The organism is Caulobacter sp. UNC279MFTsu5.1, assembly GCF_900114015.1.
GTDB lineage: Bacteria > Pseudomonadota > Alphaproteobacteria > Caulobacterales > Caulobacteraceae > Caulobacter.
Window position 1 is genome coordinate 1 of record NZ_FORN01000020.1, and the last position, 55,414, is coordinate 55,414.

55 protein-coding genes and 1 tRNA gene (1 of these 56 cut by a window edge) are annotated in these 55,414 nt (G+C 69.4%); 18 read left to right on the top strand and 38 right to left on the bottom strand.

What is annotated here, in order from left to right:
• Positions 1-306 precede the first annotated feature (306 nt).
• Complete coding sequence (locus tag BM066_RS12810) at positions 307-1,161, bottom strand: NAD(P)-dependent oxidoreductase (RefSeq protein ID WP_089928478.1); 855 nt, start codon at positions 1,159-1,161, stop codon at positions 307-309.
• 116 nt (positions 1,162-1,277) lie between these two features.
• On the opposite strand from BM066_RS12810, the gene BM066_RS12815 reads away from it, so the two are divergent.
• Entirely contained in the window at positions 1,278-2,177 is a 900-nt protein-coding gene (locus tag BM066_RS12815; protein WP_089928481.1) for a flagellar motor protein MotB, read from the top strand.
• A gap of 124 nt (positions 2,178-2,301) precedes the next feature.
• Entirely contained in the window at positions 2,302-3,153 is an 852-nt protein-coding gene (locus BM066_RS12820) for an arginyltransferase (RefSeq protein ID WP_028041271.1), read from the top strand.
• On the opposite strand, the gene BM066_RS12825 is transcribed toward BM066_RS12820, so the two are convergent.
• The 3 genes from BM066_RS12825 to BM066_RS12835 all read right to left on the bottom strand — a co-directional run bounded on the left by BM066_RS12825 (position 3,150) and on the right by BM066_RS12835 (position 6,348).
• The gene (locus BM066_RS12825; RefSeq protein WP_089928627.1) at positions 3,150-3,917 is read right to left on the bottom strand and encodes an SDR family oxidoreductase; all 768 of its coding nucleotides are present in this window, start codon (positions 3,915-3,917) and stop codon (positions 3,150-3,152) included. The two genes, BM066_RS12820 and BM066_RS12825, sit on opposite strands and share 4 nt — an antisense overlap.
• 136 nt (positions 3,918-4,053) lie before the next feature.
• Positions 4,054-5,016, bottom strand: a complete 963-nt coding sequence (locus BM066_RS12830) for a quinone oxidoreductase family protein (protein WP_089928485.1) — start codon at positions 5,014-5,016, stop codon at positions 4,054-4,056.
• A gap of 42 nt (positions 5,017-5,058) precedes the next feature.
• Complete coding sequence (locus BM066_RS12835; protein WP_255367574.1) at positions 5,059-6,348, bottom strand: serine hydrolase domain-containing protein; 1,290 nt, start codon at positions 6,346-6,348, stop codon at positions 5,059-5,061.
• Between the two features lie 165 nt (positions 6,349-6,513).
• On the opposite strand from BM066_RS12835, the gene BM066_RS12840 reads away from it, so the two are divergent.
• A tRNA-Thr gene (locus BM066_RS12840) sits at positions 6,514-6,588 on the top strand.
• Positions 6,589-6,718: 130 nt separating this feature from the next.
• Here the strand turns inward: BM066_RS12840 and BM066_RS12845 are convergent.
• Positions 6,719-6,943, bottom strand: a complete 225-nt coding sequence (locus BM066_RS12845) for a hypothetical protein (protein WP_089928491.1) — start codon at positions 6,941-6,943, stop codon at positions 6,719-6,721.
• 153 nt (positions 6,944-7,096) lie between these two features.
• A complete protein-coding gene (locus BM066_RS12850) occupies positions 7,097-7,276 on the bottom strand; it encodes a hypothetical protein (RefSeq protein WP_089928494.1) in 180 nt (59 codons plus the stop codon).
• 482 nt (positions 7,277-7,758) lie between these two features.
• Here BM066_RS12850 and BM066_RS12855 point away from each other — a divergent pair, with 482 nt between their 5' ends.
• The 3 genes from BM066_RS12855 to arfB are packed head-to-tail and all read left to right on the top strand — an operon-like array spanning position 7,759 to position 9,556.
• Entirely contained in the window at positions 7,759-8,667 is a 909-nt protein-coding gene (locus BM066_RS12855; protein ID WP_089928497.1) for an alpha/beta hydrolase, read from the top strand.
• Complete coding sequence (locus tag BM066_RS12860) at positions 8,664-9,137, top strand: YaiI/YqxD family protein (protein WP_089928499.1); 474 nt, start codon at positions 8,664-8,666, stop codon at positions 9,135-9,137. The genes BM066_RS12855 and BM066_RS12860 overlap by 4 nt, the downstream gene beginning before the upstream one ends.
• Positions 9,134-9,556, top strand: a complete 423-nt coding sequence (arfB, locus tag BM066_RS12865; protein ID WP_089928502.1) for an alternative ribosome rescue aminoacyl-tRNA hydrolase ArfB — start codon at positions 9,134-9,136, stop codon at positions 9,554-9,556. The genes BM066_RS12860 and arfB overlap by 4 nt, the downstream gene beginning before the upstream one ends.
• 16 nt (positions 9,557-9,572) lie before the next feature.
• Here arfB and BM066_RS12870 read toward each other — a convergent pair whose 3' ends face one another.
• The 3 genes from BM066_RS12870 to BM066_RS12880 form a co-directional block, all read right to left on the bottom strand.
• Positions 9,573-10,097: a MarR family winged helix-turn-helix transcriptional regulator gene (locus BM066_RS12870; RefSeq protein WP_089928505.1), complete on the bottom strand. Its 525-nt coding sequence runs from the start codon at positions 10,095-10,097 to the stop codon at positions 9,573-9,575.
• Positions 10,098-10,359: 262 nt separating this feature from the next.
• Positions 10,360-10,593 (bottom strand): hypothetical protein, encoded by a 234-nt coding sequence (locus BM066_RS12875; RefSeq protein WP_089928508.1) that lies wholly within the window; start codon positions 10,591-10,593, stop codon positions 10,360-10,362.
• A 35-nt stretch (positions 10,594-10,628) separates the two neighbouring features.
• Positions 10,629-11,117, bottom strand: a complete 489-nt coding sequence (locus BM066_RS12880; RefSeq protein WP_089928510.1) for a GcrA family cell cycle regulator — start codon at positions 11,115-11,117, stop codon at positions 10,629-10,631.
• Positions 11,118-11,410: 293 nt separating this feature from the next.
• Between BM066_RS12880 and BM066_RS12885 the strand changes: the two genes are divergently transcribed.
• Both BM066_RS12885 and BM066_RS12890 read left to right on the top strand, forming a co-directional pair.
• Positions 11,411-11,926, top strand: a complete 516-nt coding sequence (locus tag BM066_RS12885; RefSeq protein ID WP_089928512.1) for a c-type cytochrome — start codon at positions 11,411-11,413, stop codon at positions 11,924-11,926.
• A gap of 82 nt (positions 11,927-12,008) precedes the next feature.
• Entirely contained in the window at positions 12,009-12,362 is a 354-nt protein-coding gene (locus tag BM066_RS12890) for a nuclear transport factor 2 family protein (protein WP_089928514.1), read from the top strand.
• Between the two features lie 9 nt (positions 12,363-12,371).
• Here BM066_RS12890 and BM066_RS12895 read toward each other — a convergent pair whose 3' ends face one another.
• From BM066_RS12895 to BM066_RS12915, 5 genes are all read right to left on the bottom strand, one after another.
• On the bottom strand, positions 12,372-14,732 hold the full coding sequence (locus tag BM066_RS12895; protein ID WP_089928516.1) for a transketolase: 2,361 nt from the start codon (positions 14,730-14,732) through the stop codon (positions 12,372-12,374).
• 15 nt (positions 14,733-14,747) lie between these two features.
• On the bottom strand, positions 14,748-17,891 hold the full coding sequence (locus BM066_RS12900; protein WP_089928517.1) for an efflux RND transporter permease subunit: 3,144 nt from the start codon (positions 17,889-17,891) through the stop codon (positions 14,748-14,750).
• Positions 17,891-19,030 (bottom strand): efflux RND transporter periplasmic adaptor subunit, encoded by a 1,140-nt coding sequence (locus BM066_RS12905; protein ID WP_089928519.1) that lies wholly within the window; start codon positions 19,028-19,030, stop codon positions 17,891-17,893. Before BM066_RS12905 ends, BM066_RS12900 begins: the two co-directional genes overlap by 1 nt.
• A gap of 116 nt (positions 19,031-19,146) precedes the next feature.
• Positions 19,147-19,836 (bottom strand): hypothetical protein, encoded by a 690-nt coding sequence (locus BM066_RS12910; RefSeq protein ID WP_089928520.1) that lies wholly within the window; start codon positions 19,834-19,836, stop codon positions 19,147-19,149.
• Between the two features lie 107 nt (positions 19,837-19,943).
• Positions 19,944-20,720 (bottom strand): class II aldolase/adducin family protein, encoded by a 777-nt coding sequence (locus BM066_RS12915; protein ID WP_089928522.1) that lies wholly within the window; start codon positions 20,718-20,720, stop codon positions 19,944-19,946.
• Between the two features lie 124 nt (positions 20,721-20,844).
• Here BM066_RS12915 and BM066_RS12920 point away from each other — a divergent pair, with 124 nt between their 5' ends.
• Positions 20,845-21,516, top strand: coding sequence for a spermidine synthase (locus tag BM066_RS12920; protein WP_089928524.1), 672 nt, complete (start codon positions 20,845-20,847; stop codon positions 21,514-21,516).
• An 881-nt stretch (positions 21,517-22,397) separates the two neighbouring features.
• On the opposite strand, the gene smpB is transcribed toward BM066_RS12920, so the two are convergent.
• A complete protein-coding gene (gene smpB, locus BM066_RS12925; RefSeq protein ID WP_056759915.1) occupies positions 22,398-22,856 on the bottom strand; it encodes an SsrA-binding protein SmpB in 459 nt (152 codons plus the stop codon).
• On the bottom strand, positions 22,856-23,740 hold the full coding sequence (gene dapA / locus BM066_RS12930) for a 4-hydroxy-tetrahydrodipicolinate synthase (protein WP_089928528.1): 885 nt from the start codon (positions 23,738-23,740) through the stop codon (positions 22,856-22,858). Before dapA ends, smpB begins: the two co-directional genes overlap by 1 nt.
• A gap of 262 nt (positions 23,741-24,002) precedes the next feature.
• On the opposite strand from dapA, the gene BM066_RS12935 reads away from it, so the two are divergent.
• Positions 24,003-26,174 carry a lytic transglycosylase domain-containing protein gene (locus tag BM066_RS12935; RefSeq protein WP_089928530.1) on the top strand — a complete coding sequence of 724 codons (2,172 nt, stop codon included), beginning with the start codon at positions 24,003-24,005 and terminating at the stop codon, positions 26,172-26,174.
• Here BM066_RS12935 and BM066_RS12940 read toward each other — a convergent pair.
• Genes BM066_RS12940 through BM066_RS12955 form a run of 4 tightly spaced genes read right to left on the bottom strand, consistent with a single transcriptional unit; the run spans position 26,171 to position 29,389 of the window.
• Complete coding sequence (locus BM066_RS12940) at positions 26,171-26,956, bottom strand: ABC transporter ATP-binding protein (RefSeq protein WP_089928533.1); 786 nt, start codon at positions 26,954-26,956, stop codon at positions 26,171-26,173. The genes BM066_RS12935 and BM066_RS12940 overlap by 4 nt on opposite strands.
• Positions 26,953-27,993: a FecCD family ABC transporter permease gene (locus BM066_RS12945; protein ID WP_089928535.1), complete on the bottom strand. Its 1,041-nt coding sequence runs from the start codon at positions 27,991-27,993 to the stop codon at positions 26,953-26,955. The genes BM066_RS12940 and BM066_RS12945 overlap by 4 nt, the downstream gene beginning before the upstream one ends.
• Positions 27,936-28,748, bottom strand: a complete 813-nt coding sequence (locus BM066_RS12950) for an ABC transporter substrate-binding protein (protein WP_089928538.1) — start codon at positions 28,746-28,748, stop codon at positions 27,936-27,938. The genes BM066_RS12945 and BM066_RS12950 overlap by 58 nt, the downstream gene beginning before the upstream one ends.
• 5 nt (positions 28,749-28,753) lie before the next feature.
• A complete protein-coding gene (locus BM066_RS12955; protein WP_089928540.1) occupies positions 28,754-29,389 on the bottom strand; it encodes a TetR/AcrR family transcriptional regulator in 636 nt (211 codons plus the stop codon).
• A 337-nt stretch (positions 29,390-29,726) separates the two neighbouring features.
• Between BM066_RS12955 and BM066_RS12960 the strand changes: the two genes are divergently transcribed.
• From BM066_RS12960 to BM066_RS12970, 3 genes are read left to right on the top strand one after another with little or no spacing between them, the layout of a single operon-like run.
• The gene (locus BM066_RS12960) at positions 29,727-31,019 is read left to right on the top strand and encodes a glycosyltransferase (RefSeq protein ID WP_255367575.1); all 1,293 of its coding nucleotides are present in this window, start codon (positions 29,727-29,729) and stop codon (positions 31,017-31,019) included.
• Between the two features lie 17 nt (positions 31,020-31,036).
• Positions 31,037-31,951 carry an RsmD family RNA methyltransferase gene (locus BM066_RS12965; RefSeq protein ID WP_089928549.1) on the top strand — a complete coding sequence of 305 codons (915 nt, stop codon included), beginning with the start codon at positions 31,037-31,039 and terminating at the stop codon, positions 31,949-31,951.
• A 5-nt stretch (positions 31,952-31,956) separates the two neighbouring features.
• On the top strand, positions 31,957-32,760 hold the full coding sequence (locus BM066_RS12970; RefSeq protein WP_089928629.1) for a TrmH family RNA methyltransferase: 804 nt from the start codon (positions 31,957-31,959) through the stop codon (positions 32,758-32,760).
• 7 nt (positions 32,761-32,767) lie between these two features.
• Here BM066_RS12970 and BM066_RS12975 read toward each other — a convergent pair whose 3' ends face one another.
• From BM066_RS12975 to BM066_RS13035, 14 genes are all read right to left on the bottom strand, one after another.
• On the bottom strand, positions 32,768-33,184 hold the full coding sequence (locus BM066_RS12975; RefSeq protein ID WP_089928551.1) for a DUF2147 domain-containing protein: 417 nt from the start codon (positions 33,182-33,184) through the stop codon (positions 32,768-32,770).
• A 94-nt stretch (positions 33,185-33,278) separates the two neighbouring features.
• Positions 33,279-33,884, bottom strand: coding sequence for a 3'-5' exonuclease (locus BM066_RS12980; protein WP_089928555.1), 606 nt, complete (start codon positions 33,882-33,884; stop codon positions 33,279-33,281).
• 1 nt (position 33,885) lies between these two features.
• Positions 33,886-36,231, bottom strand: coding sequence for an NAD-dependent DNA ligase LigA (gene ligA, locus BM066_RS12985; protein ID WP_089928557.1), 2,346 nt, complete (start codon positions 36,229-36,231; stop codon positions 33,886-33,888).
• An 84-nt stretch (positions 36,232-36,315) separates the two neighbouring features.
• Positions 36,316-37,521, bottom strand: coding sequence for a type II secretion system F family protein (locus BM066_RS12990; RefSeq protein WP_089928559.1), 1,206 nt, complete (start codon positions 37,519-37,521; stop codon positions 36,316-36,318).
• Positions 37,514-39,208 (bottom strand): GspE/PulE family protein, encoded by a 1,695-nt coding sequence (locus BM066_RS12995; RefSeq protein ID WP_089928562.1) that lies wholly within the window; start codon positions 39,206-39,208, stop codon positions 37,514-37,516. The genes BM066_RS12990 and BM066_RS12995 overlap by 8 nt, the downstream gene beginning before the upstream one ends.
• On the bottom strand, positions 39,205-39,948 hold the full coding sequence (locus BM066_RS13000) for a prepilin peptidase (protein ID WP_089928564.1): 744 nt from the start codon (positions 39,946-39,948) through the stop codon (positions 39,205-39,207). Before BM066_RS13000 ends, BM066_RS12995 begins: the two co-directional genes overlap by 4 nt.
• Complete coding sequence (gene gspG, locus BM066_RS13005; protein ID WP_255367576.1) at positions 39,945-40,322, bottom strand: type II secretion system major pseudopilin GspG; 378 nt, start codon at positions 40,320-40,322, stop codon at positions 39,945-39,947. The genes BM066_RS13000 and gspG overlap by 4 nt, the downstream gene beginning before the upstream one ends.
• Positions 40,323-40,327: 5 nt before the next feature.
• On the bottom strand, positions 40,328-41,002 hold the full coding sequence (locus BM066_RS13010; protein WP_255367577.1) for a hypothetical protein: 675 nt from the start codon (positions 41,000-41,002) through the stop codon (positions 40,328-40,330).
• A 64-nt stretch (positions 41,003-41,066) separates the two neighbouring features.
• The gene (gene gspD, locus BM066_RS13015; protein ID WP_177218452.1) at positions 41,067-43,007 is read right to left on the bottom strand and encodes a type II secretion system secretin GspD; all 1,941 of its coding nucleotides are present in this window, start codon (positions 43,005-43,007) and stop codon (positions 41,067-41,069) included.
• 25 nt (positions 43,008-43,032) lie between these two features.
• A complete protein-coding gene (locus BM066_RS26455; protein ID WP_177218453.1) occupies positions 43,033-43,587 on the bottom strand; it encodes a hypothetical protein in 555 nt (184 codons plus the stop codon).
• Complete coding sequence (locus BM066_RS13020; RefSeq protein WP_089928574.1) at positions 43,563-44,078, bottom strand: hypothetical protein; 516 nt, start codon at positions 44,076-44,078, stop codon at positions 43,563-43,565. Before BM066_RS13020 ends, BM066_RS26455 begins: the two co-directional genes overlap by 25 nt.
• Positions 44,075-44,845, bottom strand: a complete 771-nt coding sequence (locus BM066_RS13025; protein ID WP_089928577.1) for a hypothetical protein — start codon at positions 44,843-44,845, stop codon at positions 44,075-44,077. The genes BM066_RS13020 and BM066_RS13025 overlap by 4 nt, the downstream gene beginning before the upstream one ends.
• Positions 44,846-44,853: 8 nt before the next feature.
• Complete coding sequence (locus tag BM066_RS13030; protein ID WP_089928579.1) at positions 44,854-45,414, bottom strand: type II secretion system protein; 561 nt, start codon at positions 45,412-45,414, stop codon at positions 44,854-44,856.
• Entirely contained in the window at positions 45,411-45,743 is a 333-nt protein-coding gene (locus BM066_RS13035) for a hypothetical protein (RefSeq protein WP_177218454.1), read from the bottom strand. Before BM066_RS13035 ends, BM066_RS13030 begins: the two co-directional genes overlap by 4 nt.
• Before the next feature lie 235 nt (positions 45,744-45,978).
• On the opposite strand from BM066_RS13035, the gene BM066_RS25980 reads away from it, so the two are divergent.
• Positions 45,979-46,722, top strand: coding sequence for a hypothetical protein (locus BM066_RS25980; RefSeq protein WP_143093726.1), 744 nt, complete (start codon positions 45,979-45,981; stop codon positions 46,720-46,722).
• A gap of 103 nt (positions 46,723-46,825) precedes the next feature.
• Here BM066_RS25980 and BM066_RS13050 read toward each other — a convergent pair whose 3' ends face one another.
• A complete protein-coding gene (locus BM066_RS13050) occupies positions 46,826-47,083 on the bottom strand; it encodes an RHS repeat domain-containing protein (protein WP_089928632.1) in 258 nt (85 codons plus the stop codon).
• A 346-nt stretch (positions 47,084-47,429) separates the two neighbouring features.
• Here BM066_RS13050 and BM066_RS13055 point away from each other — a divergent pair, with 346 nt between their 5' ends.
• Positions 47,430-48,545, top strand: coding sequence for an acyltransferase family protein (locus tag BM066_RS13055; protein ID WP_089928589.1), 1,116 nt, complete (start codon positions 47,430-47,432; stop codon positions 48,543-48,545).
• A 132-nt stretch (positions 48,546-48,677) separates the two neighbouring features.
• Here BM066_RS13055 and recN read toward each other — a convergent pair whose 3' ends face one another.
• On the bottom strand, positions 48,678-50,375 hold the full coding sequence (gene recN / locus BM066_RS13060; RefSeq protein WP_089928591.1) for a DNA repair protein RecN: 1,698 nt from the start codon (positions 50,373-50,375) through the stop codon (positions 48,678-48,680).
• Between the two features lie 127 nt (positions 50,376-50,502).
• Positions 50,503-51,492, bottom strand: coding sequence for an outer membrane protein assembly factor BamD (locus BM066_RS13065; protein ID WP_255367578.1), 990 nt, complete (start codon positions 51,490-51,492; stop codon positions 50,503-50,505).
• Between BM066_RS13065 and BM066_RS27010 the strand changes: the two genes are divergently transcribed.
• A complete protein-coding gene (locus tag BM066_RS27010) occupies positions 51,446-51,577 on the top strand; it encodes a hypothetical protein (RefSeq protein ID WP_255355509.1) in 132 nt (43 codons plus the stop codon). The two genes, BM066_RS13065 and BM066_RS27010, sit on opposite strands and share 47 nt — an antisense overlap.
• Positions 51,578-51,683: 106 nt before the next feature.
• Here BM066_RS27010 and lpxC read toward each other — a convergent pair whose 3' ends face one another.
• The gene (gene lpxC / locus BM066_RS13070; protein ID WP_089928593.1) at positions 51,684-52,580 is read right to left on the bottom strand and encodes a UDP-3-O-acyl-N-acetylglucosamine deacetylase; all 897 of its coding nucleotides are present in this window, start codon (positions 52,578-52,580) and stop codon (positions 51,684-51,686) included.
• A gap of 289 nt (positions 52,581-52,869) precedes the next feature.
• On the opposite strand from lpxC, the gene BM066_RS13075 reads away from it, so the two are divergent.
• Both BM066_RS13075 and BM066_RS13080 read left to right on the top strand, forming a co-directional pair.
• The gene (locus tag BM066_RS13075) at positions 52,870-54,975 is read left to right on the top strand and encodes an alpha/beta hydrolase family protein (RefSeq protein WP_089928595.1); all 2,106 of its coding nucleotides are present in this window, start codon (positions 52,870-52,872) and stop codon (positions 54,973-54,975) included.
• 60 nt (positions 54,976-55,035) lie between these two features.
• Positions 55,036-55,414, top strand: the 5' portion of a protein-coding gene (locus BM066_RS13080) for a hypothetical protein (RefSeq protein ID WP_089928597.1). It continues 686 nt past the right edge of the window; 379 of the gene's 1,065 nt are visible here — the first part of the coding sequence; the start codon lies at positions 55,036-55,038; its stop codon lies beyond the right edge, outside the window.

Here is a 55,414-nt window from a genome sequence, read left to right on the forward strand (position 1 = left end):
CACCGGGTGGGGTGAAGGGCGGAAAAGGCCCGCGCGCCCCGGCCTTGCGGATAACGGTCGCGCGGAGCGTTCGGGCTTCGTCGAAACGGTTACTACTCAAACACTCCGGACGGCGTCCGGCGCTCCGCGACCCTTTCCGATAGCTCAGCGGTGATCCGCGTGAGGACGAGAGACTGTGCCCGCGAGCACTTGCCCCCACCTGACCGCTTCGCGGTCTGTCCGCCCCCACAGGGGGCGGAGCGCTCTTCCCCCTCTGGGGGAAGACGACCGCGAAGCGACCCGTAGGGGGCAAGTGACATGCGCCCCCTACTTCTCCAACCGCGCCACGAGGCTGGAGGTGTCCCACCGATGACCACCCATCGCCTGCACCTCGCCGTAGAAGCCGTCGATCAGCGCTGTGGCCTGCAGGTTGGCGCCGTTGGCGGCCGCCTCGGCCAGGGCGATGCCCAGGTCCTTGCGCATCCAGTCCACCGCGAAGCCGAAGTCGAACCGGCCCTCCGACATGGTCTTCCAGCGGTTCTCCATCTGCCACGACTGGGCCGCGCCCTTGGAGATGGCGGCCAGCACGTCGTCGGTCGGCAGGCCGGCGCGCTTGGCGAAATGCAGCGCCTCGGCCACGCCCTGGACCACGCCGGCGATGGCGATCTGGTTGCACATCTTGGTCAGCTGGCCCGCGCCCGACGGTCCCATCCGGCGAATGGCCTTGGCGTAGGCCGCCAGCACCGGCTCGACCCGGGCGTAGGCGGCTTCGTCGCCGCCGGCCATAATCGTCAGCTGGCCGGCCTCCGCCCCGGCCTGGCCGCCCGACACCGGGGCGTCGACGAACCAGCGGCCGAGCGCGCGCGCCGCGGCGTCCATCTCGCGGGCCACCGTCGCCGAGGTGGTCGTGTGGTCGACGATCACCCCGCCCTCCGCCATGGCCGGCAGCGCCTGCGCCACGACGTCGCGCACGTCGTCGTCATTGCCCACGCACAGGCACGCCAGCTCGGCGCCCGCCACCGCTTCGGCGATGGTCGGCTTGCTGGCGCCGCCGTGCGTCTCGACCCAGCGCGCGGCCTTGTCGGGACTGCGGTTGAACACGGTCACCGCGTGGCCCGCGGCCCGCAGGTGGCCGGCCATCGGAAAGCCCATCACGCCCAGGCCGATAAACGCCGTCTTCATCCGCGAAACTCCTTTTGGCAGCGGCCGTCCATCGCCCTTCGCGGCCCCGATCGCAACGGCATTTTAACGTCCACCCGTCAGGTTCGATCGAACAGGGTTAAGCAGGCTTAAGCGCAATGGCCGTCAGCGGCGAACAGCCGATCGTCATCAAGAAGGTCAAGAAGGTCGTCGGCGGGGGTCACCACGGCGGCGCCTGGAAGGTCGCCTATGCCGACTTCGTGACCGCGATGATGGCCTTCTTCCTGCTGATGTGGCTGCTGAACACCACCAGCCCCGAGCAGAAGCAGGGCATCGCCGACTATTTCGCCCCGGCCTCGATCTCGTCCAGCACCAGCGGCTCGGGCGGCATCCTGGGCGGCACATCGCTGGGCGACGACGGCGCCAAGGCCGACGGCAAGATGTCGGTCATCCAGCAGATGGCTCCCGAGGCTCCCACCGAAACCGACAAGGACGGCCAGAGCTCGACCTCGGCCAGCCTCGACTCCGCCAGCGAGCAGGCCCTGCGCGACGCCCTGGCCAAGAAGGAGCAGGACAGCTTCGCCTCGGCCGCCCAGTCGCTGCGCCAGTCGCTGCAGGACATGCCGGAACTGGCCGAGCTGTCCAAGCAGATCATGATCGACCAGACCCCCGAGGGCCTGCGCATCCAGCTGATCGACCAGGACGGCCGCTCGATGTTCAAGGAGAACTCGCGCGAGCCCAACGACCGCGCCCGCATCCTGCTGCGCGCCGTGGCCAAGGTGATCAACCAGCTGCCCAACCGCATCACCATCTCGGGCCACACCAGCGCCAGCGCCGCGGGCAAGCGCGCCGACAGCGACTGGGCCCTGTCGGCCGAGCGCGCCGACGCCTCGCGCCAGGTGCTGCGCGGGGCCGGGGTCGACGAGGACCGCATCTACCAGGTCTCGGGCAAGGCCAATTCCGAGCCGCTGTACGCGGACGATCCCACCCTGGCCGGCAACCGCCGCATCTCGATCGTGCTGCTGCGCGAGAAGCCGGTGCTTCCCGATGGCCTCTGAGGCGACCTGCGGCGCGATGACGCTCGGCGGCGTCGCAGAGCTTGCGCAACCGCCGCGGATGCCGCCTAATCCCTTATCGGCCCGGTATCGCGGGTTAGGCCACTAGAGGGATCGGACGCTTTCCGTGACGCAGCATTTCCCGACGCGACAGCTGCGCTTCTTCCTCACGGCGCCCACGCCTTGCCCCTACCTGCCCGGCCGCGAGGAGCGCAAGGTCTTCGCCCACCTGCCGCTGTCCGACGGCCCCACCGTCAATGACAGCCTGACCCAGGTCGGCTTCCGCCGCTCGCAGAACATCGCCTACCGGCCCGCCTGCGAGACCTGCCGCGCCTGCCAGTCGGCCCGCGCCCCGGCCGCCGACTACGTCTTCTCGCGGTCGGAACGCAAGGTCCTGACCCGCAACACCGACCTGGAGCGCCACCTGGTCGAGGCCGAGGCCACGCTGGAGCAGTTCGAGCTGCTGCGCCGCTACCTGCTGACCCGCCATGCCGACGGCGGCATGGCCGAGATGACCTGGCCCGACTACGTGGCCATGGTCGAGGACACGGCGGTCCGCACCCACCTGATCGAATACCGCCTGCGCCCGCAGGACCGCGGCCCCGGCGACCTGATCGCCTGCGTGCTGGTCGACGTGCTCGCCGACGGCCTGTCGCTGGTCTACAGCTTCTACGATCCCAGCCTGACCAAGCGCAGCCTGGGCTCGTTCATCATCCTGGACCATATCCTGCAGGCCCAGCTGAACGGCCTGCCCTACGTCTATCTGGGCTACTGGGTGCCTGGCAGCGAGAAGATGGCCTACAAGGCCCGCTTCTCGCCGCTGGAGATCCTCAAGCCCGGCGGTTGGGCCCTGATGTCGGCCCGCGAACGCGGCGCCCGTCCGCCCAAGCCGGTCGGCTGCGGCTCCAACGCCGGGGTCGAGCTCAGCGACGCCGAGCCGGCCGAGCTGGGGGGCTTCCCCAGCCCGGGCAAGCCCTAGCGCGCGAAGCTCACCCCGCCGTCCACGGTGACGGCCGAGCCCATCACATAGTCCCCGGCCCGCGAGGCCAGGTAGATCGCCGCGCCCGCCATGTCCTCGGTCGTGCCGATCCGGCCGGCGGGAATGCGCTGCGACACCGCGTCGGCATGGTCGCGGGCGACCTTGTTCATGTCCGAGGCGAAGGCCCCCGGCGCGATGCAGCTGACGGCGATGTTGTCGGCCGCCAGGCGCAGGGCCATGCGCTTGGTCATGTGCAGCAGGCCAGCCTTGGACGCGCCATAGGGATAGGTCTCGTCCGTGGTCACCGACTGGCCGTCGATCGAGGCGATGTTGATCACCTTGGCCACGTGGTCCTTGCCGGCCGCCCGCAAGTGGCCGATCAGCGCCTGGGTCAGGAAGAACGGCGTCTTCATGTTCAGGTCCACGACCTTGTCCCAGCCGCTCTCCGGGAACTCGTCGAACGCCGCCCCCCAGGCCGCGCCGGCGTTATTGACCAGGATGTCCAGCTTGTCCTCGCGTTCGGCGATCCGCGCCACCAGGCCGTTGATCCCCTCCAGGGTCGAGACGTCGGCGGGCAGCGAGACGCACTCGCCGATCGCCGACAGCTCCTCGGCGGTCGCGTCGCAGGCGGCGGCCTTGCGGGCCGAGACATAGACCCGGCGCGCGCCGTAGGTCAGGAAGCCCTCGGCGATCATCTTGCCGATGCCGCGCGAGCCGCCGGTGACCAGGGCCACGCGGCCCTTCAGGGAAAACAGGTTCTGCATCATGGTTCAGGTCTTTCAGAAATGGCGGCCGGCGCGGGGCGCGCCCAGCCGCTGGTGATGTCGGAAAACTGCGCGACGGTCTCGTCGATGATCCGGGCCGCCGGCTTGACCGTATGGGCCGGAACTCGGTTGCCGCTCATGGGATCAGCAGCACCCGGCCGACGGCCTGACGGCTTTCGATATAGGCGTGGGCGGCGGCGGCTTCCGACAGCGGGAAGGTCCGGTCGATCAGCACCTGCAGCTCGCCACGCGCGGCCTCGTCGATCAGCTGCTGGATCATGTCGTGCACCCGGTCGGTCGTGATCTCCGCGCCCAGGAAGACGCCGGTCAGGCTACGGTTGCCGCCCATCAGCGACGACACGTCGACCTTGGTCGGCTCGCGTCCGGCCTGGCCGACCAGCGAGATGCGGCCGCGATAGCCCAGGGCCAGGATGCTGGCCTGCAGGGTCGGGCCGCCGACCGGATCGACCACCAGGTCCACGCCCTTGCCGCCGGTCAGCTTCATCACCTGCTCGACCACGTCGTCGCGGCCGTAATTGATCCCGTGGTCCAGGCCGAAGGGCTTGAGGCGCTCCAGGCGGGCGTCGCTGGAGGCGGTGGCCAGCACCGTCGCGCCGGCCCGCTTGGCCAGCTGGATCGCGGCGACGCCCACGGCCCCGGCGCCGGCCTGGACCAGCACCGTCTCGCCCGTCTTCAGATGGCCGGCCCCGAACAGGCATTCGTGCGCCGTACCGAACGGCACCGGAATGGCCGAAGCCTTCTGGATGTCGAATCCGTCGGGGATCGGCCAGGCGTTGCGGGCCGGCACGCTGCGCAGCTCGGCGTGCGAGCCGAAGGCGTTCACGGTGACCACCTTCTGGCCGACTCTCAGGTGCGTGACCTCGGCGCCGACCTCGACGATCTCGCCGGCCGCCTGATAGCCGACGATGTGGGGACTGCCGGCCATCGGCCCGCCGCCGCGATTGAGGGTGTCGCCGCCCTCGATGCTGACCGCCTCGACGCGGATGACCACGCCGCCGGGATAGCAAGGCGGATCGGCGACGTCCTCGTACTTCAGCACGTCCGGCGAACCGGTCTCATAATAGACGGCGGCCTTCATGGCGGGCTCCCTAAGCTTTGTTCTTGGCCCTTCGCGGGGCGGTTACTGCGCCGGATCGACCAGGGCCTGATAGACCAGGGTGGCGGCGTCATCGTTGATCTTGGCCAGGGCCGGGTCGATCTCCCGGGCCAGGATGTGGATCATCCCGAGCATGAAGAGGTCGTTCTTGGGATCGATCCAGAACCACGTCCCGGCCGCCCCGCCCCAGCTGTAGGTCCCCTCGCCCTGCAGCGTGCCGTCCCGGGCCGGGTCGGTGACCACCGCGAAGTCGAGGCCGAAGCCCACCCCCTTGGCGGACGAGAACGAAGCGCCGGGCGCGGCCATCACGATGTCGCTCAGATGATTGGAGGCCATCAGCCGGATCGTGCCCGGCGACAGGATGCGCGCCCCGTCCAGCTCGCCGCCGTTCAACAGCATCTGGGCGAACCGGGCGTAGTCGGCCGTGGTCGAGACCAGGCCGCCCCCGCCCGAGGCGATCGTCGGCGACTTGCTGACGTCCAGCACCATGAAGTTGTCGGCAAGGGTCAGCTTGCGGGTCTTGGGATCGGGAATATAGAGCGCGGCCAGGCGACCCTGCTTGTCGGGCGGCACCCAGAACGCGGTGTCGGTCATCTTCAGCGGATCGAAGATCCGGCTCTTCATGAAATCGGCCAGGCTCATGCCCGACAGCCGCTCGACGATCAGCCCCTGGATGTCGACCGAGACGCTGTAGCGCCATTCCGTCCCGGGCTGGCTGGCCAACGGCAGCTTGGCCAGAGTGGTCAGGAACTCCGCCTGGGTCTTGGAGCCCAACAGGCCGCTGTCGCGATAGGCTTTCTCGACCGGCTGGTCCGTGCGCAGGCCGTAGGCGAAGCCGCCGGTGTGGCTCATGATCTCGCGCATGGTCGGCGCCCGCGCCGCCGGCTCGGTGATGAAGGTCCCGTCCGGGTTCTGGCCCTTGTAGACCTGGAGATGGGCCAGTTCGGGCACGAACTTGGTGACCGGATCGTCGAGGCGCCACTTGCCCTCCTCGAACAGGATCATCATGGCCACGCCAGTCACCGGCTTGGTCTGGGAATAGATCCGGAAGATCGTGTCCTTGGTCATCGGCGCGCCGTCGATCGCCGTCTTGCCGAAGGTTTCGTAGCTGACGATCTTGCCGTGGCGCGCGACCAGGGTGATCGCGCCCGGCAGGTGGCCCTGGTCGACCAGGCCCTGCATGTAGGCGTCCAGGCGCTCGAGACGTTCGGGCGAAAAGCCCGCCGTTTCGGGCGCGGAGGCCGTCAGGCTCGCAACCGGCGCGGCCTTGGACGCGCTCCATGCCGGCGCGCCGACGAAAACCAGGGCGGCCATCGCCGCCGCCATCGTCAACCGGATTCGCACTCGCCACCCCTCGAACGATCGTTTGAGGTCACCTTAGCTCGGTTTGACGACACGGCAATGTGCGAGACGACCGGCCTTGCCCGGGTCTGCCGGTTGCGGCTAAGGAGAACGCCCCGCCGGGCTCCGGCGGACCGGGCCGGTTTAGCTCAGCGGTAGAGCAGCGGTTTTGTAAACCGAAGGTCGGGGGTTCAATCCCCTCAACCGGCACCACACCTTCCCCTGCGGCCCCAAAGGAAGCCACCGCCCCGCCAAGGGACCGAAGGGCTAGCCAAGTGGCCACCGTCGCGGGATGTGACGATCGACCGGCCGCTGACGGCCTGCAGGACCTAGAGAAGCCGCGCTAGGCGCCCAGCAGCGCCTCGTAGCGGGCGATGTTCTCCGCCAACCACTGACGCAGCCGTTCCAGTTCGCTGATGTGGACGGGGGTCTCGTCCTGAACCTCGCCGTCCTCGGTGCGCGCACCGACCTGCAGCTTGCCGCTGCGCAGGGCTTCCAGGCGCTGATCGAGGGCCTCCTGCTCGGCCTTGTGTCGCTCGACAACGCGATTGATTTCGGCCTTGTCCATACTCGGTCTCCGTACCCGGTCTTCAGGGGCCGCCGGTTCGCCGGCGGCCAAGTGGCTTGAAGTCCGAGTTTACGGCGCGCGCCGGGGCGCGTCGATCAAACTATGGCTGACAGGAGCATCCGGGCGCCCGTCCCGCCCGGATCAGGCCAGGCCCTAGTTGCGCACCCAGCGGCAGACCTTCTGCCTGTGGCCGTGATGGCGCTCCCACTTGCAGACCTTGTGCTCATGACGGTGATGCGGATCACGGCCGTGCGCCGAGGCGGGCGCCGCGGCGGCCAGGCTCAAGGCCGCGACGGCGAGGGTGGCGGTTCCGAACAGTTTGGCGAAAGTCATGTGCGTCTCATCCTCCTGGAGGCTGCGACCGAGGGCGGTCGCACGCACCGTCCCACCACCGTGTTGTCGCGATGTTGCGGCGTGTTTCGAGGCCGTCGGACCGCGCGACCGCGCAGGTCGTGAAACGGCCAAAAAAATGCCCGGCGCGAAGGCCGGGCAGTCATTAGGGAGGAAACGCCCAGGAAGGGCAGGAGCGCCAAGGGCGGCTCCACGGGTTGATAACTAGTGCGGCGGGATGGCCAATCAAGGGCAAGGGCGTCGCCTCCTGCGGTGAAGCTGTGGAGAACGCCCGGCTGCACGCAAAGCAAGCATCCGGGCGATCGGCGCCCAAACCCTGGGCGACGGCGTTTGGATCGAGGAGTGAACCGAACGCCGCGGATCAGTCCCGCCACGGGTTGATTCGACCTCGCCGGGCGCCGACATGGACAGTCTGCCCCGGGCCGGCTAAGCCTCCCACCGCTCGACGGCCAAGGTGAAGACCGATGAACGCGCCCCTGACCAGCGTCTTCGCCGAACGCGTGGCCGGCGCCCATCGCTTCGGCCTGGAACGGGTCCGTCGGGCCGTGCGCTTCGCCGTCGCCCATCGTGACCGCAAGCTTCCGCGCCTGGCCCAGATCCGCAACCTCGACTATCCGGCCGCCAGCGGAAAGCGCGCCGCCCGACTCTATGTGCCTCTGCACGCCGCCGTGGTGGGTCCGGCGGTCCTGTTCTTCCACGGCGGCGGCTTCGTGATCTCGGACATCGAGACCCACGACGCCCTCTGCCAGCGCCTGGCCGACGCCGCTGGGGTCCGCGTCCTGTCGGCGGCCTACGGCCTGGCGCCCGAGCATCCCTTTCCTTCGCAGATCGAGGACGCCCGGGCGGCCTTCGCCTGGATGCTGGACCAAGCCGCCGACCTGGGGATCGACGTCGATCGCCTAGCGGTGGCCGGCGATAGCGCCGGGGCCTATCTGGCCGCCACGGTGGCGAGCGAGGCCAACGCCCGCCAGACCAGGGCGGTGAAGGCCCAGGGCCTGTTCTATCCGCTGGTCCATCTGGACGACGAGATCTGGGCCCAGACCCTGCTGCGGGACGCCCGGCTGATCGGTCGGCTGGCCGTCGCCTACATCAACGCTCAGCTGGCCGACGCCCGCGCGCCTTCCCTGCTGGACGCCGTCGGCCCGGCCACGCCGCCGACCTTCCTGGTCAGCGGCGCCCTGCTCGACCCCGTCCACCCGGACGCGGTGGCCTACGCCAAGGCCCTGGAGGCGGCGGGCGTGCCCGTCGAACTGAAGGCCTATCCGGGCCAGGCCCACGGCTTCGTCAACTTCACCCATGTGCTGCCCGTGGCGGTCGAGGCCGTCGCGGCGCTTGGCGAGCGGCTGGGGAAGGCGCTACGAGACGGCGCATGACCTCCGTCCCTCATAAAACGACCCTCTACATCGACGCCGACGCCTGCCCGGTGAAGGACGAAGTCTACAAGGTCGCCGCCCGCTATGGCCTCAAGACCTTCGTGGTCTCCAACAGCTGGATCCGCGTCCCGCTGACGCCCGCGATCGAGCAGATCGTGGTCGACGCCGGTCCCGACGTCGCCGACGACTGGATCGCCGAGCGGGCCGGCCCCGGCGACGTGGTGATCACCAACGACATTCCGCTGGCCGACCGGGTGCTGAAGGCCGGCGGCCAGGCGCTGGGCACGACGGGTCGCCTGTTCACCGTCGACACCATCGGTTCGGCCCTGGCCTCGCGAATGATCGGCGAGCACCTGCGCTCGATGGGCGAAACCACCAGCGGTCCCAAGGCCTTCGGACCCGCCGATCGCTCCAAGTTCCTGCAGGCGCTGGACACCGCGGTGGTCAAGGCCAGGCGCGTGGTCCGATGATCGAGATCACCTCGTGGCTGCGGATCGAGGACGACGAGATCGTCGAGAAGGCCGCGCGCGCATCGGGTCCCGGCGGGCAGCATGTCAACAAGACCAGCACGGCGATCGAGCTGCGCTTCGACGTGCGCAACTCCCCCACCCTGCCCGAGGACGTGAAGACGCGGCTGGAGGCCTTGGCCGGCAGTCGGCTGACCCAGGACGGCGTGCTCGTCCTGTTCGCCCAGGGCAGCCGGTCTCAGGAGATGAACCGCCAGGAGGCCCGCGACCGGCTGGTCGAGCTTCTCCGCCGCGCGACGGAGAAGCCCAAGCCCCGTCGTCCGACCAAGCCCACCTATTCCAGCAAGCTCAAGCGGCTGGAGACCAAAGGCAAGCGGGCTGGCGTCAAGGCGTTGCGCGGCCGTCCGAAGGGCGACGATTAAACCGGGGGCTGGTCGCCTAGCCCCAATTCCAGATCGGCTCCACCGGGGTGGGTCCATACGACAGCACCTCGTGCTTCCACTCTGGCTCGGTGATCAATCCGCCGAGGATCTTCTGGAGATAGGTCGCGAGGTTGGCCTGCTCCTCCTCCGTGAGCTCGGCGCAGACTTCCTGGTTGATCGGGTGGATGTCCTCGCGGATCCGTCCCAGGATTTCCCGGCCTTCCACGGTCAGGCGAACCACCACCTTGCGACGGTCCGAGGCCTGGGTTCCGCGCTCGACCAGGCCGTCGCGGATCAGGCCGTCTATCGAACGGGTCAAGGTCGTGCGGTCGGCGGCCGACAGCCGCGCCAGGCGCGTCATCGAGCACTCGCCGAACCGCGCCAGCGACGCCAGCGCCACCCACTTGGCGAAGCTCAAGCCGTGCTGCGCGATGCAGTCGGCCGCCAGGGCGCGCCGGTGCTGCTCGGTCTGGTACATCAGATAGCTGACATAGGTCGGCAACGGCAAACCGCGGTCCTCCCCTTGTTCCTGCTCTGACATGGTTCCCCCCACGCCAAATGGCGCGCCTTCATGTCACACGCGGAAGCCATACACAATCACGGCTCCGCTTGTTCACGCGCGGGTGCGCGCATCTGCATGCATTTGAAACGCCGCGCCGGTCCGCTTGGCGTGAACGACGGCGAACATTGTTCGATCGTGGCTAACGTCACGCTAACCATACGGTTCCAGACGAGACGGCCCCCGCGAACAGGTTCGCGGGGGCCGTGCATTTTCTCACCCTTGGAAGGGTCTAGTTGTCGGATCAGGCGGCGTAGCTGGCGATCGCGTCCGGGATCGTGGCGTTGCGCGCGCGGGCCCGGCTCAACCAGTCGTCGGGATAGGTCTCGCGCACCACGATCGACTTGAACTGCCCGACGGGGATGCGGGTGTGCTCGCCGGGATTGAGGTCGCGCGACACCGAATGGCCGGCGAACTCTTCGATGATGGTGATCACCTGGCTGCTGCCGGCGGTGTTTTCGATCAAGACCATGTTCATGGGGGTGTCCTGGTGCTTGGGTTCGGCGCTGGGCGTCAGGCGGTGTGAAACTCGAGGGCGGCCGGCTGGCGGGCCCAGGCCTTGACCTCGGACGGCGAGACCAGCTTGCGGAAGGCGCCGCGGGCGTGATCGTCGCAGTAGGAGCCGCGGGCGGTCTTCTCGCGACCGCAGAAGCCGAAGTCGTGGGAGTCAGGATTGCCGATCGGCCAGCGGCAGGAATGGGTCTCCAGGCCCAGGATGTCCGCGGTCGGCGCCATCTCGGCGATCTCAAGCAGGCGAAGAGCCGAGCGTTGGGCGGGAGCCGCCTCGCCGACCACGCGGGCGCGGGGCTGGGCTCGAACGGCGGTCCGCACCGCCGTGCGCTGACGGACGGGGACGTCGCGGACGGTGATGCCCAGACGGTGCACCTTGCCGATCACCGCGCTGCGGCTGACGCCCCCAAGTTGGCGCGCCACTTGGCTGGCGCTCATGCCCTCGAGCCACAGCTTGCGAAGCGTGGCGGTGCGCTCTTCGTTCCAGTCCATGATGTTATTTTCCTACCCGGTCGCCGGAGCAGCCCCTCCGGCGCCTTCCTGGGTACGTTTATGGTTAATTCTGGTCAATTTTTTATGTGCATACCCACGGTTTGTAATCGGGCATTTTGCTTTTACATTCTGTGGGATAACGCGCGTTGTCGCAGGGCGTTCTTTGAAACGTGGCGAGACCTTGACCGGATAACGACGTTATATATTGGATGCGAAACCCACAGTTGGGCCAGAAAATGAATGCGGCGCCGCGCCGCACAGCTTGCGGCATAATGTCAGTCAGGGATCAGTACATGCGTCAGTTTCACGTCGCCGCCGCGGCGGTCGTTTGTGTCCTTTTGGCCGGTTGCTCGAAGCCCGGCGCGGGGGGCTCCGACAGCGGATCGGCGAGTTCGACGCCGTCGGCGGACGCCGCGCCCGCTCCCGCGCCGACCGACGCGGAGAAGCAGGCCCTGCTGGCCGCCCTCCCCGCGCCGTACAACACCGGCGACCTGATGAACGGCCAGAGCAAGTTCGCCCTCTGCCGGTCCTGCCACACGATTACCGAAAACGGACCGAACATGACCGGTCCCAATCTCTATGGCGTGTTCGGGCGCAAGGCGGGCAGCAAGCCCGACTACAAATATTCGCCCGTCGTCGCGAGCGCCGGCTTCGATTGGGACGCCGAGCACCTCGACAAGTGGCTGGACAATCCACGCGGCTTCATGCCGGGGACCAAGATGACCTTCGCGGGCCTGCACGATCCCAAGGACCGCGTCGACCTGATCGCCTATCTTAAGGTCGAGACGGGCTACAAACCCGGGAGCTGATCGGATGATGGAGTCGCCCTTTCCGCCGACCAAGACCTGGAACGCCGAAGGCGGACGCGACTCTGGCTGGATCGGCTAGCCGATGCCCGCCCGCCGCCGCCTGCTGGTCCAGGTCTATGACGCCTTCAACGCGCGGGATCTCGAGGGCCTGGGTCAGGCCTTCCATGCCCAAGTCGAATGGCCCGACCTGCTGGACGGCGGCGCGCTGCACGGCCGCCAGACGGTGGTCGACTATTTCCGCCGTCAGTTCGCCTTGATGCGAGCCGACGCCCGGATCATCGACATCACGCCGGTCGGCGAGGATCAGGCGATCGTCCACGTGCAGTACGCCGTCCGCGACGCCCAGGGCGGGCTGTGGTCGGACACCCAGGTGCGCCTGCGCTTCAGCTTCGAGGACGGCCTGATCCGCCGCATGACGATCGTGCACGGGCTGTAGGCCGCCGGCCTACAACAACAAATCGGCGCAGGCGTCGAGGATCGCATCGGCGTCCAGGCGGTGCTTGGCGTAGAGGTCGGGCAGGTCGCCCGACTGGCCGAACGCCTCCAGCCCCAGCGCCCGCAGCCGCATGCCGCGCACGGAGCCCAGCCAGGACAGGGTCGGGGGCGCGCCGTCGATCACCGTCACCAGGCCCGCGTCACGGGACAGCGGCGCCAGCAGCGTTTCGATGGTCGAGACGCGCGGCCCGCCGTTGGTCCAGCGCGAACGGCCGGCGGCGGTCCAGTCACGATGCAGGACGTCGGCCGAGGTCACCGCCAGCAGGCCGGCGCCCGGCTCGTCCTCCAGCACCGCCTCGAACGCCGCCAGCGCCTCCGGGGCCAAAGCGCCGGCATAGGCGATAGTCAGGCGCGCGCCGGGCGCCGGCGGACGCAGCCAATAGGCGCCGTCGACCACGCCCTGACGCCAGGCGTCGTCCGCGCGCTCCGGCTGGGCGATCACCCGGGTCGACAGCCGCAGATAGGTCGAGGCTCCGTGCTCGGCCTGGATCTGGCCAAAGGCGTGGGCCATCAGCACCGCCGTCTCGTCGGCGAAGGCCGGCTCATAGCTGTCCAGGCCCGGCTGGCTCATGCCGATCAGCGGCGAACCGATCGACTGGTGCGCGCCGCCTTCAGGGGCGAGCGTCAGACCCGACGGCGTGGCGACCAGCAGGAAGCGGGCGTCCTGGTAGCAGGCGTAGTTCAGCGCATCGAGGCCGCGGGCGATGAAGGGGTCGTAGAGCGTGCCGACCGGGAACAGTCGCTCACCGAACAACGGCGCGGTCAGGCCCAGAGCCGCCAGGGCGATGAACAGATTGTTCTCGGCGATGCCCAGTTCGACATGCTGGCCGGTCTCGGCCTTGGACCACACCTGGGCCGAGGGGATCCGCCGGCGCTTGAAGACGTCCTCGTGCGCCCGCCGCTGGAACACGCCCCGACGGTTCACGAAGCCGCCGAGATTGGTCGAGACCGTGACGTCCGGCGATGTCGTCACCACCCGGCCGGCGAACTCGTCGTCGCGACGGGCGATCTCGAACATCACCTTGCCGAACGCCGCCTGGGTGGACTGCTCGCCGCCCCCGGCGCCGGCGAGGGGAGCCAGCAGTTCGTCGGCGGTGGGAATGACAATGGCCGGCGCGACATGATCGCGCTCGACATTGGCGGCGAAGGGCGCGCGCGCGACCAAGCCCTTCAGCGCCGTATGCTCGGCCGCCGACAGACCCGAGAACGCGTCCCACTCCTCGCCCTCGACCACGCCCAGCCGCGCGCGCAGCTCGGCGATCTGGGCCTCGGTCATCAGGCCGGCATGGTTGTCCTTGTGGCCCTGGAACGGCAGGCGCAGGCCCTTGACCGTGTAGGCGATGAAGAACCGAGGCGCGTCGTCCTGGCTGGCCCGTTCGAAGGCCTCCAGGATGGTCTCCATGCAGTGGCCGCCCAGCTCGGTCATCAGTTCGCCGAGATCGACATCCTTGTAGGCCGCGATCAGCTTCAGGGCGTCGGCGTCGCCGGCCAGATCGGTGTTCAGCCGCTCGCGCCAGGCCGCGCCGCCTTGGTAGCTGAGCGCCGCGTAGAGGTCGTTGGGGGCGGTCTCGATCCATTGCCGCAGCGCCGCGCCTCCGGGCTTGGCGAAGGCTTCGCGCTGGCGCCTGGACCATTTCAGCGTCTCCACCGTCCAGCCGGCGGCCTCGAAGATCTCGCCGTACCGGGTGAACATCCGGTCCTGAGTGGTCGCGTCCAGGCTCTGGCGATTGTAGTCGACGATCCACCAGGTGTTGCGGATGTCGTGCTTGCAGGCCTCGATCAGGGCCTCGTAGATGTTGCCCTCGTCCAACTCGGCGTCGCCCAGCAGCGAGATCATCCGCCCCATCCGCTCGGGCTTCACCGCGCCGCGCGCCGCCAGGTAGTCCTGGGTCAGCGAGGCGAAGGCGGTCATGGCCACGCCCAGGCCGACCGAGCCGGTCGAAAAGTCGACGTCGTCGGTGTCCTTTGTCCGCGAGGGGTAGGACTGGGCGCCGCCCAGGGCGCGGAAGGCCTTCAGCTTCTCCAGGCTCTGGCGGCCGAACAGGTGCTGGATGGCGTGGAACACCGGGCTGGCGTGCGGCTTGACAGCGACGCGGTCCTGCGGCCGCAGCGCCTTCATGTAGAGCGCCGTCATCAGGGTGGTCATCGAGGCGCAGGACGCCTGGTGGCCGCCGACCTTCAGCCCATCGCGGCTTTCACGCAGATGGTTGGCGTTGTGGATCGTCCACGATGCCAGCCAGAGAATGCGTTCTTCGATGCGACGCAGGAGCGCAAGCTCCTGCCGCTTCGCCGCCAGAATGGCTTCAGCCATGCTTCCTCACCCGGTTCAGGCGGGTGAGGCGTGCCCCTCTCCGCTCTTCTCGCGGGCTTCATAGTCCTCGATCTGCCGCGAAGTCCACTCCGGAGACTTCGTGAAACGGGCCAGCAGGTTGTAGAACACCGGCACCACGAACAGCGTCAGCAGGGTCGCGAAGATCGCGCCGGTGAAGATCACCGCCCCGATCGTCTTGCGGCTGCCCGCGCCGGCGCCGGCCCACAGCATCAGCGGCAGGGCGCCCATGGCGGCCGAGATCGAGGTCATGATGATCGGGCGCAGGCGCAGGGCCGCCGCCTCGATCACCGCCTCGCGAACCTTCAGCCCCTCGTCGCGTAGCTGGTTGGCGAACTCGACGATCAGGATCCCGTTCTTGGCGGCGATGCCGACCAGGATGATCAGGCCGATCTGGCTGTAGGTGTTGATCGTCGAGCCGGTCATCAGCAGGCCGAACAGGCCGCCCAGGGCCGCCAGCGGCACGGTCAGCATGATCACGGCCGGGTGGATCCAGCTCTCGAACTGCGCCGCCAGCACCAGGAACACCAGCAACAGCGCCAGGCCGAACGCCAGGCCCACCGCGCCGGAGGCTTCCAGATAGTCCTTGGCCTGGCCGCCCCACTTGACGCTGACGCCGGGCGTGGGATGGGCGGCGGCCTGGTCCTGGAAGAACTTGACCGCGTCGGCGACCGTATAGCCGGGATTCAGCTGGGTCGTCAGGGTCACCGATCGCAGACGGTCGACGCGCGGGCGGTCGGGCGTGTCGCCGCGCAGCTCGGTGGTGACCACGGTCGACAGCGGCACCAGGGCGCCCGACAGGGTCCGCACCTGCAGGCGGTTGAGGTCCTCGATGCCTCGGCGCTGCTCCAGCGCCGTCTGCAGGATGACGTCGTATTCCTGGCCGCTCTTGATGTAGGTCGTCACCTGGCGCGAGCCGAACATGGTTTCCAGCGCCCGGCCGATCGACTGGGCCGAAACGCCCAGGGTCGCGGCCTTGTCGCGGTCGATCTGCACCGACAGGCGCGGCGCGGTCGGCTCGTAGTCGAGGCGCGGCCGCGACAGGCCCGGATTGGCCTGGGAGGCGCTGAGGATGGGCTTGAGCCAGTTGGCCAGCTGGACGTAGTCGTTGCCGACCGCGATCAGGTCGACGTTGGTTCCGCCCCCCCCGCCGCCGCCCCCGCCGCGCTGGAAGGCGCCGCGCACCGAGGCCACGGCCCGGACGCTGGTGATCCTCGACAGGCTCTTGTTGAGTTCGGCGGCGACCTGGTCGGCCGACTTGTCGCGCTCGCCCCAGGGCTTGAGCGCGATGACCGCGTTGCCGGTGTTGAACTGGTTCTGGCCAAAGCGCGGCACGGTGATGATCGTGCGCTCGGCCACGCCGTCGCGGCGATACTGGTCGAGGATCTTCTCGATCCGGTCGGCGACCTTCACGGTCGCGTCGAAGCCGCTGCCCTCGGGGCCGTTGATCGACACGTCGACGCGGCCGCGGTCCTCGGCGGGCACCAGCTCCTGCGGCAGCACGGCGAACAGGCCGCCGGCGCACACCGCCAGGACCAGCACCGACAAGCCGGTGACCAGGGTGGCCGAGCCCTTTCCCAGCAAGCCTTCCAGCGAGTGGCGATAGCTGTCCTTCAGCGCATCCATGGCCCGGTCGACCTGGCGCGACAGCCAGTTGGTGCTGGCCGGCTTGAGCAGCTTGGACGCCATCATCGGCGACAGGCTCAAAGCCAGAAGCGCCGAGAAGCCCACGGCGGCGGCGATGGCCACGGCCAGCTCGACGAACAGCCGGCCGATATAGCCGGGCAGGAACATCAGCGGCGCGAACACCGAGATCAGCACGATGGTGGTGGCCACGACCGCGAAGAACACCTGGCGGGTGCCGCGCAGGGCCGCCACGGTCGGCGGCTCGCCCTCGTCGACGCGGCGCTGGATGTTCTCGACCACGACGATGGCGTCGTCGACCACCAGGCCGACAGCCAGCACCAGGGCCAGGAGGGTCAGCAGGTTCAGCGAGAAGCCCAGCGGGGCCAGGACGATGAAGGTCGACAGGATGCAGATCGGCGCGACGATCGACGGGATCAGGGCCGAGCGCCAGCTGCCCAGGAACAGCAGGTTGACCAGGGCCACCAGGGCGATCGAGATGCCCATGGTGATCCACACCTCGTGGATCGCCTCGGCGGTGAACACCGAGTTGTCGATCGCCACGATCATCTTTGTCCCGGCCGGAAGCGTCTGGTTGATCGTCTCGACTTCCTTGCGGACCGCTTCCGAGATCGCCACGTCATTGGCCTGCGACTGACGGGTCAGGGCGATGCCGACCTGGTTGACGCCGTTGCCGCGGAACAGCTTGCGACGTTCGTCCGCGCCCTCCTCGACCCGCGCCACGTCGCCCAGCCGGACCACGAAGCCGCTGGCGTCGCCGCCGCGCAGGGGCAGCTTCAGGAAGTCCTCGGGCTTGGAATAGGCGCGGCTGACGCGGATGGTGAAGTCCTTGGTGGCGCCTTCCAGCGCGCCGGCGGGCAGTTCCACGTTCTGGGCGTTCAGCGCGTTCTCGACATCGTCGACCGTCACGCCGCGCGCGGCCATGGCGTCGGCGTCCAGCCAGATGCGCATGGCGTAGAGCGGCGCGCCATAGAGGTTGGCCTGGGCCACGCCGGGGATCGTCGACATCCGTTCGACCAGATAGCGGTCGGCGTAGTCGGCCAGCTCCAAGGTGCTGAGCGTGCTGGAGGTCAGGTTCAGGACGATGATCGGCGAGCTATCGGCGTTGGCCTTGGCGATCTGCGGCGGGTCGGCCTGGTCGGGCAGGTTCGCCGCCACCCGGCTGACCGCGTCGCGCACGTCGTTGGCGGCCGCATCGAGATCGCGGTCCAGGGTGAAGGTGATGGTGATCTGCGAACGACCGTCGCGCGAGGAGCTGTTGACGCGGTCGATGCCCTGGATCCCGGCGACCTGGCGCTCGATGATCTGGGTGATCCGCTCCTCGATGACCTCGGCCGAGGCGCCGCGATAGGCCGTCGAGATCGACACCACGGGCGGATCGACGCTCGGCAGTTCGCGGATTGGCAGGCTCTTGAAGGCGGCCAGGCCGATGACGCAGAGGATGATCGCGGCGACCGCGGCGAAAACCGGGCGGCGAACGGAAAGGTCGGAAAGCATCAGCCGGCCTTCTGCTTGCGATCACCCTGACCGGCTTGGGTCCCGCCCTGAGCCCCCCCTTGGGGCTTTCCACCGCCGACATTGACCGGCGCGCCGTCCTGCACGCGGTTGAGACCGTCGCCGACGATCTTGTCGCCTGCTTTCAGGCCCGAGGTGATTTCGATGAAGCCGTCCGCGCTAATCCCGGTCTGCACCGAGGCGCGGCGGGCGACCAGGCCCTTGGGTCCCTTGGTGATCAAGAACACCGAGGCCTGGGAGCCTTCGAACTGAACGGCGGCCTCGGGCACGGCCACGCCCTGGTGGCGCCCCTGGTCGATGCCGACCTTGATCAGCATGCCGGGCTTGAGCCGACCGTCGGCGTTGGGAAATTCGGCCCGGGCTTTCAGGGCGCGGGTGGCCGGATCAATGCGCGTGTCGATCTGGGCGATGCGGCCGGTGAACATCTCGCCCGGCAAAGCATCGGGCTTGGCGGTGATGGTCAGGCCCTCGCGGAGGATCGGCAGGTAACGGTCGGGCACCGAGAAGTCGACGCGGATCAGCGAAACGTCGTCCAGGCTGACGATGGCCGTTCCGGGGCTGATCAGCGCGCCCGGGGCGATGTCCGAAATACCCACCCGGCCGGAGAACGGGGCGCGGATCACCTTGTCCAGCTTCTGGGCGCTGGCCGACGCCAGGGCGGCGCGGGCGGTGTCGCGGGCGGCCATGTACTGCTCGGCCGAGGCGCGCGGAGCGACGCCACGATCGGCCAGGGTCTTCCAGCGCGTATATTCGCGTTCTGCCTGGGCCAGCTGAGCCTGGGCCTCGGCGATGCCGGCGGCTTCCTGGTCAGCCTTCAGCTCGACCAGCACCTGCCCCTTGGAGACCGCCTGCCCGTCGCTGAAATGGACGGCGGTGATCAGTTCGGCCGTGTTCGAGGTCAAGGTGACCGACTGACGGCCCTTGGCGACGCCGAGCACTTCGATCCGGTCCGTGAAGGCGCGTGGCTGGGCGATGACCTGCGACACCGGTGTCGCGCGACCGCCGCCGGGGCCGCCCTGCCCCGACGCCTTGCCGCCAAAGGCCAGTTTTACGCCGCCGGCCACCAGCATCAGCAGCACAGCGACGACGGCCGCGACGAGGAAGAAGTGTCTGCGGATCACGAAAAGCTCCGAGCGCCGGGAAAGAACGGCTCAGCTAGTACATCGCGGCTCATAACCGCCAGCCCTAGCCTGCGTCCAGTGACACACGGATGACCAAATATTACAGTTCTGAAATATCAGAATCGCCGCCACACGGCCAGGACGGGCCCGCGGTCGGCGGGCGTCTCGCGTCCTAGCACCGCCTGACGCCATCCGGCCTGCACGCTCCAGGCGCCAAGATCGCGCGTCAGGGATATCTCGCTCTTGCACCAGCGTGATCTGACGGGGTGAGAATCCGCCTGGCCGGCATAGGTCTGGACCATCAACAGCCAGCGGGGCGAGGGTCTTAGGCCCGCCGTGGCGTCGACCCGCGTCTCGTCGGCCAGGCCGCTGCGCTTGAGGCGGGCCACCTGCAGTTCGGCGAAGCCCTGCATGGCGCGCCACCGGCCCGAGGTCCCCGCCAGCAGGCGCGCCTCCAGGTCCGCGTCGCCCTGCCCCGGCGCCGCATAGCCCGCATTGCGTCCCACCCCGTCCCGAGCGGCGCCCAGATAAAGGCTGACCGCTGATCGATCCGTGTGCAGCAACGCGTACCTCAGACCCAGCTCGACGGCGCCCAGGCCCTCGTAATCGACGAAATCGTCATGGCCGCGAGTCGCCGCCACCTTGGACTGCAAGGTCAAACGGCCGGTCAGGCCGTATTCGGCATAGAGCGACAAGGTCTGGTCGCGATGCGGCGCGATCGCCACCTCCACGCCGTCCGGATCGAACCCGGTCTCGGCCTTCTGGCTCTCATACTTGAGGATGGCCAGCCCCTCGCCGTCCTTCATCGGCCAAGCGCCGGCCCAGGCGAGATCGGAGACGCCGCATAGCGCGCAAAAGAAAGCCGCCGCGACCCCGAAGATCGCGGCGGCGCTGCATTTTCGCCGTTTCGGCGTCAATCGGCGTAGCCGGGGGACTCCCGGTCGAGTTTGCGCAGGCAGCCGGGCCAAGCCAGGCCGGCGATCATGCCCATGCCCATGCCGGTCTGGCTGCGGACCTCGGCCTGGGCGGTTTCCGGCGCATCGAGCACGTTCTCGCGACCCGCGCTCAGGGCCATTACCTGCTGGGCGCAGGCCCGCTCCAGGAAGAACATGCCCAGCCAGCATTCGGCCGCCGTCGTTCCCACGGACAAGGTCCCGTGGTTGCGCAGCATCATCAGCTTTTTCTCGCCGAGGTCGGCCACCAGGCGTTCCCGTTCGTCAAGGTTGAGCGCAATGCCTTCATAGTCGTGATAGGCGAGTTGAGGCAAGACAATTAACGACTGCTGCGAAAGCGGCAGCAGACCTTCCTTGTTGGCCGACACTCCGACGCCCTGGTCGGTGTGGAGGTGCATGACGAAATGGGCGTCCTCGCGGGCGGCGTGGATCGCCGAATGGATCGTGAAGCCGGCCGGATTGATGAAGTACGGCGTCTTGTCGATGAGGTTGCCGTCCAGGTCGACCTTGACCAGGCACGAAGCGGTCATCTCGCCGAAGAACATTCCGTAGGGGTTGATCAGGAAGTGGTGCTCCGGCCCCGGAATGCGGGCCGAGATATGGGTGAAGATCATGTCGTCCCAGCCGTGGACGGCGACCAGGCGATAGAGCGCGGCCAGATCGACGCGGGCCTTCCATTCGGCCTCGCTGACCTTGTCCCTGAGCGACGCGGCGATGGGCGATGCACCGTCGGCCATGAGCGGATCCTCCGTAGGTTATCGTTGTTAGGTTTGAGGGTCGCGCCGCTCGGTCCTTGCGTCAAGCGGCCGTTCGGGAGAGGGACACGCGCTTATCCTCCGATCAGTCTCAAGCGAGTTCCGCATGATCCCGTGGCAGCATCTCGACACCGCCCAGGTGCCCGGCGACGGTGAAGACCTGCGGCTGATGCGGCGCGGGGCCGAATATTCGATCATGACCGGCGGCATCGAGCTGATGAACAGCCGGCTCAGCGGCTCGGAAGAGGCCATGGCCGCCCTGGCCTTCGAGCGGGTCGGCGCGCGTCCCAAGGCGCGGGTGCTGATCGGCGGCCTGGGCATGGGCTTCACCCTGCGCGCCGCCCTCGCCGCTTTCGGCGCTGATGCGAGGATCGTCGTCGCCGAGCTCGTGCCTGGCGTCGTCGCCTGGGCGCGCGGACCGCTGGGCGAACTTCATGGCGCCAGCCTCGACGATCCCCGCGTCAGCATCCACCTGGGCGATGTCGGCGAGCCGATCCGCGCCGGCGACGCAGCCTTCGACGCCATCCTGCTGGACGTCGACAACGGTCCCGGCGGCCTCAGCCGCAAGGAAAACGACGGCCTCTACAGCCCGGCCGGCCTGGCCGCCGCCAAGCGCGCCTTGCGTTCGGGCGGCGTGCTGGAGGTCTGGTCCTCGACCCGCGACACCGCCTTCACCCAGCGCCTGAAACGCGCGGGATTCGCGGTGGAAGAGATCGGCGTCCGCGCCCACAAGGGACGCGGCGCGCGGCATGTGATCTGGATGGCGGTCAGGGGATAGAGCGGCTTGGAATGAGACGAGGAAAAGATTGCGCGCGCCTCTGTCCGCGGGCGAAGCTACTAGTTCCCGTAGTCGACCCACTCTTCTGGCTCAAAGCCGAGCGGGCCGCCACTGTCTTCTCGCCAAGCCCCTCCCTTGCGGGGCTCTGAGGTGTAGACTGTCTGATCCCAGTATCCGACAGCCACCTGCCCGCAGCCGTACAAGGTGATGCGGCGGGGCGCTTCCGACTTCGCTCGGCGTCCGGGGTGAGTGCGGGTCTTCGTCGTGAGCGCGCGTGCCCGGCGCGGGGATCGAGCGTCGTCCATCCCCGCGAACGCTGGAACGAACCTCAACCTTTCCAGCGCCCTGCAAGAAAAGCAGCGTCACAATCCCCGCCGCGTTCGGACCGCGCGCATAATCATAGCCGTCACCATCGCGGGGAGGGCTCTTGGTACCGGCCCAGGCAGGCGATGGGGATGGAACCGAGCGGGGCCGCCTGGGCCTGGCGATCGGACCGCGGCGGGCGGCGGGGCTCAGAAGGCTCCAAGGTCAGCCGGGAACGATGGCGGGACAGGCGGGTCGACGGGGCCGGGAGGTTCAAACCGGCCTGTTCCAGGATCAGTCGGAGTCGTCGACGGCCCCTTCCGGGCGACTTTGATCCTGCCCGCCAGAGGGGAAACGTCGACCGGGATGAAACAGGCCCTCAGTCGCCGTCCCTCCAGAAGAACGGTTTCGCGGAGCGGTCAGGTCTAGCCGAAACGCACACACAACACCCACGGTCATCCGGGCTCGGCCCGGACCGCTCCGCGCCTCCCCACTCCCCTCAGCGGCTTTCCGCGTGAGAACGAGAGACCATGTCCGTGAAAGCCCCCGGTCGCCTGCTCGCTTCGGCGTCCCCCGCCTCAGTCCCCCCGGTCGCCCTTCATCAGCCGCGCCTTGTCGCGCTGCCAGTCGCGGGCGGCTTCGGTTTCGCGCTTGTCGTGGTTCTTCTTGCCCTTGGCCAGGCCGATCTCCAGCTTGGCCAGGCCCTTTTCATTCCAGTAGAGCTTGAGCGGGATCAGGGTGCGGCCGTCGCGCTGGACCGCGCCGATCAGCTTGTCGATCTGCTTGCGGTGCAGCAGCAGCTTCCGGTGCCGACGGGGCTCGTGGTTGAAGCGATTGGCGTGGCCGTAGGGCGGGATGTCGGCGTTGATCAGCTTGATCTCGCGCCCTTCCACCGAGGCGTAGGACTCGGCGATGTTCGCCCGGCCCACGCGCAACGACTTCACCTCGGTGCCGGTCAGCATCAGCCCGGCCTCGACGGTCTCCTCGATGAAGTAGTCGTACCGCGCGCGGCGGTTCTCGGCGATCGGCTTGGTCATCAGACCAGACCCGCCTCGTGCATGGCCTCCAGGATCGCCGGCTTCACCGCCTCGCTGCACGGCGCGATCGGCAGGCGCACGTCGGCCTCGCACAGGCCAAGGTGGGCCATGGCGAACTTGGTCGGCGACGGCGAGGCGTCGAGGAACAACGCCTTGTGCAGCCGCACCAGGCGGTCCTGCCAGTAGCGCGCGGTCTCCCATTCGCCGTTCAGGCAGGCGTTGATGAAGGTGGCGCAGGCGTCGGGGGCGACGTTCGAGGTCACCGAGATCACGCCATGGCCGCCATGGGCCACGTAGCCGAGCGCGGTCGGGTCGTCGCCCGACAGCATCACCCAGTCGGGACCGCACGTCACCCGTTGCATGCTGGCCCGCACGAGGTCGCCGGTGGCGTCCTTGATGCCGATGATGTTGGGCAGCTTGGACAATCGCTCCAGCGTCTCGTTGGCGATGTCCGACCCCGTGCGCCCCGGCACGTTGTAGACCAGCACCGGCAGCTGCACGGCGTCATTGATCGCCTTGTAGTGCTGGTAGATCCCTTCCTGGCTGGGACGCACGTAGTAGGGCGAGACCACCAGGGCCGCGTCGGCGCCGACGGCCTTGGCGTGGGCGACCAGTTCGATCGCCTCGGCGGTCGAGTTGGAGCCGGCCCCGGCGATCACCGGCACGCGGCCGCGGGCGGTGTGCACGCACAGCTCGACGACGCGCTTGTGCTCGTCGTGGCTCAGAGTAGCGGTCTCGCCGGTGGTGCCGACCGGCACCAGGCCGTGCACGCCGCCGGCGATCTGGCGCTCGACCAGGGCCACAAAGGCTTTCTCGTCCACCGCGCCGTCGCGGAATGGCGTGACCAGCGCCGGAATGACGCCCTTGAACGGAGAATGAGCCATGACTTGCAATTTGCCGTGAGAAACGCGCCGCGACGGTTGCGGCCTGAGGATGGGGGCGGACAATATGTCCCGCTCCCCCTGTCCCGCAACCGGTCCGTGACGCTCTGCACCGATTTGGGGACGTTTCTGCAAGGGTCAATCCGCCGCGAAGCGGTCTATACGTGCCAATCAGGGTCGCAAGCGCCGCAAATCGGCCCCTCGACCATCCGAAAACGGCGAGAATACAGCCCTCCAGGGCCAGAGAATCGAAGGAGACGACGTTTTGGCGTCAGGGTTGGGTAAGGTGTTGCTGGGCGGATCCGCGGTGGTGGCGCTCTTTGGTGTGGCGCTTGCCCAGGATGACGTCGGCCTGCCCCGCGCTCCCCAACCCTATACGGGCGGCGCCACGCCGCCGGGCCTGATCACCACGCCGCCGACCGCGACCTACGCCACGCCCGCCGAGGCCGACGCCGCCAATCTGCGCATGGCGGTCACCAGTCGCGACCCCGCCACGATCCGCATGGCGATGTCGAGCATCCAGGACCCGCTCTCGCGCAAGATCGCCCTGTGGGCCCTGGTCGACGCCGGGGCCGAGAGCATGAGCTTCTTCGAGCTTGACCAGGCGCGCCGCGACCTGGCGGGCTGGCCGCGGGCCCAGCGCCGCGAGACCGCCGCCGAGAAGGCTCTCGTCACCTCCGGCCTGGACGCTCAGCGGATGATCGCCTGGTTCGGCGGCCGCGATCCGCAGACCGCCGAGGGCGCCATGGCCCTGGCCGCCGCCTACCAAGCCGCCGGGCGCACTAGCGACGCGGCCAACCTGATTCGCAGCTGGTGGCGCGACCAGGTGTTCGAACTCGACGCCCAGCGCGGCATGCTGGCCCGGTTCGGCACGCTGCTGACGGCGGACGACCACGTCCGCCGCGCCGACGTCCTGCTGTATGGACCACAAGGCCCCGCGGCGCGCGACATGATCGCCCTGCTGCCCTACGACCAGCAGGCGGCGGCCCAGGCGCGGATCGCCTTCCGTTCGAACGCCGGCAACGCCAACGACCTCTACGCCGCCCTGTCGCCGGCCCAGCAGGCCCTGCCGGGCGTGGTCTTCGAGCGCGCCGCCTATCTGCGCCGCAAGGGCCTCGACACCCTGGCCCTGCCGCTGGTCGGTCAGTTCCCCGCCCCGCCCCCCAGCGCCGACGCGGCGTCCGCCATCTGGCGCGAGCGCAAGCAACTGGTCGTGTCGGCCTTGAAGAGCGGCGACAGCGCCGGCGCCTACGCCGCCGCCAACGCCCACCTGAAGGACGGGGCCGATGCGGCCGAGAGCGAATTCTACGCCGGCTGGATCGCCCTGAGCCGCTTGAAGGACGCCGACCGCGCCGCCGACCACTTCGCTCGCATCGCCGAGATCGGCGCTTCGCCGATCACCCGCGGCCGCGCCCTCTACTGGCAGGGTCGCGCCGCCGAGGCCCAGGGCGACCGCATCGCCGCCCAGGCCTTCTATGCCGAAGGGGCGCGCTACATCACCACCTTCTACGGTCAGTTGGCCGCCGAGAAGGCCGGGATCAAGGAGATCCGCCTCGACAAGGATCCGACGATCACCCAGGCCGACCGCGCCCGCTTCGAGGGCCGCGAACTGGTTCGGGCTGTGCGCACCCTGATGGCGGCCGGCGCGCGCGACCAGGTCCGGATCTTCGTGCTGTTCATCGACGACCAACTGCCCTCCGCCGAGGAAGAGGCCCTGCTGGTCGACCTGGCCCGCAACTATGGCGACCCGGACCTGGCCATGCGCGCGGTCCGCACCGCCGCCCAGCGCGGCTTCACCCTGCCCGAGCGCGGCTATCCGCTGCTGGACCACCTGTTCACCCCGGGACCGGGCGCGGCCGAGACGGCCTTCGTCTATTCGATCTCGCGCCAGGAGAGCAATTTCGACCCCAACGCCCGCTCCGCCCCCGGCGCGCGCGGCATGATGCAACTGATGCCCGCCACCGCCGCCATCGTGGCGCGCCAGCTGGGCGAGAGCCACAGCGTCGATCGCCTGTCCGACCCCTTCTACAACATGCGCCTGGGCTCGACCTATCTGGGCAGCATGGTCAGCAACTTCAGCGGCTCGTACATCATGGCCGCCGCCGCCTACAACGCCGGCCCCGGTCGCCCGACCCAGTGGGTCACCCTATGCGGCGACCCGCGCGGCGCGACCACCGACCCGCTGGACTTCATCGAGTGCATTCCGTTCTCCGAGACCCGCAACTACGTGATGCGGACGATCGAGACGACCATGGTCTACCGCGCCCGCCTGAACGGCGGCGTGGCCCCGTTGACCTTGTCGAGCGACCTCAAGCGCGGGGGCTACGCCTATGCCGGGCCGGCTGGAACGGCGCCCCTGCCGCCGATCGGCGGAACCACCGCCTCGAGCGCGCCGCCGGCGATCCCACAGGGCGGCTATGTGCCGGGGACGCGTTAAACGCCCCTCTCTCCAGGGGAAAGGGTCTGGGCGCGTCTTGCCGCCACGACCAGTCCGGCGGGCGTTTCGATCAGCGCGCCGTCCAGCCGGAACACCTCGGCCAACACCGCCGGGGACAGCGCCTCGGCAGGCTCGCCCTCCGCCGCCATGCGGCCGCGGTTCAGCACCAGAACCCGGTCGCAGGATCGCGCCGCCAGGCCGAGGTCATGCAGGGTGACGACCACCGCCGCGCCGGCCGCCGCTTCGGCGCGCAGCAGGTCCAGCGTCAGCAGTTGGGCGTCGGGATCCAGGCCCGCCACCGGTTCGTCGGCGATCAGCAGCGGCGCGCGGGTCGCCAGCAATCTGGCCAGCAGCACCCGCGCCCGCTCGCCCCCCGACATGTCGAGCACGCCACGATCGGCGAGGTCGGCGACGCCCACCCGCTCCAGACGCTCGCGGGCGACAGCCAGCGCCTGGCTCGAGGGCAAGTCCGGCGCACCCAGGGCCGCGACTTCGAGAGCCGGCAGGTTCCAGGCGATGCGCCGCTCCTGCGGCAGGTAGCCGACCAGTCGAGCGCGTTCGACCGGGTTCAGGTCGCCGACCGGGTGTCCGGCCAGCCGCGCCTCGCCCGCTTCCAGCGGCATCAGCCCCAGCCCCGCCCGCAGCAGGCTGGTCTTGCCCGCGCCGTTGGGGCCGACCACGCCCAGCACCTCGCCGGGCGCGACGCTCAGGGACGCGCCGTCCAGCACCAGGGCCTTGCCGCGTCGGGCCCTGGCCGCCGTAAAGGCCCAGGCGGCCGTCACGACCGCCAGCTCCGCGCCGCGCGCCAGGCCAGCAGGGCAAAGACCGGCGCCCCGAACAGAGCGGTCACCACGCCCAGCTTCAGCTCCTGCTCGGTCGGGATCAAGCGGGCGGCCAGGTCGGCGGCGACCAGCAGAACCGCCCCGGCCAGGGCCGAAGGCCGCAGGAGCTTGCCCGGATCGTCGCGGACAGCGGCCCGCACCAGGTGCGGCGCGGCCAGGCCAACGAAACCGATCACGCCGGCCGCCGCGACCGAGGCCCCGGCCAGCAGGGCCGAGCCGGCCACCGCCGCCACCCGCAGCCGCGCCATCGGCAGGCCCGACATCTGGGCGGCCTCCTCGCCCAGGGTCAACATCCGCAGCCCCTTGGCCGCGTAAAGGCAGAGCCCCGCCCCGACGGTCATCGGCGCCAGCGCGCGCAGGATATCGGTGAAGTCGCGGTTCTCGACCGAGCCCATCAGCCAGGCTAGCACCTCGGCGATGGCCACCGGCGACGGCGACAGGTTGAAGACCAGGGCGGTCAGGGCGCCAGCGAAGGCCGACAGGGCCACCCCGAACAGGATCAGCACCTCGGGCTCGCGAAACCGCGCGGCCAGGCCGACGACCACGCCCCCGGCCGCCAACGCCCCGGCCAGGGCCGCCAGCTCGATGGCGCCCGGGAAGGCCGCCAGGCCGCCGGCGATCGCAAGCGACGCGCCCAGGCCCGCTGTGGCCGACACGCCCAGCACGCCAGGCTCGGCCAGGGGGTTGCGCAGCAGCCCCTGCATCGTCGCCCCCGCCAGGCCGAGGCCCGCTCCGACCAGGGCGGCCATCAGCACTCGCGGCAGCCTGATGGTCCACAGCACTTCGCCCGGCGGCGAGGAGGGGGTGGTCAGCGCCTGATGATACTGCGCCGCGCTCAGCGGGCTCTCGCCGAGGCTGACGGCGAAGACGGCCGCGACGGCCAGAACCAGCAGCAGCAACAGTTCCAGGCGACGCGAACTCATCGCGCCGCCTCCGCCAGAACTCGCGCTCCGTCGGCGGCGAACCAGGCCGAACAGCCCAGCATGGCGCCGGGCAGCGAGGCGACCACCCGGCCCCGCGTCGCCTGGCGCAGCGCTGCATGACGCCCCGGCCCCCAGCGGTCGGCTCCAGCCCGGGTCAGGTCGAAGAAGCCCAGCACCACCGCCCGAGGCGGGGTCAACACCAGACGCTCCAGCGGCGCGGGCGAGAAATAGGGTTGGGTCGAGGCGTTGGTGAAGCCCGCCGCCCGCAGCATGGCGTCGATCATCGTGTTGGGGCCGGCCGTGTAGCCGCCCGGCGTCAGGTAGAAGGCGGCCCTCTTCCGGCCCGCGCCGGCCGCTCTTTTCAGCTCGGCGTCCATGCGCGCCAGCAGGGTCTCGCCCTCGCGGCCACGGTCCAGGGCCTGGGCCACCTGGCGGACATTGGCGCGCACGCCGTCGAAGTCGGTGGCGTCACCAAGGCTGATCGTGCGCACGCCGCGCCGATCGAGAGCGGTCGTCAGTCGGGCGTCGCCGCCCCATTGGCGCACGACGACGTCGGGGCGCGCGCCCAGCACCGCTTCCAGCGTCGTCCGCCGCTTCGCCAGGCCGGCCGCCCTGGCGCGAAGGAAGGAATCCGGCGCGTCGGCGCGCGGCGAGACACCGACGATGGTCTCGCGCGCCGCCAGGGCCAGGACATATTGATCGGCGCAGGAGTCCAGCGACATCACCCGTCCCGGGCTCATTCGAGCGGCGGCGGGTCCCGCGACGGCCGCCAGGCCGGCGGCGAGGCCGGCGAGCAAGGCGGCGCGCATGGATGTCAGTCCGTGACTAGGCCGTGCAGCAGCCCGTCCAGCGTGACCTTCATCAGTTCCTCGCGCGGCGCCCAGTTGCGGTCGGGCATGGTGATCAGCAGGGCCACCAGGCCATGGCAGGCGGCCCACAGCACCTGCGCCGCGCTCTCACCCGACCCGGTGCGCAGGCGGCCGCTGGCGGCGATCTCGTGGATCGGGCCGCTGAACTCGGCGAAGCAGCGGTCGCCCAGTTCGGCGGTGGCGGCCTGTTTCTCCTTCGAGATGACGTCGCGCGACCCGCAGAACACCAGTTGATAGGTGTTGGGATTGTCGAGCGCGAACTTCATGTAGGCCTCGAGCATCAGCCGCACCCGCGCCACGGCGTCGATCGGCCTGTGCGCGATGTCGACGTTCACGGCCAGAAGCTGGCCGATCGCGTCGTCGCTGATCTCCAACAGGATCTGGTCCTTGTCACGGAAGTGCATGTAGAGGGCGGTGGAGGAAACTCCCACGGCGTCGGCGATCTTGCGGATCGTCGCCCCCGCGTAGCCTTCGGCGATGAAGATCCTCTCGGCGGCGGCCAGGATCTCTCCACGGCGCAGGTGGCCATCGCCCTTCGGCTTGCGGGCCGACTTGTGCGGCTTCTTCAGCGCGACCGTCACGATATGGCGTTCCCCTATCTCGTCCCCGAACCCGACACTAAACGGGAATCACCCAAACGTCGCAACTCCCGAGGATTTCCCCAAAACATGTGTTTTTCCGTTTGACACTCTAGGGTTGAAGATTCGCTATCTGCTCGCTGGATCCGATTGTGCGCGGCAGGGGGCGATGGCGCGAGAAGAAAGAGACCAGCAGCGACGCGCGTTCGGGACGCAGCCGGCGGACAAACCTTGGATCGAGGCCCCGGAGGATGAGCCGGCTGGGACAGCCGCGCCGTCGCCGGACGGCGCCCATCGACGTCTGTCGCGCGGCCAGATGGTCGGGCTGGCGGTTTTGTCGGTGCTGCTGCTGCTCCTGGCGACGTTCCAGACCCATGCGACACTGGAAGGTTTTCACCTGCTGTTCTTCGTCGGGTTCATGGGCCATTCGGCGGTCAAGCTGGTCGCGGCCTTCACCCCGCGCGCTCCGGCCATCGCCGCGCCGCTGCCCGACGAGGCCTTGCCCGCCTACACGATCATCGTTCCGCTCTATCGCGAGGCGGCGGTGGCGGCGGAACTGGTCGCCAATCTCGCGCGGCTGGATTATCCGCGTGACCGCCTGCAGGCGCTGATCGTCCTGGAATCCAACGACCCCGAAACCCAGGCCGCCTTCGGCGCCCTGGACCTTCCGGCCGGATTCCAGGTGCTGATCGCGCCGCCCGGCGCGCCCCAGACCAAGCCCCGCGCCTGCAACCTCGCCCTGGAGCGGGCGCAGGGCGAGCTGGTGGTCATCTACGACGCCGAAGACGCGCCGCATCCCGGCCAATTGCGCGAGGCCGCCGCGCGGTTCGCCCAGGCCGACGCGAGCCTGGCCTGCCTGCAGGCGCCCCTGCGGATCGAACCGGATCCACGATTCCTGCCCGACCAATTCGCCCTCGAATACGCCGTGCTGTTCGAGGTCTTGCTGCCGGCCCTGGCCCGATGGGGCCTACCCTTCCCGCTCGGCGGCACCAGCAACCATTTCCGCGCCGAGGCCCTGCGCGCCGTCGGCGGCTGGGATTCCTACAATGTCACCGAGGACGCCGACATCGGCTTTCGCCTGGCCGCCCAGGGACGCACGCTGGGTGTCATCACCCGCCCGACGTTCGAGACCTCGCCCGCCACCTTGAAGGTCTGGACGCCGCAGCGGGCGCGCTGGATCAAGGGGCACCTGCAGACCTTGGCCGTCCATGCGCGCGGCCCGGCCGTCGCCACCCCGCGAGGAGCCGTCGCGCTGGTCCTGACCCTGGCCCTGCCGGTCGTTTCGTCCCACCTGCACGGCCCGCTGTTCGTCTGGTTGCTGCTGCAATGGGGCGGATCGCTGCTGGATCTGTGCTCCGCCGTCCCGGCCATGGACTGGATGCTGGTGTTCTTCGGCTGGACCTGCGTCGCGATCGCCGGGGCCCAGGCCCAGCGGCGGGCTGGCCATCGCCTACGTTCCCTGCCCCTGCTGGGCGCGATCTTCTACTGGCCGCTCCAGAGCCTGGCCGCGGCCAAGGCCCTTCGCCAGTTCGTCGTCGCCCCGTTCCACTGGGACAAGACCCCGCATGCGCCCCGCGCCGCGCACCCTTCGCTGCCCCGCCTGCTGGCGCGGACTGGACGGCCCTTGCCCTGAGCGCGTATTGGCGGGGCATGGATCCGACCATCGCCGCCGCCCCTCTCGTCATGCGCACCACCGGCTGGGCCGACTACGCCCTGCTCGACAGCGGCCATGGCCGGAAGCTGGAGCGCTATGGCCGCTACACCGTGGTGCGCCCCGAGCCGCAATGCTTCTGGGCGCCGCGCCTTCCGGCCACGGCCTGGGATGCCGCCGACGCCGTGTTCGATCCGACGGACGAAGACGAAGCCGGCCGCTGGCGCTTCAAGGGCAAGCCGCTGGAGAGGTTCCCCCTGGCCTGGGGCGAGGCCAAGTTCCACGGCCAGTTCACCCCGTTCCGCCATCTGGCCTTCTTCCCCGAGCAGGCCGCCAACTGGGCCTGGCAGGACGCCCGGGTCCGCGCCATCTCGCAAGCCCCGGGAAGCCGCCAGCCCAAGGTGCTGAACCTGTTCGGCTATACGGGCGTGGCCAGCCTGGTCTGCGCCGCCGCCGGCGCGGCCGTCACCCATGTGGACGCCAGCAAGAAGTCGGTCGGCTTCGCCCGCGAGAACGCCGCCTTCGCCGGCCTGGCCGACAAGCCGATCCGCTGGATCGTCGAGGACGCCCGCCGCTTCGTGGCCCGCGAGGTGCGCCGCGGTTCGCAGTATGACGGGATCATCCTAGACCCGCCGAAGTTCGGGCGCGGGGCCGACGGCGAGGTCTGGCGGCTGTTCGAGGACCTGGCCGAACTGACCGCCAACTGCGCCCAGATCCTGGCTCCCGACGCCTCGTTCCTGCTGATGAACGCCTATGCCGCCCGGGTTTCCGGCGCGGCGATGTCGGGCCTGCTGGCCCAGGAGTTGAAGGGGCGCGGCGGGGTCATCGACTGGGGCGAGCTGTCGCTGGTCGAGGAAAAGGGCGACCGCCAGATCGGCCTGTCGTTCTTCGCGCGCTGGGCGTCGGAGGATTGATGACCATGAACGCCCCCAACCACGCCAAGATCGTCACCTCCCTGTCGAACGCCACCGTCAAAGCCGTCCGCGCCCTGCATATGCGCAAGGAGCGCGAGGAGAGCGGACTGTTCCTGGCCGAGGGGCTGAAGATCGTCATCGAGGCGATCGACTGCGGCCATGCGCCCAGGATCCTGATGTACGGCCGCGACGCCGCCGACCATCCGATGCTGCAGAAGGCCAGCCAGGCCTGCCTGAAGGCCGGCGGCGAGGTCATCGAGGTCAATCGCGAGATCCTCGAAAAGGTCTCTCGCCGCGATAATCCCCAGGCTGTGGTCGGCGTCTTCAAGCAGGTCTACGCGCCGCTGTCGGCCATCGTCCCCGAGAGCGCTCCCTGCTGGGTGGCCATGCAGGCCGTGCGTGACCCCGGCAACCTGGGCACCGTGATCCGCACCGCCGACGCGGCCGGCTGCGGCGGGGTGATCCTGGTTGGCGATTGCGTCGATCCCTATTCGGTCGAGGGCGTGCGGGCGACCATGGGCTCGATCTTCGCGGTCAAGATCGCCAAGGCCTCGGTGGCCGAGTTCCTGGCCTGGCGCGAGACCTGGCCGGGCAGCGTGGTCGGCACCCTGCTGACCGCCACGGTCGATCACAAGAGCGCCGACTATGTGAAGCCGTCGCTGATCCTGATGGGTAACGAACAGCAGGGCCTGCCGCCCGAACTGGCCGCCGCCTGCGACGTCAACGTCAAGATCCCGATGCGCGGCCGGGCCGACAGCCTGAACCTGTCGGTGGCCACGGGGATCATGATCTACACGGTGACGGGGTGACCCCGTCCTACTTGATCCGCGTCCACTTCTCGGTCTTGCACAGCGGGGCCACGATGCAGCCCTTCAGCTTCAGCTCGTTGGCCGAAAGCAGGATGATCGTCCCCGAATAGGTGCCCCCGTCGGCGGCGTTGTAGACCTTGCCGCCGGTCCACTTGGTCGGCCCGCCGGTGAAATCATACAGCATCTGCATGTTCTTCAGTGGCCGGTTGCGCAGGGACGCGTCCTTGTTCTTCTGGTCCTTGACCGTCGGATCGCTCTTGATGTGATCTGAGTTGACCAGCTTGCCGCACAGGCTGTTGCCGCAACGGCTGATCTCGACCTGGCCGCCGTTGGTCTGGGTCTGCCACAGGCCCGTGACGTCTTGGGCGAAGGCCGGGGCCGATACGGAAAGGGCGAGCGCGGCGGCGAGGATCGGCAGTTTCATGGAGTCGTCTCCCGGAGTTGTCGCCCCTTTCTAACGCGCGTTCGGCTGAACCGGCCATGAATTGATGGCCAAGTTCGAACAAGACTCGCCCGAACTAGACCGCGCGCCGCCTCGGGCCCGGACTGGAGCAGGTGGTGTAGCCGGTCGCGGTCAGCCGGCCGGCGGTCATGCCCAGCCGGTCGGGCAGATCGCGGATGTGCGAAGCCCGCGTGGCCTCGACCGCCGCCAAGGCCACGCTGCCGCAGGCATAGGCGTCCTGCGCCGCGTCATGGTGCTTGAAGTCGACGCCCAGGAAGTCGCAAACCGCGTCCAGCTTGGCCGATGACAGCTGCGGCCAGGTGTTCTTGGCCACCTGCACCGTGCAGATATAGTCGAAGCACGGGAACGGCAGGCTGTAGAGCTCGCAGGTCCGGCGCATCACGCTGATGTCGAACGCGACGTTGTGGGCGATCACCGTCGCCCGCTCGAGCCGGTCGCGAAGCCGCGACAGCACGGCCGGAAATTCGTCGGCGTCCTCGACGTCGGCCGGCCGGATGCCGTGGACGGCGATGTTCCAGCCCGAGAACCGCATGTCGATCGGCCGGATGTAATGGTGCTCCACCTCGGTGATCCGGCCGTCCTCGATCCAGGCCAGGCCGATGGCGCAGGGGTTGGAGCGCTGCTCGTTGGCCGTCTCGAAGTCGATGGCGACGACGGGCATCTCAGCCGCTCACCATGGCCAGCCACTCGTCCTCGGTCATCACCTGGATCCCAAGCTCGGTCGCGGTCTTCAGCTTCGAACCCGCGCCGGGGCCGGCGACCACCAGGTCGGTCTTCTTGGACACCGACGAGGCGACCTTGGCCCCCAGCCCCTCGGCCTGGGCCTTGGCCTCGTCGCGGGTCATCTTCTCCAGCGAGCCGGTGAAGACGATGGTCTTGCCGGCCACGGCGGTGTCGGTCTTGGGCTTGGCGACCGGCTGGATGTCCAGCTCGGCGATCAGGTTGGCCACTTTCTCGCGATTGTGCTCCTCGGCGAAGAAGCGGGCGATCGACTGGGCCGCGACCGGGCCGATCCCGTCGATGGCCGCCAGCTGCAGGTAGTCTTCGCCCGGCGCGCCCTGTCCCGCCTCGGCCAGAGCTTGGGCGAAGCCGTTCCAGTCGCCGTAGCGTTCGGCCAGGGCGGTCCGGGCCGGCTTGTTCAGCTTGGGCACGGCGTGGCCAATCTTGACTTCCAGGCTGTCGGCCTCGGGCCACGGATCGGCCTTCAGACCGCCCTTGCCCGCCTCGACCAGCTCGTCACGCGCCTTGGGACCAACGCCGGCCGCTCCCGACAGCTCCAGATAGACCGCGCCCGGCAGCTGCCCCGCCGCCCGCTCGGCGGCCGCCTGCAGGTCCTCGAAACGGTCGAAATTGCGAGCCAGCACGGTCGAGGTGGTCTCGCCGATGTCGCGCATGCCCAGGCCGTAGATCACCCGGTCGAGACCGATGGTCCGCCGCGCCTCGATCCCCTTGACCAGGTTGGCCACCGAGGTCTCCCCATAGCCGTCGCGTTCGCGCAGCTGCGCCAGCTTTTCCTCGTCGCGGGCCAGCTTGAAGATGTCGGCCGGCTCCCGGATCCAGCCGGCCTCGAAGAAGGCCGCCAGCTGCTTCTCGCCCAAGCCCTCGATGTCGAAGGCCCGGCGGGAGACGAAATGGCGCAGGTGCTCGATGCGCTGGAACGGACAGGCGAACTCGCCGCTGCACCGGCGCACCACGGTCTCGGCGCCCGAAGCCGTGGTCTCCTTGACGATCGGCGTGTGCAGCGGGCACGGGCAATGGGTCGGGAATTCGAACGGGATGGAGTCCTCGGGACGCTCCTCCGCCACGGAACCGACGATCTGCGGGATCACGTCGCCGGCCCGTTGCAGAATCACCGTGTCGCCGACCCGGACGTCCTTGCGGGCGATCTCGTCGGCGTTGTGCAGGGTGGCGTTGGTCACCGAAACCCCGCCGACGGTCACCGGCTTGAGTCGGGCCACCGGGGTGATCGCCCCGGTGCGGCCCACCTGCAGGTCGATGGCCTCCAGGATGGTGCGGGCCTGCTGGGCGGGGAACTTGCGGGCGATGGCCCAGCGGGGCGAGCGCGAGACGAAGCCCAGGCGGCGCTGCTGCTCCAGGTCGTCGACCTTGTAGACCACGCCGTCGATGTCGAACGGCAGCTTGGGCCGCAGGACTTCGAACTCGGCATAGGCGTCCAGCAGGCCTTGGGCGTCCTGGACACGTCGGGCCGGCGGGGCGGTGGTGACAAAGCCCCAGTCGTGAAGTTTTTCGAGCGCCTCCCACTGACCGGCCGCGAACGACTCGCTGACCAGGCCCCAGGCATAGGCGAAGAACCGCAGCGGCCGCTGGGCGCTGATCTTCGGATCGATCTGGCGCAGCGAGCCGGCGGCGAAGTTGCGGGGATTGGCGTAGGTGCGCTGGCCGGCCTCAAGCGCGGCGGCGTTGAAGGCGGCGAAGGCCTCCAGCTCGACATAGACCTCGCCGCGGATCTCGATCACGTCGGGCCAGCCCGAACCCTTCAGGCGGTGCGGGATGTCGGCGAGGGTCCGCAGGTTGGCTGTGACGTCCTCGCCCACCTTGCCGTCGCCGCGGGTCGCACCCTGGACCAGCACGCCCTTCTCGTAGCGCAGCGAGGCCGACAGGCCGTCGATCTTCGGCTCGGCGGTATAGGACACCGGCTCGCTGGTCAGGCGCAGGAAGCGGCGGATGCGGGCGTCGAACTCGGTCGCCTCGTCGTTGGAGAAGGCGTTGTCGAGGCTCAACATCGGCACGCCGTGCTCGACCGGCGAGAACTGCTCGGCCCGCGCCGCCCCGACCCGCATCGACGGCGAGTTCTCGCGGATCAGCTCGGGAAACCGAGCCTCGATGTCGAGGTTGCGGCGCTTGAGGGCGTCGTACTCGGCGTCGCTGATCGTCGGCGCGTCCTGCTGGTGGTAGCGCAGGTCATGCGCCGCCAGTTCGTCGGCCAGCCAGGCCAGCTCGGCGTCGGCTTGGTCCTTGGTGAGGTCGGCGACGGCGATCTGGGACACGGGCGAATCCGGCGGCTGAAGACTGGCGGCAGACTAGCCAAGGGCGGCGGTTCCGGCGATCCCCCGCGTCCCGGTTCGCCCGCCTCAATTCAGCGCCGCCTGCCCCAGTTCGGTCACGCCGGACAGCAACCCCGCCATCATCAGGCCGATCAGCCCGCCCAGCAGGACGATCAGCGCTGGTCCCAACAGCCGCGCGGCGGCCTCGATGTCGCGCACCGCCCCCTCTTCCTCCAGCTTGCCGGAGCGCTGCAGCATCCGCCCCAGGGCGCCCGTCGATTCTCCCACCGAGACCAGTCGCACGATGGTCGGCGGAAAGCTCTTCACGGCCTGCAGGGCCTGCGACAGGGACACGCCCTGGCGCACCTGCTGCAGCACGGCCTGCAGGCGCGTGCTGGCCAGATCGGAACGCACGCCGCGAATGGCCAGCCTCAGGGCCTCGCTCATCGGCGCGCCCGCCGCCAGCATGGCGCCCAGCGAAATCGCGAAGCCGCCGAACGCCAGAGCGCAGGTCGTACGCCGCCAGGGCCCGGTGAGCCACAAGCGGTCGAGCGGACCGCGCAGCAAGCCGGCCCGGCCAAGGCCCGCCACCAGGATGACCGCCGCGCCCAGGCCGCCGGCCAGCACCAGGCCGTGCTCGCGCAGCAGGCGGCTGGCCGCCAGCAGGCCCGACAGGATCGGCGCGCTCCCCTCTCCGCCCTCGCTGACCAGCGGCTCCAGCGAGGGCACGACGGCCAGCAGGATCACGCCGGCCGCCGCCAGGGTGCTGATCAGCACGAACAGCGGATAGGCCAGGGCGGCGACCAGTTGCTGGCGCAGCTTGATGGCCGCCTCGAGCATTTCGCCGGCCCGGCGCAGCGCTTGCGGCAAGTCGCCCGCCGCCTCGCCCGCGGCGACCAGGGCGGCCACAAAGGCGTGGCGCGACGCCAGGGTGCGGGCGAAGGCCACGTCCAGCGCCTCGCCGCCGCTGATGTCCTGCAACAGCCGGCGGCAGGCATTGGCGACCCGCGAGCCCTGGGCGCGCGACAGCAGCACGTTCAGCGCCGAGCGCATGTCCGCCCCGGCGCTCAGCAGATCGGCCAGGCTGAGCAGGATCTCAGCGCTTTCGCGGTCCCGGAGGCCATGGTCGACGGCGCGAGCCTGGTTCCGCACCGGCTGCAGCTTGAGCGGCGACAGGCCCTGGCGGCGCAAGCGCTCGAAGGCGGCCTGCTCGCTCGGCCCCGGAACCTGGCCGCGGACGCGCTTGCCGTCGGCCCCGAGCGCGACATAGGCGAAGCTTTGGATCTCAGTCATGGACCGCGCCCATCACTTCCTCCAGCGTGGTCTCGCCGCGCAGGGCCTTGTCCAGACCGTCGGCCGCCATGCTCGCCAAGCCCAGTTCGTGGGCCAGACGGGCGATCTCGGCCGCGGGCCGGCGATCGGCGACCGCCCTGAGGAGAGCGTCGTTGGTCAGGAAGGCCTCGGCGATCGGCACGCGTCCGCGAAAGCCGACGCCCTTGCAGGCCGGGCAGCCCTGGGCCTGGAAGGTGCGCATCGGCGCGGGCAGGCCCTGGTCGGCGACAAAGGCCAGTTCGGCCTCTGTCGGCGTCCCGCCCTGCCGGCAATGCGGACAGAGCCGCCGCACCAGCCGCTGCGCCACCGCCCCTCGAAACGCCGCCGCCAGTTGGTAGGGCTCCACCCCCATGTCCAGCAGGCGCGGCACCACGGCCAGGGCGTCGTTGGCGTGGATCGAGGCCAGCACCAGGTGACCGGTCATGGCCGCCTGGATGGCCACGGCCGCCGTCTCCGGATCGCGGATTTCGCCGACCAGGATGACGTCGGGATCCTGGCGCAGGAACGAGCGCAGGGCCGCGGCGAAGGTCAGGCCCAGTTGCGGTGCGACCTGGGTCTGGGAAACGTGCTCGAAGTGATACTCGACGGGATCCTCGACGCTCAGCACCTTCTTAGGCGAACCGGTGAAGGTCTCCAGAAGCGCGTAGAGTGTGGTGGTCTTGCCGCTGCCGGTGGGGCCGGTGACCAGGAAGATGCCGTGCGGCGTGCCCCCGGCCTTGCGCAACACCTGGGTAACGCTTTCGACCAGACCAAGACCTCCCAGGTCGAGGGGCACGGCGCTGCGATCGAGAATCCGCAGCACCGCAGCCTCGCCAAACACCGTCGGGGAGGTGGCGACGCGAACGTCGACCGACTTGCCGCCGATCACGAACGAGGTGCGGCCGTCCTGTGGCAGGCGCCGCTCGCCCAGATTGAGGTTGGCGATCACCTTGATCCGGGACACCGCCGGCGCGGCGAGATCGGCGGCCACGACCCGGTGGTCGATCATTCGGCCGTCGACCCGCAGACGCACGCGCAGGTCATGACGACGCGGCTCGAAATGGATGTCGGAGGCCCCCAAGGCGATCGCCTCCTCGAACGCCTCGGCCACCAGGCGCGCGCCGCCGCCCTCGACGGCCCCGTCCGACACCTGATCGATCTCGCGGGCCAGGCGGCGCTCGTCGATCGCCTCGGATGGCGCTGCCGCCTCGGGACCGTAGCGCTCGTCGAACGCGCGACGCCACTCGCCCGGACGGGCGGCCAGGACGCTGACTGTACGGTTGGTGGCGAAGACCAGACCCGCCAGCGCCTCATCGTCCAACGGATCGCAGGCCGCGCAGACCAGGGCGTCTCCTATCTCGTCAAGCGGCAACAAACGGGCCCGGCGCAGGAAATCGGCGGTGACGCCGAGGCCCGGGATCTCGACGACGGCCGGCCGCAGGCGCGGCTCCCAGATCTCGCAACCGGTCGCCTCGGCGTAGGCCTCCGCCAAGGCCTCGTCCGACAGCACGCCCAGTTGGTTGAGCACCTGTTCGACCGGCTGGCCGGTGCGCACGGCGACCAGCTCGGCGCGGGCGATGGCCGAGCCCTCGACCAGACCGCGCTCGACCAGAGTCTCAACCAGGCGAGCGCGGGCCGCCAGGCGCGCGGGTCCGCGGGCGGCCGTCATGGCATCAGGTCCCCGAACAGGCCCGCCTGCAGCGCCAGACCGACCACCCAGCCGCTGGCCGCCAGGACCGGGCCAAAGGCGATCCTGCCGTCGGCCGGCTTGACCAGACGCACCTGCACCAGCCCTGTGAGCCCCGCCAAGGCCATGGCCCAGGGGGTCGCCGCCCCCAGCCACAGCGCCAGGGCCGCCGCCAGCTTGACGTCGCCCAGGCCCAGGCCCGGATCGCCTCGCCGGGCCGTGAAACCGCGACGCAGCAGAAACAGGGCACCACCGGTCAGGGTCGCCGCAGCAAGACCAGCCAACAGGGCCGCCGGGCCTCGCGCCAGCGCAAGACCAAGGCCGAGGATGGCCGCCGCCGCGCTGGCCAGATCCGGCAGCCGGCGGCTGGCGGTGTCGGCGACGGCGGCGGCGATCAACACCAGACCCAAAGCGGCGGCGGCCAGGGCCGGCGCGGTCGGCAGAAGCGCGACGCTGGCCATCGCCAAGCCCGCGCCAAGCACCTCGCCGGCAAAATGCCCAGGATGGATCGGCGCGCGGCAGTCGTCGCAGGCGCCGCCCAGGCTGACGAAGGAGATGATCGGAACTGTAGCCCCAAACCCCAGCGGCGCGGCGCAGGCGTCGCAACGCGAGCGCCCGCTCAGCGCCTGCTCGCCGCGCGCCCAGCGCAGACCGGCCGTGGCGGCGAAGCTGCCGACGACCGCGCCGAACGGCAGGGCGGCGATGAGCGCGGCGGCGTTCATTTGGGCGCGACCAGATCGCGCTTGGTCCCCGTTCCGCCGACCTTGCGGTCGGCGCCCAGGCTGACGACCTCGAAGGTCTGGTCGTCGGCGACCTGATAGAGGATCGCGCCGTTCCACGGGTCCTTCAGGGCGCTGGCCGATTTGAGATACGGGCCGGTCCAGCCTTCGGCCTCGGCGGGTTCGTCGACCAGGGCCCTCAGGCCTTCGGCGGCGGTCGGATAGCGGCCGACGTCGGAATGGAACATCTCGACGGCGGCGGCCACCGACTCCAGTTGAAGCTGGGCCGACTTGACGCGCGCGCGACCCAGTTGCCCCATCAGGCTGGGGGTCAGCACCGCCGCGATCAGGCCGATGATCGCGATGACCACCAGCATCTCAGTCAGGGTGTAACCGGCGTCCCGCCCGGGGCCCCCGCGCCGTCGGCCTGAGCCTCGATGGTCTTGTCGCATGTCACGCCCTTCCCTGCGCTTCGTCCGAAGCGCCGCCATATCATCGCGCTGGGGCTTTGCGCCCGCCCGATCAATCTCACAATCCGCTCGTCCGTCCAGCCGTCTTGCGTACTGGCCCGCACCCGCCAGATCTGCCCCGTCCGCGCGCCGCCCGGTTCCTGGTCCGGTTCGCGGGTCGCGCCCAAGCGGACGACCTGCGACCTTCCCCATGGCGAAATGGCGCTGGCCGCGCAGGCCCGCCAAGCGCCCCCGCGATCTGCCGCGACAATCCCATCTGGGGTCGCGCTCGCCGCCTCCATCCCCGCCAGTCGCAGCCGCGCCTCACCCGGATCGACCGCGCCAAGCGCGGCCAGCGTCTTGTCGTCGAGCCCCCCCGCCGCGGCCAGGGCCAGCTTGGGCGCCTCAGGCTCAGCCAACAGGGCGACGCCTTGCGGATCGAGTCCGCCGACGCTCCAGGCCAGTCGCCCCGAACCGGAGCTGTCCAACAGTCGCGCCACCGCCAGGACATGAGCCCCCGACAGAGCGTATTCAGCCTGGCTGCGCCGGTAGTCGGCCCGAGCCAGCTTCAGGATCGCGACCCCGCGCATCACCAAGGCCGCCGCCAAGATGGCGATGGCCAGGCTGACCGCCAGGGCCGCGGCGGTAGCGTAACCCGCGTCGCCATGATCCTCAGTGCGGCAGCAGGCCACGGCTCTCGATCTCGCGCATGTCGGCCAGCAGGTCGCGGGTCATCAGGCTGGACGCGGCCGGATCACGCATGATCCTGACGGTCAGCAGGACCACGAGCTCGGTGCGCGAGCCCTCCTTCGACTTGGACTTGAAGAGATTGCCCAGCAGCTTGACGTCCTTGAGGCCCGGCACGCCGCTGTTGGAGTCGGTGGTGCGATGACTGATCAGGCCGCCCAGGGCGACGACGGCTCCGTCCTGCAAGACCAGGGTGCTGGCGAGCTTGCGCTGCTGGATGGTCGGCGAGTCGATGCCGGAGGTCACGGTCTTGGCCACCCCGCTGACCTCCTGGGCGATATCAACCACCACCTTGTCCTCGCCGCTGATGCGCGGCGTGACTTCAAGGATCACACCGGTGTCGCGGTATTCCACCGTATTGACGATGGCCGGCGAGGAGGTGGTGGTGTCGGTGGCCGTCTGGGTGACGATCGGCACTTGGTCCCCGATCTGCAGTCGCGCCTTGTGATTGTCCAAGGTGATCAGCTTGGGCGCGGAGACCACGTCTATGGCGGTGCGAGAGCCCAGCGCGTTGATCGCCGCATCGATGTCGCCTCCCAGATAGGTAATTGAAAAGCCCGGAAATTTTGGACCAATCACCCCATTGTCGGTATAGACCGAATTGCCCGCCAGCTTGCCGCTGTCGCCCACCGCCGACCAGTCGACGCCGAACCGGAAATCATTGGTCAGGCTGACCTCGATGATCGAGGCCTCGATCATCACCTGGCTGGGCGGGCGATCGATCTCGGCCAGGGTCTGCTGGAGGCTCATCCAGCGCGCGGCCGGCGCGCGGATGATCAAGGTGTTGCTGTCCCGATCGACGCCGATGCGCACCCCGTCCTCGAGCTTCTGCTCATCGAGGCTCCCGGTGTCGCCTTCACCGCCGCTTCGCGCCCCGCCGCTGTCCTTGGTCGAGGCGGCGGAGTCGCTCTGGGAGGTCTCACGGCCGGATGATTGGCGATCGCCATATCCGCCGCCGCTGTCCCCGCCCGTCGACAGAACCTGTGAGAGGGTGCGGGCCAGGGAAGCGGCCGAAGCGCTGCGCGGTCGATAGACATAGAGCTGGGTGGAAAGATCGCGCGAGGGCGTGTCGAGCCGGCTAATCCAGCCGGCGACCTCGTTCATCGCCGTCTCGGTGCGAGCTGAAACGATCAATCCGTTCAGCCGGCTCAGCGACGAGACGGACACGCCCTGGACCCCAGCCGTCGACAGGATCTTGGCCAGGTCCGCCGCGACCGTGCCGGCCGCGGCCTGGTGCAGGTCGAACCAGCGGATGCGCGCGCCTTCAAAGACGTTGCGATCCAAAATCTTGATGGTTTCAAGAAGCGACTGCAGTTCCGAACCCGATCCGCCCAGCACGATCAGGCCGAGCTTGTCGTTGGAATAGAGCACCGCCTTGGAGCCGGTCATGGCCTCCAGCGCCTTGGCTACTTCGGTGGGCGTCGAGAAGGACAAGGGGACGGCGACGACGTCGTAGCCACCTCGACGCCCGCTGGCGATCGATCCCGGGTCACGCAGCGCGGCCGACGAACGCGCCTTGTCGCGCGGCGCCAGCACCAGGCTGTCGCCTTGGCGCAACAGAGCCACCTCGTTGACCGCCAGGGCCGCCTCGAAGGCCTCAAGCAATTGGGCGCGGGTCAGCCGTCGGTCGATCCGGAACGACACCTTGCCGGTGACCCCAGGGTCGATGGTGTAGGGCACGCCCAAGGCGTTGCCGAGAATCTCCTCGGCGACCTGGGCGATGTCCGCGTCGCGAAAGGCGAAGGTGAAGGACTCGGGCCGCTCGGCCTGCGCAGCCGGGGCGGCGGCCAATGCTGGGGTCATCCCAGGCGAAAGGGTCAGGCTAGCCCCGCTAAGGATCAGACAGAGCGCACGCTTGAGTGTCATGGGAGACTTCATTGGAGACACGAGTTCACCCACCAAGGCCAGGGGCGCTGGCGGGCGGCGGAGGTGACTTGAAACCCGGCGGAGGCATGTCGCTCGCGACAGGCGTTGACATCGGGCTGGCCGGATCGAGGCCTGCCGTGGCGGCGCCGGCGCCGGGCGTGGTCTCGCCGATTCGCACAGTCCGGACGCCCAGCGGCAGGTCGAGGGTCGCGCGGCCCGACCCGACCTCGCGCAGCACCACCCCATCGCGGCTCTCGCCCCGCGCCAGCCAGGCGGGCGGCTTGCCGTCGATGGCCACCAGAGCCGCGGCGCGCCCAGGCATCCGCGAGACGCCCAGCACGCTCACCGCCGGGTCCCGCACGGCGTTAGGGCCGATCGACAGGGGAAACAGCGGCGCCCCCAGGAGCGACGGCGCGCCGCCCTCCAGACTGCGTCGTCCTTCGGACGGCCGCAGGTCCGTCAAGCGTTGCTGAGCCGGCGCCAGCAGGTCCTGGCGTCCCGCCGCCAGCCACGCGGTCGCGCCGAGGACAAGGCCCGCCGCGGCGCAGATCGGGATCAGAGGCGCGCGGAAGTCGAGCAATAGAAATGTCCTGAAAACTGCAGGGAGACGGCGGAGGTCTTGGAAACCAGGTCGACGGTGTCGGCGAACAGTGTCGGACGCACCGCGTCCAGGTCGCTCAGCAGAGCCATGGCGTCTTCGTAGGAACCGATGGTCTCGAAGCGGAAATTGACAGCCAGCAAGCTATCGCCCACAGGCGTCGACGGCTCGAAGGTGATCGCCGCCAGCTTGGCCTGGCCCAACCCCGCGCGAAGCTTCCGCTCAACAGCGCCGGCGCCAGGACCAACACCTTCGCGACAGATCGCGCCGCGCGGATAGGCAGGGCCGCCGTCGCCGCCGCGCTGCAGGGTCTCGATCCGATCGAGCTTGCGCTCCACCTGGGCCAACCGCACGGCGCGGTCGTCGGGACGCGCCAGGGCCGAAAGGCCCGTTGCCGTGACGATGGCCGCGGCCCCGCCGATCATCGCGGCGGCGACCGCCAGACCTGGCCCATTGGCGCGATCCCGGCTCATCGCCCCGTCTCCTCGGGCTCGATCCGCCACCGCCCCGCCCCCTCGTGCGTCACCGCCCGATGAGCGTCGGCGAACGGCGAGGCCTCGCCGCGGGCCTCGATACGGCTGACCCCATGGTCCCAGCGCCAAGCCTCAATGCGCGCGTCGGGGGCGCGGGCGGCCATGGCCCAGGCCAGATCCGCCAACGGCGCGGCGATCCGGTCACCCGGCGAGGCTGCCGCCAACGCCGCCGACTGCCGCCGGATCGACTGAGCCGCCTCCGCCCGCTGAAGCTTCACCGCCACGTCATGCTCCATCGTCGCCAGTTGTTCCTCGCCCTGGGCGCGGGCCATCAGAGCTCCGGCGATCGATACGAACAGCAAGGCCGCGACAGCCGCGGCCGCCCCCCCCACGAGCACCGAGCGCCGCGCCCGGCGCGCCAGGGCCTCGGGTGGTTCGAACACCACCTGAACCTGCTGGCCCTCGACCTCGACCCGCGCCTCGAACCGTTCCCCGACCTCAGAAGCGCGTACGTAGCAGGCGGCGAACCGCGCAGCCTGGGCCGGGCGCCACGGCGTCAGGCGCCTGAGTCGAAGATGCACTTGGTCGATCGGCAGGGGCGCTTCATGACGCGCCGCCAGTTGGGCGCCGCGCACCTGCTCCCAGGGCCAGCCGGCCGGCGCCTGGACCGCTCGCGCGAAGACGCGCGGCGTGGCCGCCTCAGCCGGCTCGGCGCCGAGCGGCGCAAGCGCGGCCTCAAGATCGCTCTCCACCAGTCGAAGATCCAAGGGCGTTCTCATGGCGCCGCCACGCGGCAGGCGCCGATGATGGCGTCGAACTGGCAGTCGCGCGGCTCACGGGTCCAAGCGCGCGCCACCGCCAGTGGAACGGCGGCTCCCGGCGCAGCCAGTCGCACGGCATGCAAGGTTTCCTTCAATCCCTCTTCCCCGGAAACAGCGGGCTGGGGCCAGCCCGCGACAACGCCTTGATCGGCGACATAGCCGAACCGCACGTCACGCTGGCGCAACCTGAACCGGCGGGCGGGACCCAAGCGTCCTTTGAGAATCAGGGCAGTCCGCGCCTTGTCGGCCTCCAACAGGGCCGAACAGGACGCCAGGCCACAGGCGGCCGAAAGACTTCGGCTGTCGCCGGTCAAGGTTTCGGCGTCGACGTCGGCCAGCCAGAGCGTCAGGGCGCGATCGGCGGCGCGACCATTGAGCAACTGCATATGCGTCCGGTTCGCGGTCAGTTGCTGGCGGGCGATCAGGCTGACGACCAGGCCAAGCCCGCCAATCGCCATGCCCAGGATAGCCAGGGCGGCCAGCATCTCCGCCAAGGTGTAGCCGTCGTCGTTCATCCGGCCGCTCCCGGCTGACAGATGTCGACGGTCGCGATGCTGTACGTCCGACCGTTGGCTGCCCTGGCCCGGGCGCTGCGAAAACAAGGTTCGGCGCGTCGGACCGAATTGGTTTCGAAAACCCGGGCTTCGACGCTCCAGTCCAGGCCCTGGTCCCGCCCATGCCAGACACCTGCCTGTCCGGCCGTACGTTCCAGGCCGTCGCGCAGCAACAACTCAGCGTCGCGGGTCTCACCGGCCGTCTGGCCGGCGCGCGCGCCAATCTGCGCCGCAGCCAACGACAGCGCCAAGCTGGACGACAGAATGGTGACAGCCACCAGCGCGTCCACGGCCGCAAAGCCGCCCTGGCCCGCCGCTGGACCTGGTCGCTGACGCATAATCTTGTTACCCCACGCCCCGACGCGCGCACCCAGAAGCGACAGCTTCCATCGTCTTGTTAACACGCGATACGTGCGGCTGAACAGACAGAGTCGCGCGAGTCGTCACACGAAGTGGACCCAAGGCTCTGGGGTCGCTACCCTTTGGCGCGGTCGGTCAACGGCTGTGCAGAAACTCCGCTTCACTATGCCGCGACTGATTCCCGACGCTCTGCCCAACGCCCCTGACGAGGTCCGCATCAGCACGATCGCGGCGCTGGTCGCCCTGGGCGGTCACGCCGTGGTCCTCCTGGTCGCCCTGCTGCTTGCCGGTCGCGTCCAGGAGGTGACAGCGCCCACGGTGGTCGGGGTCACCCTTGTGAGCAGCCAACCAGGCAGCGCGGCGCCGTCGCCCTCGGCCGGGCAGAGCCCCGCCTCCATCGCGCCTCGCCCCGCATCTCCATCTCCAGACACTGTTTCGGGCGAGCGCCTTGATCGCCTGATCGCGCCCGACGCCCCGCCGCCGCCGACCTCTGCCGGGGCGACCTCCGCCGATCGTCGATCCGCCGCGCCGCCCCCCTCGACCGGGGCGGGCGTGGGGTCAAGCCAGGCCGACCAGGGACTGGGCCAGGGCGAAGGCGCCGAAGGCGTTGACCTCTACGCGGCCGCGTCGCTGCCCAACGTGGGCCAGCGTCCCGCCTCGCCGCCCGCCGGCGACCTTTGGAACAGGGTGGCGCCCTGCTGGCGCGCGGCCGCGCCGCGCAAGGCCATCCTGATGGTCGAGATCGGCCGCGACGGCGGCCTGGCCGCGCCGCCCCAGGCGGTTCGCAAGGTCTCCGCTCCAGCCGATCCCCAGACCTTGCTGGCCGAACGCGCCGCCGTACGCGCGCTTCAGGCCTGCGCGCCCTATGCCGGGCTCACCGCGCGAAGGTGGAGGGTGGTGTTTCCGTAGGGGAGCGTCCTGACGGCGCCGCTACCCGCGCCATGGCGGCCGTCGCCTTCAGCCCGTCATGGGGAGACGGGCGGCGCCAAGGCCGACCGAGGCGAACGCCGACCTAGGGGAGAGGCAGGACCAGCCCGCCCAGCAGGGGCAGCACGACAACCTTGCCGGAGGATCCGCCGGTCGAGGTCACCTGTGTGCGGTTGTTCGCCGCGTCATAGGTGTACTCGGTCACGCGACCGTTGGTGGACACCACCTTGGTCAAGCGTCCCAGCGCATCATAGGTATAGGTCTGAGTTTCGGCCGCCGTCGCCCAGGACGGCGCGGCCGCGAAACACAGCACCGCCAAACCGATGAAAAGCCCCGCCCGCATCATCTGTTTCCCGCTCTCGTTGTGAATCGCATTTAAGCGCGACTGTATGCCGACGCTAGTGGTTTGTATCTCCAGCGGCGATATTTACGATGGGCGGCCGTCGCGCGCGGTCCCACACACACGCGCCCAATGGGCGCCTCGGGGACATGCCCTCACGGCAAGGCCTCGCCAGATCGTCCCCGAAGGCCCGTGTGAATGCGTGTCTCCAAAACATCGCCCTGCACAGGACCCTGAAAACAGGCTCAGCGGATCGGTTCGGGGACACGCCCCCTCCCTCTCGCCTCCAAGAAAGAGAACCTGTCTTCTGGCCCAAACCTTGCTCCTGCAGGGGAAAGGAGCCCGCCGCATGTCCCAGACCGCCACGATGTCCCAAAACAGCCCAGGCCTGTCTCGAGGCGGCGCGCTGGACCTGTTGCGGTTCGTCGCGGCGCTGTTCATCGTGCTCTACCACGTGGCCGAGCGGGCTCCCGTGTCGCTTTTCGCGATCCACCCGGCCCTCGGCCGCGGCTATCTGGCCACCGACTTCTTCCTGATGCTGTCGGGCTATGTCCTGGCCCGGACCTATGGACCGCGCGTGCTCGGCCAGGACGTTGGCGCGGGCGAGTTCCTCAAGCGCCGCATCCTGCGCATCTGGCCGGCCCACCTGGTGATGCTCGCGCTGTTCGTGGCCTTCGTCCTGGGCACCGGCGCCGTCGGCCTGGCCCCGCAGAACCCCCAGTGGTTCCAGTGGAGCCAGCTGCTGCCGCAGGTCTTCCTGATGCAGGCCTGGTTCGTGCCCGGCCCCTCGGGCTGGAACATGCCGACCTGGACCCTCTCGGCCCTGATCGTCTGCTATGCCGGCTTCCCGGCAGCCTGGCGCGCCACCGCCAGGATTCGCTCGCCCTGGACCACCCTCCTGATCGGCGTGGCGATCTTCCTGGTCGTGGACTACGCAGCCAAGGCCGTGACGGGCATCCCGGCCCACCAGCTGCCGCTGCGGTTCGGCCTGGTGCGGGGGATCCCGCTGTTCGTCCTGGGCATGTTGGTCGCCCGCCTTCCGACCAACCTTCCCACGCGCTGGGCTGACGGCCTGGCCGTCCTGGCCGGCGCCACGGTGGTTACCCTGCAGGTCGTCGGCCGCTTCGACCACGCCAGCCTGGCCCTGTTGGGCCTGCTGATCTACGCTGCGGGGGCTTCGGGGGCCAAGGGCTGGGGCTGGGCCGACCAGGCCGGACGCCTGTCGTTCTCGCTGTTCCTGACCAACCAGCTGGTCGCCGTGGTCTGGTTCGGCCTGCTGCGCGCCGCGGCTGGCAAGCTGGGCCTCGAGGGCCCGCTGCTGTGGACGGCCTGGGCCATGGCCCTGCCCGCCTGCGTGGTCGCCGCCTGGCTGTTCGAGCGCTTGGTCGACACCCCGCTCCAGGTCTGGATCAAGGGCTGGTCGCGCAAGGACGCGGCGCCCAAGGCCGAGCCGGCGCTGGCTTAATTTCTCCTGTCGTCCCGGACGAGCGCGCAACGCGAAGATGCGGGACCGGGGCCTGAGCGCGGCGCTTCCGGCGGTCCCGGATCGGCGGCCCTTCAGGCCTTGTCCGGGATGACAGCGTAAAGAAAGCGTAGGCTAGCCGATCAGCGCCTTGGCCGCCGCGCGCGCCGCCTCGGTGACTTCCGCCCCCGACAACATGCGCGCGATCTCCTCCTGCCGCTCGGCGGCCGACAGCGGCTCGACGCGGGTGCGGGTCGACTTGTCGTCGCCCGACTTGGCGATCCGCCAGTGGGCGTCGGCCCGGGCGGCGACCTGGGCCGAGTGGGTGACGACCAGCACCTGGGCGTTGGCCGCCAGGCGCTTGAGGCGCAGGCCCACCGCGTCGGCCACGGCTCCGCCGACGCCCTGGTCGACCTCGTCGAAGATCATCAGCGGCTGGGGTCCCTCGCCGCGTCCCGCCAGGGCGGCCTTCAGGGCCAGAGCGAAGCGAGCCAGCTCGCCGCCCGAGGCGATGGCCTCCATCGGCCCGAACGGGGCGCCGGGATTGGTCGATATCTCGAAGGCCACGCGATCGATCCCGGTTGGGCCGGCCCGCTCCTCGTCCAGCGGCTCGACGGCGACACGGAACCGGGCCTTCTCCAGCTTCAGCGGGGCCAGTTCGCCCTCGACGGCGGCGGCCAGACGGTCGCCGGCCGCGCGGCGCTCGGCCGACAGGGCCTGGGCGGCGTAGAGATAGGCGTCGCGGGCGTCGGCGGCCTCGCGCTCGGCGGCGGTCAGCGCCTCGGCCGAGGATTCGATGGCCTGCAGCTGGGCGGCGAACTCGGCGCGCTTGTCGGGCAGCAACTCGACGGCGACATTCAGCTTGCGGGCCATGCCGCGCAGGGCGAACAGGCGTTCCTCGGCCTTCTCCAGGCGGTCGGGCTCAAACTCAAAGCCCTCGGCGGCGGCGTCGATGGCGGCGGCGGCCTCCTGGGCCTCGACCAGGGCGCGGTCGACCGCCTCGCAGGCGGCGGCCAGCTTGGTGACGGCCGGACCGTCGGCAGGGGCGCCGGCCTGGATCGCGCGGTCACGCGCCCGTTCCAGGGCGCGAAAGGCGCTGGCCAGCTTGCCCGACAGGGCGTCGCCGCCCAGGGCGTCGCTGGCGGCGGCGATGTCGGCCAGGGCCTTCTCGGCCGAGCCCAGCAGGGCCCGTTCCTCGGCCAGGGCCGTCTCCTCGCCCTCGCGCGGATCCAGGCGGTCCAGCTCCGACAGGCGCAGGGTCAGTTCCTCGGTCTCGGCGGCGGCGCGGTCGGCCAGGTCTCGCAAGGCCGCGGCCTTCTCGCGGGCGGCGCGCCAGGCGCTCCAGGCCGAGGCCACGGCCCCGACGCCGACCGCCCCGAAGGCGTCCAGCAGGGTGCGGTGCGTGCGCGGATCCAGCAGGCCGACCGTCTCGTGCTGGCCGTGGACCTCCAGCAGCAGGGCGCCCAGGTCCTTGAGCACCCCGACGCTGGTGGCCTGGTCGTTGACGAAGGCGCGCGAACGGCCGTCGGGCGACAGCTGGCGGCGCAGGACCAGGTCCTCGTCGCGGGCGTAGTCCAGGCCCTTGTCGTCGAGATAGGCGAAGGCGGCGTGGTCGGCCGGCGGGGCGAAGATGGCGGTGGCGCTGGCGTGGCCTGCAGCCCCCCGACGAACGAGTCCGGCGTCGGCCCGCGCGCCGGTCGCCAAGCCCAGGGCGTCGAGGATGATCGACTTGCCCGCCCCGGTCTCGCCGGTGAGCGCGGTCAGGCCCGGACCGATGGCCAGGTCCAGGCTTTCGATGAGCACGACGTCGCGGATGGAAAGGCCGATCAGCATGGCGCGCAGGATCGCCGGGAATCACGGTTTTTCAAAGGGGCCTTGTTCTCGTGGCGTTCTCGTCGCCCTCGAGGCTCGCCCGGGAACGAAAAACGGGCCGATCCTGGAGGACCGGCCCGCTTGAAATCTACATCCCCAGGACGCCCATGATCCCGCCCTTCTTGGGCTTGGCGGGCGCGGCGGGCTTGGTCTCGCCGGCCGTCGTGGGCGCTCCATCGGCGGGCGTGGCCGCGGCGGGCGGAGCCAGGGTCTTGTCCTTGTCGTGGGTCAGGCGGTCGAGGAAGTTCTTCTTGTTGCCCGCCTTCAGCGGCTCGACCGCCGGCTTCAGGTTGTTGGCGGTCAGCAGCTTGTAGGCCTCGGCGTACCAGGGGTCGCCTGGGAAGTTGTAGCCCAGCACCGCGCCGTTGCGCTTGGCCTCGTCCAGCAGGCCCAAAGTCAGGTAGCTCTCGACCAGGCGGTAGAGGGCTTCGGGCGTGTGCGAAGTGGTCTGGTGGCGGTCGACCACGGTGCGGAACCGGCCGATGGCGGCCAGGGTCTGACCGTTCTTCAGATAGTAGCGGCCGATGGTCATTTCCTTGCCGGCCAGCTGGTCGCTGACCATGTCGATCTTCAGGCGGGCGTCCTGGGCGTATTCCGAGTTAGGATAGCGCTGGACGACGTCGCGCAGGGCCGCCATGGCCTGCTCGGTGGCGGCCTGGTCGCGGTTGACGTCGACGATCTGCTCGAAATAGCAGACGGCCTTCAGATAGTAGGCGTAGGAGGCCGACGGGTTGCCCGGATACAGGCCGATGAAGCGGTCGGCGTCCGAGATCGCCTCGTTGTACTGGTTGCCCATGTAGTGGGCGTAGCCGGTCATCAGGATCGAGCGGCGCGACCATTCCGAATAGGGGTGCTGGCGCTCGACCTCGCGGAAATAGTCGACGGCCTCGTTCCAGCTGCCGCGGTCCAGGCGGTTGGCGCCGGTCGAATAGAGCAGCTCCACCGGGCGCTCTTCGTAGGCCAGGGTCGGCTTCTTGCGCTTGCCGGCGCAGGCGGAGACCGACAGGGCGACCAGCACGGCGGTCGCGACCATGGCCACCTTGCGTCCCGAGAAATTACGAAGCACGGACTTTATCACCCTCGAAGCAAACGTGCGCCCCTGCGCCGCCGTGCAAGGCTTCTACACCACGCCGATGCGGGCGCAAATGGAAGCCGAGCCGTGACGAGGATACGCCCCAAGACGCATCCCCCGGGGAATCCGCCCAAACGCTACAGACATCGGCTTTTTGACCAAATCAGGTCGAAGGTCGACGCCTTCGTATCAGATCGTCAGACGGCTTGCGCCAGTTCCACCGAATGGGCGCGCATCCGCCAGGCGGCGGGGTTGGCCATCAGGGCCCGGACGATGGCGTTGTTCAGGCCGTGTCCGGCCAGCACGCCCTCGAAGCGGCCGATGATCGGCGCGCCCAGCACATAGAGGTCGCCCACCGCGTCCAGCGCCTTGTGGCGCACGAACTCGTCGGGGCGGCGCAGGCCTTCGGGGTTCAGCACCCGGTCGCCGTCGATGACCACGGCGTTCTCCATCGTGCCGCCGCGGGCCAGGCCGATGGCGCGCAGGGCCTCGACGTCGCGGACGAAGCCGAAGGTGCGGCAGTCGGACAGCTCGGCGCGGAACGACTCTTCGTCCACGGCCAGGTCGACGCGCTGGCGGCCGATGGCCTTGCTGGCGAAGACGATCTCGAAGGCCACCTCGAAGCGGTCGCTCGGCGACAGGCTGGCGCGCTTGTCGCCCTCCTCGACCGTCACGGTCTCAAGGATTTCGATATAGCGGCGGGCGGCTTCCTGCTTGCGACGGCCGGCGCGGTCAAGGATCTGCACGAAGGGCTCGGACGAGCCGTCCATGATCGGCACTTCCGGACCGTCCAGCTCGACCACGCAGTTGTCGATGGCCAGGGCGGCCAGGGCGGCCATCAGGTGCTCGATGGTCGAGACGCGCACGTCGGCGGCGTTGTTGATGACGGTGCCCAGCTGGGTCTGGCAGACCGCGTCCGGCTTGACCGGCACGCGGTTGTCGCGGTCGTGGACGTCGGTGCGCACGAAGACGACGCCAGCGTCGGCCGGCGCGGGACGCACGGCGACGCGCACGTGCGAGCCGGTGTGCAGGCCCACGCCGGCGAAGATGACCGGTCCGGCGACCGTATGCTGAAAATATGCCGAAGCCGACACTTGAAACCCTTACCTTGACCAGCGGGGCGGTTCACCGACCGCCTTCTCGCCCCGCTTACCATCTAGGGCCAATGCTGCGTCGCGGCAAAGCAAGTCCTGTTTCCGATTGTTACCTCTCTAGCCGTTTGTTTTTGATGGCTTTTCTGGACGATTGAAGGTCATATTTTCGTCGCATTGCGAAGCTTGGAGCTGCGAAGGACGATCTTGCGCCGATCCCCTGGTCTCGCTGGCATGTCGTCGCTAGGCTTGCCCCTCTTTCCGGCGACAACGCCTCCTGGATGCCGTTTCGATGACCAAGACCTTGCGCATAGCCGCCTCCGCCCTCGCCCTGTCCATGGGGGCCCTGTCCGTCGCCGCCTTCGCCGCGGCGCCCGCCGCCTTTGCCGACGGCCGCGGCTTCACCGCCAAGGACATGGTGCAACTGGAGCGGATCAGCGATCCGCGGGTGTCGCCGGACGGCCGCTTCGTGGTCTACAGCGTACGGACGATGGACTACGCGGCGAACAAGGCCGCGATGTCGCTGTGGATCGCCGACCTGAAGGCGAAGATGGTGCCGCGCCGCCTGGCGATCTCGGACGGCGGCGCCAGCAGCCCCCGCTGGTCGCCGGACGGCAAGGGCCTGTACTTCATCTCGGGACGGACCGGCGGCCTGGACCAGGTCTACCGGACCGACGCGGCCGGCGAGACCGCCGTCCAGGTGACCAAGGCCCCATTCGATGTCGGCGCCTTCAGGATCGCGCCCGACGGCAGGACGATCGTCATCTCGCAAGCCGTGTTCCCCGACTGCGATACGCTGGACTGCACCAAGGACCGGCTGGCCGCCAAGGGCGCGCAAAAGACCACGGGCGTGGTCTACGACAAGCTGTTCATCCGCCACTGGGACACCTGGAACGACGGGACCCAGAACCACCTCTACGCCCTGAAGCTGGACCAGGCCGGCGTCGCCGCGGGCGCGCCGATCGCCCTGATGAACGGCTTCAACGGCGACACGCCGACCAAGCCGTTCGGCGGCGACGAGGACTTCACCATCACGCCGGACGGCAAGTTCGTGGTGTTCTCGGCCAAGCCGGCCGACCGCGAGGAATCCTGGAGCACCAATTACGACCTGTGGCGCGTTCCGCTGGACGGCTCGGCCAAGCCGGCGAACACCACCGAGGTCAACAAGGCCTGGGACGCCCAACCCAGCCTCTCGCCCGACGGCAAGGCCGAGGCCTACCTGGCCATGAAGCGCCCGGGCTTCGAGGCTGACCGCTTCGCGATCATGATCCGCGAGGGCGACAAGGTCCGCGAGCTGTCGCCCGCCTGGGACCGCTCGGCCCAGTCCATCGCCTGGAGCGCCGACGGCAAGACGATCTACACGACCGCCGAGGATGTGGGCCAGACCAAGCTGTTCGCCGTCGACGTGAAGACGGGCAAGGTCACGGCCCTGACCGGCGAAGGCCACGTCAGCGGCTTCAGCGTCGGCCCGCAATCGATCGTCTACGCCCAGGACAACCTGAAAGGCCCGGCCCAGCTCTACGCCCTGTCGACCGGCAAGAAGGCGGGCGCGCCCGTCAAACTGACCAACAATAACGCCGAGGCGCTCAAGGACGTCGTCATGGGCGAGCCCGAGCAGTTCAGCTTCCCCGGCTGGAACGGCGAGACCGTGCACGGCTACGTGGTCAAGCCGGCCAATTTCGATCCGGCCAAGAAGTATCCGGTCGCCTTCCTGATCCACGGCGGCCCGCAGGGGTCGTTCGGCAACCTCTTCCATTACCGCTGGAACGCCCAGACCTACGCCGGGGCCGGCTATGCGGTGGTGATGATCGATTTCCACGGCTCGACCGGCTACGGCCAGGCCTTCACCGACGCGATCAGCCAGCACTGGGGCGACCGCCCGCTGGAGGACCTGCAGAAGGGCTGGACCTTCGCGACCGGCAAGTACGGCTTCCTCGACAAGGACCGCGCCTGCGCCCTGGGCGGCTCGTACGGCGGCTTCATGATCAATTGGATCGCCAGCCAGTGGAAGGAACCGTGGAAGTGCCTGGTCAACCACGACGGCATCTTCGACAGCCGGTTCATGGGCTATTCGACCGAGGAACTGTGGTTCAGCGAGTGGGAGAACGGCGGCCCGCCCTACCAAGCCGGCACGACCTACTCCAAGTTCAATCCGGCCGATCACGTCGACCAGTGGAGCGTGCCGGAAATGGTGGTCCAGGGCGGCCAAGACTTCCGCGTGCCGATCGAGGAAGGCATCGGCACGTTCACCGCTCTGCAGCGCAAGGGAATCCCCAGCAAACTGCTATACTTCCCCAACGAGAACCACTGGGTGCTGAAGGCCCAGAACTCGGTGCAGTGGCACGACGAGGTCCAGAAATGGCTCGACCGCTGGACTAAGGGCGAGCCAACCCGGTAATACGCTTATAAATTGCAGCTGTTCGCCCCTTCCGTTAGTTTGGCCCCGGAAGGGGCGATCATGTTCCAGCTGTTCCGTGTGATCCTGAACCGCTTCACGCTTCACTCGCGGCTGGGCGGGCGCTACGCCGAGGCCCGGATCCTGGCGGCGGAACTGGACCTGGACCTGACCGAAATCGCCCTGCGCCATGGCAGCCAGGGCCACGCCGGGGGCGATCCGGCCGAGCAGAACAGCCAGGCCGAGCGCGAGGAGAAGTTCCGGCGCCTGACCGAGGGCTTCAACAGCCCCTACCCCAGCGAACAGATCGCCGCCGCCGTCGACCTGCGCAAATGGATGGTGCGCGACTACGGGCTGGAGCGGCTGAGATGGTTCGTGCCGCAGCTGCGCGAGCGCTACATCCACGCGGTCGGCCCCAAGGCCGCCAAGCTGGAGCCGATCG

What these genes read in the sequence shown, in the direction of transcription:
- BM066_RS12810 (WP_089928478.1), bottom strand. Translation starts at nt 1,161, where the DNA reads ATGAAGACGGCGTTTATCGGCCTGGGCGTGATGGGCTTTCCGATGGCC.
- BM066_RS12815 (WP_089928481.1), top strand. Translation starts at nt 1,278, where the DNA reads ATGGCCGTCAGCGGCGAACAGCCGATCGTCATCAAGAAGGTCAAGAAG.
- BM066_RS12825 (WP_089928627.1), bottom strand. Translation starts at nt 3,917, where the DNA reads ATGCAGAACCTGTTTTCCCTGAAGGGCCGCGTGGCCCTGGTCACCGGC.
- BM066_RS12830 (WP_089928485.1), bottom strand. Translation starts at nt 5,016, where the DNA reads ATGAAGGCCGCCGTCTATTATGAGACCGGTTCGCCGGACGTGCTGAAG.
- BM066_RS12835 (WP_255367574.1), bottom strand. Translation starts at nt 6,348, where the DNA reads ATGGCCGCCCTGGTTTTCGTCGGCGCGCCGGCATGGAGCGCGTCCAAG.
- BM066_RS12845 (WP_089928491.1), bottom strand. Translation starts at nt 6,943, where the DNA reads ATGGACAAGGCCGAAATCAATCGCGTTGTCGAGCGACACAAGGCCGAG.
- BM066_RS12850 (WP_089928494.1), bottom strand. Translation starts at nt 7,276, where the DNA reads ATGACTTTCGCCAAACTGTTCGGAACCGCCACCCTCGCCGTCGCGGCC.
- BM066_RS12855 (WP_089928497.1), top strand. Translation starts at nt 7,759, where the DNA reads ATGAACGCGCCCCTGACCAGCGTCTTCGCCGAACGCGTGGCCGGCGCC.
- BM066_RS12860 (WP_089928499.1), top strand. Translation starts at nt 8,664, where the DNA reads ATGACCTCCGTCCCTCATAAAACGACCCTCTACATCGACGCCGACGCC.
- arfB (WP_089928502.1), top strand. Translation starts at nt 9,134, where the DNA reads ATGATCGAGATCACCTCGTGGCTGCGGATCGAGGACGACGAGATCGTC.
- BM066_RS12870 (WP_089928505.1), bottom strand. Translation starts at nt 10,097, where the DNA reads ATGTCAGAGCAGGAACAAGGGGAGGACCGCGGTTTGCCGTTGCCGACC.
- BM066_RS12875 (WP_089928508.1), bottom strand. Translation starts at nt 10,593, where the DNA reads ATGAACATGGTCTTGATCGAAAACACCGCCGGCAGCAGCCAGGTGATC.
- BM066_RS12880 (WP_089928510.1), bottom strand. Translation starts at nt 11,117, where the DNA reads ATGGACTGGAACGAAGAGCGCACCGCCACGCTTCGCAAGCTGTGGCTC.
- BM066_RS12885 (WP_089928512.1), top strand. Translation starts at nt 11,411, where the DNA reads ATGCGTCAGTTTCACGTCGCCGCCGCGGCGGTCGTTTGTGTCCTTTTG.
- BM066_RS12890 (WP_089928514.1), top strand. Translation starts at nt 12,009, where the DNA reads ATGCCCGCCCGCCGCCGCCTGCTGGTCCAGGTCTATGACGCCTTCAAC.
- BM066_RS12895 (WP_089928516.1), bottom strand. Translation starts at nt 14,732, where the DNA reads ATGGCTGAAGCCATTCTGGCGGCGAAGCGGCAGGAGCTTGCGCTCCTG.
- BM066_RS12900 (WP_089928517.1), bottom strand. Translation starts at nt 17,891, where the DNA reads ATGCTTTCCGACCTTTCCGTTCGCCGCCCGGTTTTCGCCGCGGTCGCC.
- BM066_RS12910 (WP_089928520.1), bottom strand. Translation starts at nt 19,836, where the DNA reads ATGAAGGACGGCGAGGGGCTGGCCATCCTCAAGTATGAGAGCCAGAAG.
- BM066_RS12915 (WP_089928522.1), bottom strand. Translation starts at nt 20,720, where the DNA reads ATGGCCGACGGTGCATCGCCCATCGCCGCGTCGCTCAGGGACAAGGTC.
- BM066_RS12920 (WP_089928524.1), top strand. Translation starts at nt 20,845, where the DNA reads ATGATCCCGTGGCAGCATCTCGACACCGCCCAGGTGCCCGGCGACGGT.
- smpB (WP_056759915.1), bottom strand. Translation starts at nt 22,856, where the DNA reads ATGACCAAGCCGATCGCCGAGAACCGCCGCGCGCGGTACGACTACTTC.
- dapA (WP_089928528.1), bottom strand. Translation starts at nt 23,740, where the DNA reads ATGGCTCATTCTCCGTTCAAGGGCGTCATTCCGGCGCTGGTCACGCCA.
- BM066_RS12950 (WP_089928538.1), bottom strand. Translation starts at nt 28,748, where the DNA reads ATGCGCGCCGCCTTGCTCGCCGGCCTCGCCGCCGGCCTGGCGGCCGTC.
- BM066_RS12965 (WP_089928549.1), top strand. Translation starts at nt 31,037, where the DNA reads ATGGATCCGACCATCGCCGCCGCCCCTCTCGTCATGCGCACCACCGGC.
- BM066_RS12970 (WP_089928629.1), top strand. Translation starts at nt 31,957, where the DNA reads ATGAACGCCCCCAACCACGCCAAGATCGTCACCTCCCTGTCGAACGCC.
- BM066_RS12975 (WP_089928551.1), bottom strand. Translation starts at nt 33,184, where the DNA reads ATGAAACTGCCGATCCTCGCCGCCGCGCTCGCCCTTTCCGTATCGGCC.
- BM066_RS12980 (WP_089928555.1), bottom strand. Translation starts at nt 33,884, where the DNA reads ATGCCCGTCGTCGCCATCGACTTCGAGACGGCCAACGAGCAGCGCTCC.
- BM066_RS12990 (WP_089928559.1), bottom strand. Translation starts at nt 37,521, where the DNA reads ATGACTGAGATCCAAAGCTTCGCCTATGTCGCGCTCGGGGCCGACGGC.
- BM066_RS12995 (WP_089928562.1), bottom strand. Translation starts at nt 39,208, where the DNA reads ATGACGGCCGCCCGCGGACCCGCGCGCCTGGCGGCCCGCGCTCGCCTG.
- BM066_RS13000 (WP_089928564.1), bottom strand. Translation starts at nt 39,948, where the DNA reads ATGAACGCCGCCGCGCTCATCGCCGCCCTGCCGTTCGGCGCGGTCGTC.
- gspG (WP_255367576.1), bottom strand. Translation starts at nt 40,322, where the DNA reads ATGCTGGTGGTCATCGCGATCATCGGCCTGATCGCGGCGGTGCTGACC.
- gspD (WP_177218452.1), bottom strand. Translation starts at nt 43,007, where the DNA reads ATGACACTCAAGCGTGCGCTCTGTCTGATCCTTAGCGGGGCTAGCCTG.
- BM066_RS13020 (WP_089928574.1), bottom strand. Translation starts at nt 44,078, where the DNA reads ATGAGCCGGGATCGCGCCAATGGGCCAGGTCTGGCGGTCGCCGCCGCG.
- BM066_RS13030 (WP_089928579.1), bottom strand. Translation starts at nt 45,414, where the DNA reads ATGAACGACGACGGCTACACCTTGGCGGAGATGCTGGCCGCCCTGGCT.
- BM066_RS25980 (WP_143093726.1), top strand. Translation starts at nt 45,979, where the DNA reads ATGCCGCGACTGATTCCCGACGCTCTGCCCAACGCCCCTGACGAGGTC.
- BM066_RS13050 (WP_089928632.1), bottom strand. Translation starts at nt 47,083, where the DNA reads ATGCGGGCGGGGCTTTTCATCGGTTTGGCGGTGCTGTGTTTCGCGGCC.
- BM066_RS13055 (WP_089928589.1), top strand. Translation starts at nt 47,430, where the DNA reads ATGTCCCAGACCGCCACGATGTCCCAAAACAGCCCAGGCCTGTCTCGA.
- recN (WP_089928591.1), bottom strand. Translation starts at nt 50,375, where the DNA reads ATGCTGATCGGCCTTTCCATCCGCGACGTCGTGCTCATCGAAAGCCTG.
- BM066_RS27010 (WP_255355509.1), top strand. Translation starts at nt 51,446, where the DNA reads ATGGCCACCTTGCGTCCCGAGAAATTACGAAGCACGGACTTTATCACC.
- BM066_RS13075 (WP_089928595.1), top strand. Translation starts at nt 52,870, where the DNA reads ATGACCAAGACCTTGCGCATAGCCGCCTCCGCCCTCGCCCTGTCCATG.